General features: G+C 65.0%; 50 protein-coding genes and 3 pseudogenes (1 of these 53 only partly in view). 15 read left to right on the top strand and 38 right to left on the bottom strand.

Annotated elements, in window-relative coordinates; translation table 11 throughout:
- From mobA to ACQ4N9_RS17625, 3 genes are all read right to left on the bottom strand, one after another.
- Nucleotides 1-427: the 5' portion of a molybdenum cofactor guanylyltransferase MobA gene (gene mobA, locus ACQ4N9_RS17635; RefSeq protein WP_390970808.1), read on the bottom strand. The gene continues 149 nt to the left of window position 1, outside the view; the window shows 427 of its 576 coding nt (coding positions 1-427); it begins with the start codon at nt 425-427; the stop codon falls past the left edge of the window.
- A 62-nt stretch (nt 428-489) separates the two neighbouring features.
- Nucleotides 490-3,612, bottom strand: a complete 3,123-nt coding sequence (locus ACQ4N9_RS17630) for a multidrug efflux RND transporter permease subunit (RefSeq protein ID WP_390970806.1) — start codon at nt 3,610-3,612, stop codon at nt 490-492.
- 11 nt (nt 3,613-3,623) lie between these two features.
- A complete protein-coding gene (locus tag ACQ4N9_RS17625) occupies nt 3,624-4,799 on the bottom strand; it encodes an efflux RND transporter periplasmic adaptor subunit (protein ID WP_390970804.1) in 1,176 nt (391 codons plus the stop codon).
- A gap of 158 nt (nt 4,800-4,957) precedes the next feature.
- On the opposite strand from ACQ4N9_RS17625, the gene ACQ4N9_RS17620 reads away from it, so the two are divergent.
- Nucleotides 4,958-5,659 (top strand): response regulator transcription factor, encoded by a 702-nt coding sequence (locus ACQ4N9_RS17620; protein ID WP_110994497.1) that lies wholly within the window; start codon nt 4,958-4,960, stop codon nt 5,657-5,659.
- Between the two features lie 6 nt (nt 5,660-5,665).
- A complete protein-coding gene (locus ACQ4N9_RS17615) occupies nt 5,666-6,964 on the top strand; it encodes an ATP-binding protein (protein WP_390970802.1) in 1,299 nt (432 codons plus the stop codon).
- 102 nt (nt 6,965-7,066) lie between these two features.
- On the opposite strand, the gene ACQ4N9_RS17610 is transcribed toward ACQ4N9_RS17615, so the two are convergent.
- From ACQ4N9_RS17610 to wecB, 5 genes are all read right to left on the bottom strand, one after another.
- Nucleotides 7,067-8,155 carry a GGDEF domain-containing protein gene (locus ACQ4N9_RS17610; RefSeq protein ID WP_390970800.1) on the bottom strand — a complete coding sequence of 363 codons (1,089 nt, stop codon included), beginning with the start codon at nt 8,153-8,155 and terminating at the stop codon, nt 7,067-7,069.
- A gap of 123 nt (nt 8,156-8,278) precedes the next feature.
- Nucleotides 8,279-9,118, bottom strand: coding sequence for a DUF4434 family protein (locus ACQ4N9_RS17605; protein WP_390970798.1), 840 nt, complete (start codon nt 9,116-9,118; stop codon nt 8,279-8,281).
- Complete coding sequence (locus tag ACQ4N9_RS17600) at nt 9,118-12,120, bottom strand: phage receptor (protein ID WP_390970796.1); 3,003 nt, start codon at nt 12,118-12,120, stop codon at nt 9,118-9,120. Before ACQ4N9_RS17600 ends, ACQ4N9_RS17605 begins: the two co-directional genes overlap by 1 nt.
- Complete coding sequence (gene nrfB / locus ACQ4N9_RS17595) at nt 12,117-14,291, bottom strand: cyclic di-3',5'-guanylate-activated glycosyltransferase NrfB (protein ID WP_390970794.1); 2,175 nt, start codon at nt 14,289-14,291, stop codon at nt 12,117-12,119. Before nrfB ends, ACQ4N9_RS17600 begins: the two co-directional genes overlap by 4 nt.
- On the bottom strand, nt 14,288-15,442 hold the full coding sequence (gene wecB / locus ACQ4N9_RS17590; protein ID WP_347150897.1) for a non-hydrolyzing UDP-N-acetylglucosamine 2-epimerase: 1,155 nt from the start codon (nt 15,440-15,442) through the stop codon (nt 14,288-14,290). The genes nrfB and wecB overlap by 4 nt, the downstream gene beginning before the upstream one ends.
- Before the next feature lie 251 nt (nt 15,443-15,693).
- On the opposite strand from wecB, the gene ACQ4N9_RS17585 reads away from it, so the two are divergent.
- Complete coding sequence (locus ACQ4N9_RS17585; RefSeq protein ID WP_110994504.1) at nt 15,694-16,131, top strand: PACE efflux transporter; 438 nt, start codon at nt 15,694-15,696, stop codon at nt 16,129-16,131.
- 186 nt (nt 16,132-16,317) lie between these two features.
- Nucleotides 16,318-17,874, top strand: coding sequence for a threonine ammonia-lyase, biosynthetic (gene ilvA, locus ACQ4N9_RS17580; protein ID WP_390970791.1), 1,557 nt, complete (start codon nt 16,318-16,320; stop codon nt 17,872-17,874).
- An 18-nt stretch (nt 17,875-17,892) separates the two neighbouring features.
- Here ilvA and ACQ4N9_RS17575 read toward each other — a convergent pair whose 3' ends face one another.
- The 9 genes from ACQ4N9_RS17575 to pnuC form a co-directional block, all read right to left on the bottom strand.
- Entirely contained in the window at nt 17,893-20,094 is a 2,202-nt protein-coding gene (locus tag ACQ4N9_RS17575; RefSeq protein WP_390970789.1) for an LTA synthase family protein, read from the bottom strand.
- A 136-nt stretch (nt 20,095-20,230) separates the two neighbouring features.
- Nucleotides 20,231-21,508, bottom strand: coding sequence for a hypothetical protein (locus tag ACQ4N9_RS17570; protein ID WP_390970787.1), 1,278 nt, complete (start codon nt 21,506-21,508; stop codon nt 20,231-20,233).
- A gap of 46 nt (nt 21,509-21,554) precedes the next feature.
- A complete protein-coding gene (locus ACQ4N9_RS17565; RefSeq protein WP_390970785.1) occupies nt 21,555-22,298 on the bottom strand; it encodes a hypothetical protein in 744 nt (247 codons plus the stop codon).
- Between the two features lie 32 nt (nt 22,299-22,330).
- Nucleotides 22,331-23,011 (bottom strand): C39 family peptidase, encoded by a 681-nt coding sequence (locus tag ACQ4N9_RS17560; protein ID WP_390970783.1) that lies wholly within the window; start codon nt 23,009-23,011, stop codon nt 22,331-22,333.
- Nucleotides 23,012-23,077: 66 nt separating this feature from the next.
- Nucleotides 23,078-24,529, bottom strand: a complete 1,452-nt coding sequence (locus ACQ4N9_RS17555) for a heme utilization protein (RefSeq protein WP_390970781.1) — start codon at nt 24,527-24,529, stop codon at nt 23,078-23,080.
- 48 nt (nt 24,530-24,577) lie between these two features.
- A complete protein-coding gene (locus ACQ4N9_RS17550; RefSeq protein WP_390970779.1) occupies nt 24,578-25,150 on the bottom strand; it encodes an adhesin in 573 nt (190 codons plus the stop codon).
- Nucleotide 25,151: 1 nt separating this feature from the next.
- On the bottom strand, nt 25,152-25,589 hold the full coding sequence (locus ACQ4N9_RS17545; protein WP_390970833.1) for a hypothetical protein: 438 nt from the start codon (nt 25,587-25,589) through the stop codon (nt 25,152-25,154).
- 297 nt (nt 25,590-25,886) lie between these two features.
- Nucleotides 25,887-26,438, bottom strand: a complete 552-nt coding sequence (locus tag ACQ4N9_RS17540; RefSeq protein WP_390970777.1) for an AAA family ATPase — start codon at nt 26,436-26,438, stop codon at nt 25,887-25,889.
- Nucleotides 26,435-27,001 (bottom strand): nicotinamide riboside transporter PnuC, encoded by a 567-nt coding sequence (gene pnuC / locus ACQ4N9_RS17535; RefSeq protein ID WP_390970775.1) that lies wholly within the window; start codon nt 26,999-27,001, stop codon nt 26,435-26,437. The genes ACQ4N9_RS17540 and pnuC overlap by 4 nt, the downstream gene beginning before the upstream one ends.
- Nucleotides 27,002-27,185: 184 nt before the next feature.
- Between pnuC and ACQ4N9_RS17530 the strand changes: the two genes are divergently transcribed.
- Nucleotides 27,186-28,442, top strand: coding sequence for a DUF2599 domain-containing protein (locus ACQ4N9_RS17530; protein WP_390970773.1), 1,257 nt, complete (start codon nt 27,186-27,188; stop codon nt 28,440-28,442).
- A 42-nt stretch (nt 28,443-28,484) separates the two neighbouring features.
- On the opposite strand, the gene ACQ4N9_RS17525 is transcribed toward ACQ4N9_RS17530, so the two are convergent.
- A complete protein-coding gene (locus tag ACQ4N9_RS17525; RefSeq protein WP_390970831.1) occupies nt 28,485-29,219 on the bottom strand; it encodes a methyl-accepting chemotaxis protein in 735 nt (244 codons plus the stop codon).
- A gap of 138 nt (nt 29,220-29,357) precedes the next feature.
- Nucleotides 29,358-30,029 (bottom strand): annotated as a pseudogene (locus tag ACQ4N9_RS17520) (cache domain-containing protein); the annotation flags it as partial.
- A 387-nt stretch (nt 30,030-30,416) separates the two neighbouring features.
- Here ACQ4N9_RS17520 and ACQ4N9_RS17515 point away from each other — a divergent pair.
- Together ACQ4N9_RS17515 and ACQ4N9_RS17510 are read left to right on the top strand one after the other, a co-directional pair.
- Entirely contained in the window at nt 30,417-31,247 is an 831-nt protein-coding gene (locus ACQ4N9_RS17515) for an undecaprenyl-diphosphate phosphatase (protein ID WP_390970771.1), read from the top strand.
- A complete protein-coding gene (locus ACQ4N9_RS17510; RefSeq protein WP_390970829.1) occupies nt 31,247-31,669 on the top strand; it encodes a DUF1294 domain-containing protein in 423 nt (140 codons plus the stop codon). Before ACQ4N9_RS17515 ends, ACQ4N9_RS17510 begins: the two co-directional genes overlap by 1 nt.
- 40 nt (nt 31,670-31,709) lie before the next feature.
- On the opposite strand, the gene ACQ4N9_RS17505 is transcribed toward ACQ4N9_RS17510, so the two are convergent.
- Both ACQ4N9_RS17505 and ACQ4N9_RS17500 read right to left on the bottom strand, forming a co-directional pair.
- A complete protein-coding gene (locus ACQ4N9_RS17505; RefSeq protein ID WP_390970769.1) occupies nt 31,710-32,072 on the bottom strand; it encodes an MmcQ/YjbR family DNA-binding protein in 363 nt (120 codons plus the stop codon).
- Entirely contained in the window at nt 32,065-32,967 is a 903-nt protein-coding gene (locus tag ACQ4N9_RS17500; RefSeq protein WP_390970767.1) for a LysR substrate-binding domain-containing protein, read from the bottom strand. The genes ACQ4N9_RS17505 and ACQ4N9_RS17500 overlap by 8 nt, the downstream gene beginning before the upstream one ends.
- Nucleotides 32,968-33,099: 132 nt before the next feature.
- Here ACQ4N9_RS17500 and ACQ4N9_RS17495 point away from each other — a divergent pair, with 132 nt between their 5' ends.
- Nucleotides 33,100-33,711: an FMN-dependent NADH-azoreductase gene (locus ACQ4N9_RS17495; RefSeq protein ID WP_110994519.1), complete on the top strand. Its 612-nt coding sequence runs from the start codon at nt 33,100-33,102 to the stop codon at nt 33,709-33,711.
- Between the two features lie 135 nt (nt 33,712-33,846).
- The gene (locus ACQ4N9_RS17490; RefSeq protein ID WP_390970765.1) at nt 33,847-34,905 is read left to right on the top strand and encodes an alpha/beta hydrolase family protein; all 1,059 of its coding nucleotides are present in this window, start codon (nt 33,847-33,849) and stop codon (nt 34,903-34,905) included.
- Here ACQ4N9_RS17490 and ACQ4N9_RS17485 read toward each other — a convergent pair.
- The 4 genes and pseudogenes from ACQ4N9_RS17485 to ACQ4N9_RS17470 form a co-directional block, all read right to left on the bottom strand.
- Nucleotides 34,855-36,045, bottom strand: coding sequence for an MFS transporter (locus tag ACQ4N9_RS17485; RefSeq protein WP_390970763.1), 1,191 nt, complete (start codon nt 36,043-36,045; stop codon nt 34,855-34,857). The genes ACQ4N9_RS17490 and ACQ4N9_RS17485 overlap by 51 nt on opposite strands.
- 212 nt (nt 36,046-36,257) lie before the next feature.
- The gene (locus tag ACQ4N9_RS17480) at nt 36,258-37,844 is read right to left on the bottom strand and encodes an ABC-F family ATPase (protein ID WP_125464165.1); all 1,587 of its coding nucleotides are present in this window, start codon (nt 37,842-37,844) and stop codon (nt 36,258-36,260) included.
- A 20-nt stretch (nt 37,845-37,864) separates the two neighbouring features.
- Nucleotides 37,865-38,242: pseudogene (locus ACQ4N9_RS17475) on the bottom strand (site-specific integrase); the annotation flags it as partial.
- A gap of 135 nt (nt 38,243-38,377) precedes the next feature.
- Nucleotides 38,378-38,524 carry a hypothetical protein gene (locus ACQ4N9_RS17470; protein WP_390970760.1) on the bottom strand — a complete coding sequence of 49 codons (147 nt, stop codon included), beginning with the start codon at nt 38,522-38,524 and terminating at the stop codon, nt 38,378-38,380.
- Nucleotides 38,525-38,632: 108 nt separating this feature from the next.
- Between ACQ4N9_RS17470 and ACQ4N9_RS17465 the strand changes: the two genes are divergently transcribed.
- Entirely contained in the window at nt 38,633-39,178 is a 546-nt protein-coding gene (locus tag ACQ4N9_RS17465; RefSeq protein WP_390970759.1) for a hypothetical protein, read from the top strand.
- Nucleotides 39,179-39,238: 60 nt separating this feature from the next.
- Here ACQ4N9_RS17465 and ACQ4N9_RS17460 read toward each other — a convergent pair whose 3' ends face one another.
- Both ACQ4N9_RS17460 and ACQ4N9_RS17455 read right to left on the bottom strand, forming a co-directional pair.
- Nucleotides 39,239-39,655, bottom strand: coding sequence for a hypothetical protein (locus ACQ4N9_RS17460; protein WP_390970757.1), 417 nt, complete (start codon nt 39,653-39,655; stop codon nt 39,239-39,241).
- A 74-nt stretch (nt 39,656-39,729) separates the two neighbouring features.
- Nucleotides 39,730-39,936: a hypothetical protein gene (locus ACQ4N9_RS17455; protein WP_125858693.1), complete on the bottom strand. Its 207-nt coding sequence runs from the start codon at nt 39,934-39,936 to the stop codon at nt 39,730-39,732.
- Between the two features lie 265 nt (nt 39,937-40,201).
- Between ACQ4N9_RS17455 and ACQ4N9_RS17450 the strand changes: the two genes are divergently transcribed.
- Nucleotides 40,202-40,558, top strand: coding sequence for a hypothetical protein (locus ACQ4N9_RS17450; RefSeq protein WP_125464157.1), 357 nt, complete (start codon nt 40,202-40,204; stop codon nt 40,556-40,558).
- A 94-nt stretch (nt 40,559-40,652) separates the two neighbouring features.
- Complete coding sequence (locus ACQ4N9_RS17445; RefSeq protein ID WP_390970754.1) at nt 40,653-41,156, top strand: methylated-DNA--[protein]-cysteine S-methyltransferase; 504 nt, start codon at nt 40,653-40,655, stop codon at nt 41,154-41,156.
- A gap of 6 nt (nt 41,157-41,162) precedes the next feature.
- On the opposite strand, the gene ACQ4N9_RS17440 is transcribed toward ACQ4N9_RS17445, so the two are convergent.
- Entirely contained in the window at nt 41,163-41,405 is a 243-nt protein-coding gene (locus tag ACQ4N9_RS17440) for a hypothetical protein (RefSeq protein WP_125464155.1), read from the bottom strand.
- 136 nt (nt 41,406-41,541) lie between these two features.
- On the opposite strand from ACQ4N9_RS17440, the gene ACQ4N9_RS17435 reads away from it, so the two are divergent.
- Nucleotides 41,542-42,051 carry a DUF2867 domain-containing protein gene (locus ACQ4N9_RS17435; protein ID WP_125858690.1) on the top strand — a complete coding sequence of 170 codons (510 nt, stop codon included), beginning with the start codon at nt 41,542-41,544 and terminating at the stop codon, nt 42,049-42,051.
- A 3-nt stretch (nt 42,052-42,054) separates the two neighbouring features.
- Here ACQ4N9_RS17435 and ACQ4N9_RS17430 read toward each other — a convergent pair whose 3' ends face one another.
- On the bottom strand, nt 42,055-42,567 hold the full coding sequence (locus ACQ4N9_RS17430) for a DUF3016 domain-containing protein (protein WP_390970752.1): 513 nt from the start codon (nt 42,565-42,567) through the stop codon (nt 42,055-42,057).
- Nucleotides 42,568-42,641: 74 nt separating this feature from the next.
- On the opposite strand from ACQ4N9_RS17430, the pseudogene ACQ4N9_RS17425 reads away from it, so the two are divergent.
- Nucleotides 42,642-43,208 (top strand): annotated as a pseudogene (locus ACQ4N9_RS17425) (metallophosphoesterase); the annotation flags it as partial.
- Nucleotides 43,209-43,314: 106 nt separating this feature from the next.
- On the opposite strand, the gene ACQ4N9_RS17420 reads toward ACQ4N9_RS17425, so the two are convergent.
- Nucleotides 43,315-43,935, bottom strand: a complete 621-nt coding sequence (locus ACQ4N9_RS17420) for a LysE family translocator (protein ID WP_390970750.1) — start codon at nt 43,933-43,935, stop codon at nt 43,315-43,317.
- 62 nt (nt 43,936-43,997) lie between these two features.
- A complete protein-coding gene (locus tag ACQ4N9_RS17415) occupies nt 43,998-44,813 on the bottom strand; it encodes a helix-turn-helix transcriptional regulator (protein WP_390970748.1) in 816 nt (271 codons plus the stop codon).
- Nucleotides 44,814-45,006: 193 nt separating this feature from the next.
- Here ACQ4N9_RS17415 and ACQ4N9_RS17410 point away from each other — a divergent pair, with 193 nt between their 5' ends.
- Nucleotides 45,007-45,630 (top strand): LysE family translocator, encoded by a 624-nt coding sequence (locus tag ACQ4N9_RS17410; protein WP_110994952.1) that lies wholly within the window; start codon nt 45,007-45,009, stop codon nt 45,628-45,630.
- Here ACQ4N9_RS17410 and ACQ4N9_RS17405 read toward each other — a convergent pair.
- From ACQ4N9_RS17405 to ACQ4N9_RS17375, 7 genes are all read right to left on the bottom strand, one after another.
- On the bottom strand, nt 45,627-48,059 hold the full coding sequence (locus tag ACQ4N9_RS17405) for an autotransporter outer membrane beta-barrel domain-containing protein (protein ID WP_390970746.1): 2,433 nt from the start codon (nt 48,057-48,059) through the stop codon (nt 45,627-45,629). The two genes, ACQ4N9_RS17410 and ACQ4N9_RS17405, sit on opposite strands and share 4 nt — an antisense overlap.
- 131 nt (nt 48,060-48,190) lie before the next feature.
- On the bottom strand, nt 48,191-48,466 hold the full coding sequence (locus ACQ4N9_RS17400; protein WP_110994954.1) for a peptidylprolyl isomerase: 276 nt from the start codon (nt 48,464-48,466) through the stop codon (nt 48,191-48,193).
- 36 nt (nt 48,467-48,502) lie between these two features.
- The gene (locus ACQ4N9_RS17395) at nt 48,503-50,461 is read right to left on the bottom strand and encodes an acetoacetate--CoA ligase (RefSeq protein WP_390970744.1); all 1,959 of its coding nucleotides are present in this window, start codon (nt 50,459-50,461) and stop codon (nt 48,503-48,505) included.
- Nucleotides 50,462-50,537: 76 nt separating this feature from the next.
- Nucleotides 50,538-51,017, bottom strand: coding sequence for a serine protease inhibitor ecotin (eco, locus tag ACQ4N9_RS17390; protein WP_125858684.1), 480 nt, complete (start codon nt 51,015-51,017; stop codon nt 50,538-50,540).
- 55 nt (nt 51,018-51,072) lie between these two features.
- Nucleotides 51,073-51,843: a 3-hydroxybutyrate dehydrogenase gene (gene hbdH, locus ACQ4N9_RS17385; RefSeq protein WP_390970741.1), complete on the bottom strand. Its 771-nt coding sequence runs from the start codon at nt 51,841-51,843 to the stop codon at nt 51,073-51,075.
- 10 nt (nt 51,844-51,853) lie between these two features.
- Nucleotides 51,854-53,245, bottom strand: coding sequence for a GntP family permease (locus ACQ4N9_RS17380; RefSeq protein ID WP_125464145.1), 1,392 nt, complete (start codon nt 53,243-53,245; stop codon nt 51,854-51,856).
- Between the two features lie 253 nt (nt 53,246-53,498).
- Nucleotides 53,499-54,884, bottom strand: a complete 1,386-nt coding sequence (locus tag ACQ4N9_RS17375; protein WP_390970738.1) for a sigma-54 interaction domain-containing protein — start codon at nt 54,882-54,884, stop codon at nt 53,499-53,501.
- Nucleotides 54,885-54,900: the final 16 nt, after the last annotated feature.

Below are 54,900 nucleotides of genomic sequence, written 5' to 3'. Positions count from 1 at the left end.
GCCGCGGCAGCACACTGAACATCGGCTGCCAATAGCCACCCTGACGGACCATCGCCGCACTGTCGTGCTCGACGGCCAGCTTCAGCAGGTCTCCTATCAACACTTGATCAACCAACGGCGCATCGCACGCCAGCAGCACCACCCATTCATGCCTGGCCACCGTCAACCCGGCAATTACCCCGGCCAGCGGCCCAGGGAAGTCGGCCTCGGCATCGCCAACCAGTTGGTCGGCATAGGGCCGATACAGGTCCTGGTTGCGGTTGCAGGAAACCACCACATCGTCAGACAACCCACGCACAACACGCTGCACATGGGCCACCAGCGGCTCGCCGCGCCACGGCACAAGGCCTTTGTCACGGCCGCCCATGCGCTGGCCACGGCCGCCGGCGAGGATGAGGATCGAGCAGGGGGGCAGGGCAGCGGGCATGAAAAAGGGTTCCGGGCAGTCAATGCCGGGAACCCTCTCATTCAACCCAGGGGCTTGTCCAGTCAGCTTTCGCTGGTCACTGGTTTGCCCTCCCTGGCCCGATCACGCCCGGCCAGGCGCATCACCACCACGAAGAACACTGGCACGAACACAATGGCGAACGTCGCGCTGAGCATGCCGCCGATCACCCCGGTGCCGATCGCCTGCTGGCTGGCCGAGCTGGCGCCGCTGGCGATGGCCAAGGGCACCACGCCGAGGATGAACGCCAACGAGGTCATCACGATCGGCCGCAGGCGCAGGCGGGCGGCCTGGATCGCGGCTTGGGTGGCATCGACGCCCTGGTCGACCAGTTCCTTGGCGAACTCGATGATCAGGATGGCGTTCTTCGCCGACAGGCCGATCAGGGTGATCAGGCCGACTTTGAAGAACACGTCGTTGGGCAGGCCGCGCAGGGTCACCGCCAGTACCGCGCCGAGCACGCCCAGCGGCACCACCAGCAGCACCGCGGTGGGGATCGACCAGCTTTCGTACAGCGCCGCAAGGCACAGGAACACCACCAGCAGCGACAGCGCCATCAGCAGCGGTGCCTGGCTGCCGGACAGCCGCTCCTGCAGCGACAGGCCGGTCCACTCAAGGCCTGCGCCGGCAGGCAGTTGCGCCACCAGGCGCTCGATCTCGGCCATGGCGTCACCCGAGCTGTAGCCAGGCGCCGGTTCACCGGAGATCGACACCGCCGGGTAGCCGTTGTAGCGGGTCAGCTGCACCGGGCCGCTCTGCCAGTGGGCGGTGACGAAGGCGCCCAAGGGCACCATCTTGTCGCTGTTGTTGCGCACATGGATCTTCAGCAGGTCCTCGACCTGGCTGCGCTGGTCGCCTTCGGCCTGCACCACCACCCGCTGCATGCGGCCCTGGTTGGGGAAGTCGTTGACGTAGTTGGAGCCCACCGCGGTGTTGAGTACCTCGCCGATGGCGGCGAACGATACGCCCAGCGCGTTGGCCTGGCGGCGGTCCACTTCCAGCGCCACCTGCGGGCTTTCGGCCAGCGAGGCTTCGCGCACGTTGACCAGCAGCTTGCTCTTGCGCGCCTGTTCCAGCAGCTGGTCGCGAGCCTGCATCAGTTCGCTGTAGCCCATGCCGCCGCGGTCCTGCAGGCGGAACTCGAAGCCGCTCGACTCACCCAGGCCGTCGACCGGCGGCGGCAGCACCGAGTAGGCGATGGCGTCCTTGAGCTGGGTGAAGGCCATGGTCGCGCGGTCGGCGATGGACTGCGCGCTGTCGTCGCTGCCGCGCTCGGACCAGTCCTTGAGCGTGGTGAAGGCCAGCGCCGCGTTCTGCCCGCTACCCGAGAAACTGAAGCCCAGGATCAGCGTGGTGTTGGCCACGCCCGGCTCTTCGGCGTTGTGCGCCTCGATCTGCCGCGCCACTTCGATGGTGCGTGCCTGGCTGGCGCCCGGCGGCAGCTGGATATCGGTGATGGTGTAGCCCTGGTCTTCGGTGGGCAGGAACGCGCTGGGCAACTGGCTGAAGCCATACACCAGCACCCCCACCAGCGCGGCATACACCAGCAGGTAGCGGCCGCTGCGCGCCAGGGCGTGGGTGACCCAACGCTGGTAGCCGTTGCTCATGCCGTCGAAACGGCGGTTGAACCAGCCGAAGAAGCCTTTGCGTTGGTGGTGCTCGCCTTTGCCGATGGGCTTGAGCAGGGTGGCGCACAGCGCCGGGGTGAGGCTCAGGGCGAGGAACGCCGAGAACAGGATCGACACCGCCATCGACACCGAGAACTGCTGGTAGATGACCCCCACCGAGCCTTTCATGAAGGCCATTGGCAGGAACACCGCCACCAGCACCAGGGTGATGCCGACGATGGCGCCGCTGATCTGGCCCATGGCCTTGCGCGTGGCCTCCCTGGGCGGCAGGCCTTCCTCGGCCATGATCCGCTCGACGTTCTCCACCACCACGATGGCGTCGTCCACCAGGATGCCGATGGCCAGCACCATGCCGAACAGGGTCAGCACGTTGACCGAGAAACCCAGTGCGTTCATCACCGCGAAGGTGCCCATCAGCGCCACTGGCACCACCAGTGTCGGGATCAGGGTGTAACGGAAGTTCTGCAGGAACAGGAACATCACCGCGAACACCAGCACCATGGCCTCGACCAGGGTGTTGATCACTTGCTTGATCGACACTTTGACGAACGGCGAGGTGTCGTAGGGGATGTCATATTTCACCCCGGACGGGAAGTAGCGCGACAGCTCATCGAGCTTCTGCTTGACCAGGGTAGCGGTTTCCATGGCGTTGGCGCCTGGCGCCAGCTTGACGCTGAAGGCGCTGGTGGCCTTGCCATTGAGGCGGGTGCCGTACTGGTATTCCTGGGCGCCGATCTCGACCCGGGCGACATCGCCGACAGTCACCGCCGAGCCATCGCGGTTGGCCCGCAGCACGATGGCGGCGAACTCTTCGGGGGTGCTCAGCTGGCCCTTGACCAGCACGTTGGCGGTGATTTCCTGGGTCGGCCGGGTGGGCAGGTCGCCGATGCTGCCCGGCGCCACCTGGGCGTTCTGCGCGGCGATGGCCTCGGCCACATCGTTGGGCGTGAGGCTGAAACCGACCAGCTTGGCCGGGTCGATCCAGATCCGCATGGCCCGTTCCGAGCCATACAGCTGCGCCTTGCCCACGCCCTTGACCCGGCGAATCTCGTTCATCACGTTGCGCGCGAGGATATCCGACAGGGCGATCTCGTCGAGGCTGCCGTCCTCGGAGGTGAGGGTGGCCAGCAGCAGGAAACCGGTGGACACCTTTTCCACCTGCAGGCCCTGCTGGGTGACCGGGCGCGGCAGGCGCGACTCGATCACCTTGAGGCGGTTCTGCACGTCCACCTGGGCAAGGTCCGGATTGGTGCCGGGCTGGAAACTGGCGGTGATGGTGGCGCTGCCCAGGCTGCTTTGCGAGGCGAAATACAGCAGGTTGTCGGCGCCATTGAGCTCCTGCTCGATGATGCTGACCACGCTTTCGTCCATGGTCGCCGCCGAGGCGCCCGGGTACACGGCGTAGATTTCCACCTGCGGCGGCGCCACATCGGGGTACTGGGCTACCGGCAACTGCGGTAGGGCCAGGCCGCCGAGCAGCAGGATGAACAGCGCGACCACCCAGGCGAAGACCGGGCGGTCAATGAAGAACTGCGGCATGGATCAGGCCCTCACTGGCCGTTGTGCTGGACGATGGGGAGTGCGTCCGGTTGTTCGTCGACCTGCACCTGGTCACCGGCCTTGACGTGCTGCAGGCCTTCGACCACGACGCGTTCGCCCGGCTTGAGGCCGTCGTTGACGATCCAGCGGTCGCCCTGGGCGCTGCCCAGTTGCACCTGGCGCTCGCTGATACGGTCCTGTTGGTCGACCACCAGCACCTTGGGAACGCCGGCGCTGTCACGCAGGATCGCCCGTTGCGGCACGCTGATGCCCTGGGGTTGCACGGCCTGTTCCAGGCGCACGCGCACGTAGCTGCCGGGCAGCAGGTCGAGGTCGGGGTTGGGGAACTCGCTGCGCAGGGTGATCTGGTTGGTGCTCGGGTCCACGCTGAGGTCGGAGAACAGCAGCTTGCCGGGCAGCGGGTAGGCGCTGCCATCGTCCTGGATCAAGGTGGCCTTGACCTGGCCCTGGCCGACCTGTTGCAGCTCGCCGGCCCGCAGCGCGCGGCGCAGGGTGTTGAGCTCGCGGGTCGATTGGGTGACGTCGGCGTGGATCGGGTTCAGCTGCTGGATGGTCGCCAGTGGCGTGGTCTCGTTCTGGCCGACCAGTGCGCCTTCGGTCACCAGCGCCCGGCCAATGCGCCCGGCGATCGGCGCGGTGACGGTGGCGTAGCCGAGGTTAAGGCGGGCGCGCTCGAGGGCGGCCTTGGCTTCGGCCACCGCAGCGTCGGCCTGCAGGAAGCTGGCGCGGGCATTGTCGTACTCCTGGCGGCTGACCGCCTTGTCGTCGACCAGCTGGCGATAGCGCTGCTCTTGCAGGCGGGCCTGGTAAACCGTGGCCTCGGCCTTGGCCAGGGTGGCGCGGGCGCTGTCGAGGTCGGCCTTGAACGGCGCCGGGTCGATCAGGAATAGCACATCGCCCTGCTTGACGTCGCTGCCTTCGCGGTATACCCGCTTGAGCACCACCCCGGCTACCCGGGCGCGGACCTCGGCGGTGCGCGGGGCGAGGATGCGCCCGCTGAGTTCGCTGCTGATGGCCAGCGCCTGCAACTGCAGGGTTTCGGCCCGCACCTGCGACACGGGCGCCTGGTCTTGCTGCTCGGCAGCGTCATCGCAACCGGCAAGCGAAAGGGTTAACAGCGCCAATAGCGCCAAGGGGCGCAGGCGCGAAGTGCTCAGAATGGACATACGGATCTTCCAGGGTTGATCGGGCCTATGCTAAGGCAAGCGTTCGCGGGTGCGCTGTTAAGCTCTGTAGGCTGTATGTGAAAAAGTGTGAAGCAGCGGCGGCACCCGGCGCAGGATTCGATATCCTGCCTCCCTTCACTCCTTCGTCAAAGCCCTTTATGCCGAACCTTCTCCTGGTCGAGGACGACAGCGCACTGTCCGAGCTGATCGCCAGCTACCTGCAACGCAACGACTTCCATGTCCGGGTGATCGCCCGTGGCGACCATGTGCTGGATGCGTTCCGCCAGCTCAAGCCGGACCTGGTGATCCTCGACCTGATGCTGCCGGGCCTCGACGGCCTGCAGGTGTGCCGCCTGCTGCGCCAGGAGTCGCAGAGCCTGCCGATCCTGATGCTGACGGCCCGCGACGACAGCCATGACCAGGTGCTGGGCCTGGAAATGGGCGCCGACGATTACGTGACAAAACCCTGCGAGCCCCGCGTGCTGCTGGCCCGGGTGCGCACCCTGTTGCGCCGCAGCAGCATCCACGAGCCACGCCTGGACAGCGAGCAGATCCTCATCGGTGGCCTGCACATCGACCTGGCCGAGCGCACGGTCAGCTGGCGTGGCGAAGAGGTGGAACTGTCCAGCGGCGAGTACAACCTGCTGGTGGTGCTGGCGCGCAACGCCGGCGAGGTGCTCAGCCGCGACCGCATCCTGCAGCAGCTGCGCGGCATCGAGTTCAACGGCACCGACCGTTCGGTGGACGTGGCCATTTCCAAGCTGCGCCGCAAGTTCGACGACAGCGCTGGCGAAGCGCGCAAGATCAAGACCGTGTGGGGCAAGGGCTACCTGTTCAGCCGCGTCGAGTGGGAGTACTGATACGCCATGCTGAAGATCCTGGTGCGCCTGTACCTGGTGATCATCGCCGCCTATGCCGGCGCCTTGCTGCTGATCCCCGATGCCATCGTCGGCGCCTTCCACGAGCGCTTCATGGCCTACAACCTGGACCAGGCCAAGGGCGTGCAGTCGTTGATCGTGCGCCAGTTCCAGCAGGCCCCGCGCGAGCAATGGCCTGCAGTCGAGCAGGAGTTGGCCAAGGCCTTTGCGCCGCTGGAGGTGCAGCTGCTGACGATGGACCAGGCCAACCTCGACCAGGAAGAGCGGGCCCGTCTGGAACATGGCCAGCACGCGGTGCGGATCGCCGACTGGGGTTACTACGAAACGGTGCTGGCACCCTTGGACAAACAGTGGCTGGTGCGCCTGCACTCACCGCCCGACCCGCTGGACATCAACGTGCTGTCGTGGGGCGTGACGGTGCTGATCGGCGCCGCCATGCTCGGTTGCCTGCTGCTGTGGGTATGGCCGCACTGGCGCGACCTGGAGCGGCTGAAGGAGACCGCGAGGCGCCTGGGCCAGGGTGACCTGGCCGAGCGCACGCACATTCCGCCGCGTTCGAACATCGGTGAGTTGGCCGGGGTGTTCGACACCATGGCTGGCGATCTGGAGCGCCACCTCAACCAGCAGCGCGAGCTGCTCAATGCCGTGTCCCATGAGTTGCGCACACCGCTGACGCGGCTCGACTTCGGCCTGGTGCTGCTGTACGACGAAGTGCCGCCGGCCAGCCGCAAGCGCCTGCTGGAGCTGGTCGGCCATGTGCGCGAGCTGGATGAACTGGTGCTGGAGCTGCTGTCCTACAGCCGCCTGGAGAATGCCAACCAGGCCCGCGAGCGGGTCGAGGTGTCGCTGCTGGAGCTGGTCGACAGCGTGCTCGGCAGTTTTGCCGAGGAGCTCGATGGCCGGGGGATCCAGTGGGAAGTGCGCAGCGAGGGCGACTTGCCGCGCTTCGTGCTCGACCCCAGGCTGACCGCCCGCGCGGTACAGAACCTGGTGCGCAATGCCATGCGCTATTGCGACGAGAGCCTGCTGCTGCGCCTGCGCCTGGAGGACGACGGCGCCTGCCTGCTGACGGTGGAAGATGACGGCATTGGCATCCCGGCGGAAGAGCGCGAGCGGATCTTCCAGCCGTTCTACCGCCTGGACCGTAGCCGTGATCGCAATACCGGCGGGTTCGGGCTGGGGCTGGCGATCAGCCGGCGAGCCATCGAGGGGCAGGGCGGGACCTTGACCGTGGCGCAGTCGGCGCTGGGTGGGGCGCAGTTCAGGATTCGATTGCCGGCGGGGTGATGGGTTACCCGGTCCGGCCCTATCGCTGGCAAGCCAGCTCCCACAAGGATCATTGTTTCCCTGTGGGAGCTGGCTTGCCAGCGATGGGGCCGGTACAGGTTGTCATTGCCCTGCCAACGTCGCGCTCCACAATACGAACCGATCCTTGCCGCTGTGCTTGGCCGCGTACAACGCCTGGTCCGCGCGGATCAGTGCCATGGTCAGGGTGTCGCCACTGGCCACCGCGGTCAGGCCGATGCTGATGGTCACCGGGTACTCGGCGCTGTCTTCGCGCACCCGGCGGCACAGGGCGACCACCTGCTGCTCGGCGGCGTGCTGGTCCAGCCCCTGGAAGAAGATGGCGAATTCCTCGCCGCCCAGGCGGGCGAACTCGAAGGCGCCCATCGAGGCGCGGATATGGCTGGCCACGCGTTTGAGCACCTCGTCGCCGATGTCATGGCCGAACTGGTCGTTGACCTTCTTGAAGTTGTCGATGTCGATCATCGCCAGGTACTGCCCGGGGCCGGCCAACTGCAGCTGGCGTTCGGCTTTGGCCATGAACGAGCGGCGGTTGGGGATTTCGGTGAGCACATCCACATAGGCCTGGTCGAGCAGCACCTTGGACAGGTAGAAGTTGTGCAGCTTGGCCTGGCGGATGCGCAGGTAGCTGTAGATCACCAGGCCGCTGAGGCACACCGCGTAGCTCAGCAGCATGGCGCCTTCGAGCTCCAGGACCTGGATGTGGGTGTGGTAGAAGGGGTTGAGTATCAGCCAGGTGATGGCCATGGCGGTGAAGAACGACCAGCGCCGTATCGGCAGGACCGACACGGTATAGAGCACGGTGGCGACCACCAGGATCAGCCAGACCGGACGCAGGGCGATGGGGATGCCGTCGATCACCAGGCGCATGCCCAAGGTGAGCACGCCGAGAAACAGCAGGTGCAGCACGTCGAAATGGCGGCTCTTGCGGGTGAAGCCGAGCACCACGGTGAGGCTGCACAGCACGGCGATGAAGGCGCCGGAAATCCAGGTGAAGCCCTGGCCGCCGAGGTAGCTGATGATCAGGTCGAAGACCAGCCAGATGGCGATGCCGACGCAGAAGATCAGCAGGCAGAAGCGGTGCATGGTCTCGTATTCGTGCTGGCGGAACTCGGCGCGCAGAGCGGCCGGGGCGACCTGCTGGCGGATGTGGGCTTCGAGGGTTTTGTACATGATGGCTCTTGGTTGGTTGTTACTTCCCGGGGCCTTATCGCTGGCAAGCCAGCTCCCACAGGGTGTGCGCCTTAACCTGTGGGAGCTGGCTTGCCAGCGATAAGGCCGTAAAGGGCGTGTGGCTCAATTCGGTGACAGCACGCCTTTTGCCCACGGCCTGTAACGCAAGGCAAACACCGCTTCGGCATGGCATCCCCCGGTCAGCATGGGCTGCGCGGGCTCGGCGCGAAACGGCTGCCCCGGCGCACTGACCTGGCGGAAGGCCTCGCGCACGATACCTACCCGACAGGGCAGGGCCTGTTCGTAGCTTTGGCGCACCAGTGACGGCAAGCGCCCGGTGCCGGCGCCATCCTGCCACCACACGCTCAGTCCAAGGCCGGCGAGCTCCTCCAGCCAGGCGCCGTTGACCCCTGGCGACAGCTGCCCGGCACTGAACGTGCTGATGTGCAGCGGCTTGTCCAGTTGCCGGTTGAATGCCTGCAGCTGAGCATGCAGCGCCGCGCGGCGCTCGGCATCGCGAAAGTGCAGGTCGTCCAGCTCCAGCGGCAGGTACCAGCCTTCCACAGGCAGCGCCCAGTCATTGCGCAGCTTCTGGTATTGGCTGAGCGAACGGCCGAGCTGGGCCTTGAAGTAGTTGTTCAGGCCCTCGTTGTCGAGCTCTTCCAGGCGCTGATAGTAGGCCGGGTCCATGTACAGGCCCAGCACCAGTTGCAGGCCCTGGGCCCGGGCTTCACGCAGGCTGTTGGCGAGCCAGCCGTCGGCGCCGCCGAAGTCGCTGTCGCCATAGGCGCTCCATTGCACGATCAGGGTCTTGCCGCCCTGGGCCACGGTGGCGTGCCATAGCTGCTGCCATTGGGCTGGCGTGACCGTGGCATCGCGGTTGAGCGGCTGGTAGAACAGGCGCTGGTCGGCCTGCGCGGGCAGGCACAGGGCAAGCAGGCAGGCCAGTAGCAGCGTACGCATCAGAAGTTCATCTCCACACCCAGCAGCACACCGTTGGCCCGCTCATAGAGGTTGCCCCCCAGCGACTGCTGGTACTCGGCACGGACCTTGAGGGAGCCTCGGTAGGCGTTGTAGCGGTCGTCGTCGAACCACCATTGCCAGCGCACGCCCACGCCCGTGCGGGCATCCTGGCGCCAGTCGTTGCTCGGGTCCTGGCTGGAAAACTCGAGGAAGCCGTAAGGCATGATGGTCTGCGGCGAGTCACCGCGCAGCTTCCAGGCATGCCCTTGCTGGAAGCGCGACAGCCAGGCGTGATCACCGGCACGGGTCCACCAGGCGGCGTCGAGGTAGAGGAAGCGCTCGTCCCAGTCGTCCTCGTCGATACGCCAGTCGTTGCGGTAGCGGCCCTGGTCGAGGAACGACGCAGTAGCACGCAGCAGCAGGTCGTTGCTTGACACGGCGTGGTGGCGCAGGTCGCCCCAGTTGCCGCCGACCTTGGCCGGGCTGAGCAGCTCGCCCAGGCTCAGGCCGTTGTAGTGGTCGCTGTCGATCTGGCGCTGGTGATAGAGCTCGGCGTACAGGTTGAGGTTGGCCTGGCCGATGGGTTTGTAGCGCAGGCCCACGCCGGTACCCATGCTCTGGGCGTAGTCGGTGCGGCTCTGGCCGCCGAACAGCACCCGGCCGTATACCGACAGGGTGCTGCCGTTGCGGCTGGGCTCCTCGCCCAGGGCGTGGTCCCACATGGCCAACTGCACGTTCTGCGACTGGGCGCGACGCGAACTGCCGCTGCGCTGGCCGTTGTCGAGGAACTTGTCGTTGGTGGAGGTGCCGGCGGGCGACCAGGTACTGGCCAGGGTGATGCTGTCGCGCCGGGACAGGGTTTCGTGGGCGCGGCGCTGGCGGTACTTGCGCGCCTCCAGGCTGCCGTACTCGTCGTCGCCGTCGACCAGGTTCTGCTCGACGTCCAGCACCCGGCGCAGTTCGCGGCGGGCCGAGGCGCTGTCCTCGGCTTCGTCGTAGCGCAGGGCCAGGGTTTCGCCCAGGCGGTAGTCCTCGGGGAAGTCGCGGGTGGCGCGTTCCAGGTAGGGGATCGCCTGGCGGCGTTGTTGTTTGTCTGCGGAACCGGCCAGGCGCATACCGTAGTCGGCACGGTAGCGCGGTTGGTCCGGGGCCAGGCGCACGGCTTCGGCCAGCCAGGCGGTGCTCTGGGCGCTGTCGCCGGCCTGCTGGGCAGTGTTGGCGGCGGCGTAGTAGTGGTCGGCGCGGGGCGCGTGGCGCAGGGCTTCGCGTTGCAACGCCAGCGCTTGCGCGGCATCGCCCTGGCGCTGGGCGATGGCAGCACCCAGTGCCCAGTCGTCGGCGCTGTGGTGCGCTGCGGCGTCCCACTGGCGGCGTGCGGCGTTGGCGTCGCCGGCATTCAGGGCGCTGCGGGCGGCGGTGAGGCGGGCGTTGTCGGTCCAGGCACTGGCCGGCAGGCTGTTCCAGATAGCCAGGGCCGCCTGGGAATCCCCCGAGGCCTCCAGGGCGTAGGCCAGGGGCAGCCGGCTGCTGGTGTCGCCCAGGCGCTCGGCAGCCTGGTAGTAGACCACTGCTTCGCCGGGCCGGTCGGGCATGGCGCAGCGGCCCAGGGCGCGGTACTGGCCGGCCTCGCTGGGGTTGGCCGGGATCGCCCGGCGCACGGCATCGCACTGGCCGTTCTCGGCCAAGCGGCCGAGCAGTTGCGCGCGCGTGGCGGCATCCACCCGTGGCACCAGGGCAAGCATGCGTTGGCTGTTCAGCGGGCCGTCGTTGCGGGCGTAGAGGTTGCCCAGGCGTTGCAGCAGTGCAGGTGTGAGGCGGCCCTGGCGGCGGTCGTAGGCCTGCTCGAGCAGTTGCCGGGCGCGCTCTACCTGGCCTTGTTCCAGCCACATGAAACTGGCTTGCTCCAGCGCGGCAAGGTCGCCGGTCTGGCGGTACCGCTGCTCCCATTGCGCAGGGGTGTGTGGTTGCGGTGGGCGGGGCGGGTCGCCATACAAGCGCTGCTTGAGGATGGCGTAAGCGCGTTCATCGTCATTGGCCTGGCATTGGCCCAGCTGCTCGCGGGCCAGTGCCGGGGCCTTGCGCGACAGCCAATCGACGGTTTCCAGGCAGGGGCGCTGCAACTGATTGCTCAGGCTGCGTACCAGTGCGGCGTCGTTGCCTGCGCGGGCCAGCTCCCACAATTGCTGGCGCTGTTCGGGCTGCTGCAATTGTTCGGCGGGCAGGCTCTGCAACCAGCGCTGGGCTTGCTGGTTATGGCCCATGGCGATGGCCCGTTCGGCCATGGCCAGGCGTGCCTGGGTGGCAGCCTGGGGTGATGGGGCGCTGGCCAGCAGCTTGGTCAGGCCCTGTTCGTCGACCTGCTGGATGTAGGCATTGGCCAGCCGCTGCCAGTCTGCCTGTGGCAGTTGGCCCTTGGCGGCCAAGGGTTGCAACTGCTCGATGGTTTCCCCCCAGTTGCGCAACTGTTCGGCGAAGGTGCCCCGGGCCAGGCGCAGCACAGCGCCGTCCTCCCGTGGCGGCAACTGGTTGAGCCAGTCCAGGGCGCGGCGTGCGCCACCGAACTTGGCCAGGCTCAGGCTGTAGGCCTGCCACAGGCGGATGCGCTGGTTGGCGTCGCTGCTGGCCAGCCAGCCCTCCACCTGGCTGGCGGGCGGCGGGTCCTGCTCGATCCAGGTCAGGCGCAGCTCCAGCAGGGCGTTGGCATGTTCGGGGTTGTCGTCGAGGTCATCGGCGATGGCCTCGGCTTCCTTGTAGCGGCGCTGGTGGGCGAGGGCCTCGGCCAGCAGGGCGCGGGCCTCGTTGTTGTTGGGCACGCGTTTGAGCACGTGGCGGGTCAGCCGCTCGACCTCGGCCCAGTTGTCCCGTTGCGCTTCACGGTAGCCACGCTCCATGAACGGGTAGCTGGTGAACCGCTGGAAGTCGCTCATGGGCGCCGTGGGTGCAGCCAGGGCAGAGGTGCACAGCAACAGGCTGGCCACACTCAGGGAAAAACGCGGCGTCATGCCACCTCCCGGGTCAGTTCATAAGCGGCCTGCTGCTCGCTGGCCTGTTCGTCGAGCGCCTGCTGTAGTACGGCCTCGGTGATGATCCCGCGTTCGATCAGGTGCTCGCCAAGGCTCTGCCGTTCGGGGTCGAAGTCGATCAGTGCCTGGTTGAACAGGGTGGTCGGGACCATGCCACGTACTTGCAGCAGGGTGCCGAGCATGACCTGGTGGGTGCAGACCTTCTCGATTAGCTCGGCATCGTCCTGGTGGCGCTCCAGCACCTTGAGCATCTGGCGGGTCTCAGGCTGCTGCCAGGGGCTCGGGTAGTGGTAGCGCAGGCCGAGCGTGACCCGGCCCTGGGGAGCCAGACGGGCACGCACCGGGCGCTTGAGTTGGCGGCTGATCACCCCCAGCGAAACCTGGCTGACCGGGCTTTCGCTGGCCAGCACCAGGGTGTCGCCGTCTTCCTCTACCGGTAACACGCCGTAGTGGGTGGCGAGCTTGCGCGGCAGCTTGTCGATCAGTTGCCGGTCGATCTTGAACGGGTTGAGGGGCGCCCACGGCAGGTCGAGCTGCTCGGCCAGGGTCTGAACCAACTGTTCGCTGGTCAGCCAGCCGCGCAACAACAGTTCGCGGCCCAGGCGCCGGCGCACCGGGCTGGTGATCGCCTGCTCCAGCTGCTGTTCGGTGATCAGGCCCTTTTCCATCAGGCGATGCCCCAGCGGCGTGCGTGCCGGGGTGGCGAGGGCAGGGAACTCATGGGTGGTCTTGTCCCAGGCCACGCGCCGTGAGTCGCCCATCTCCATGACCTGGCGCAGGGCGCGCAGGTTGGCGAAGAAATTGACGAAGTTGCTCCACATCATCCGTGGCGCCGACAGCAGCCCTTCGAAGATGCCGTAGTAGCGGGTAACGAACCAGAATCGCTGGAACAGCCGGTTGACCAGCAGCAGGCCGTTGAGCCAGAGCAGCAGGCTGAGCAGCTTGCTGTCGCTGAGGATCGACATGAAACGCCACGACTCCGGCGCGATCACCGTGACCAGCCACATGGCCAGCAGCACCAGCAGCAACAGGTTGACCAAAAAACTCAGCAGGTAGGCGAACAGGCCGCGGCGATCGCGCCAGAGGAAGTAGTTGAGCGCGCCGGTGCGGCTCCAGCCGAGGTTGCTGGTGCCCTGGAACACGATGCCGACGATCCACCGCGACTTCTGCCGAATGGCGTGCTGCCAGTCGCGGGGGAAGTGCTCGCGCACGCAGATCACCTGGGCGAACGCACGGCTCATGCCGGGGCGCCATTCCTGCTTGAGGGCCAGGGCCGGGTCGGTGATGGAGTAGCGGGCGAAGATGCATTTCATGCCCTTTTGCTTGAGCCGGAAACCGATGTCGTAGTCCTCGGTCAGCGATTGCACGTCGAAGGCGATGCCGTCGCCGTCTTCGAGCAGGGCGCTGATCGCCCGCCGGCTGAAGCAGGTGCCCACGCCGGCGCTGGGTACCTGGCCGGTGAGCGCCTCGCGCACGATCACGTCCTTGCCGTGGTTCTCGGCGAACTCGTCGACATAGTGCCCGGCGGTGAAGCCTTTCCATTCCGGGGCATAGGGGTACACCGGGATCTGGATCATGTCCTTGTTCGGCAGCAGGTAGTTGAACAGGCGCAGTTCCATGGGCGAGATGACGTCTTCGGCGTCATGCAGGATGAAGCCGGCGAACTCGATGCGCGCCTCCTGCTGGAAGCGCAGGATGGCGTCGATGATGTTGTTCAGGCAGTCGGCCTTGCTGGTGGGGCCGGGGCGGGCGCAAACCACCTTGTGCACGTTGGGGTAGTGCAGGCACACGGCATCGACGTCGGCCTGGGTTTGCGGATCGTTGGGGTAGGTGCCGACGAAGATCTGGTAGTTCTCGTAGTCGATGGTCGAAGCGGCCAGGCGGGCCATCTCGCCGACCACGCCGACTTCGTTCCAGGCCGGGACCATGATCGCCAGGGGTTTTTCCGGCACCTCGAACAGGCGTTTTTCGTCGGCCTTGTCGTGCTTGTCGTAGATGCGAAAGCGTCGGATCAGCGTGCGGCCCCAGTAGCACAGGTCGATGAACAGGTCGTCCAGGCCCAGGAGGAACATCAGCGTGGCCAGGATGATGGCAACGATCTTCAGGCCGAACAGTACGTAGGTGAGGAAGTCGACGAAGGCCAGGCTCATGCGTTGGCCCGTGCGGCTTGTTGTTCGGCGAACCAGCGGCTTAGGCGCTCGGCAATACGTTCGCTCGCATGGCCGTCACCGAACGGGGTGTAGACCCGGGCCATGCGCGCGTAGGCGTCGGGGTCGTCGAGCAGTTGGCTGGTTTCGTGGACGATGCGTTCGGTCAGGGTGCCGACCAGCTTGACCGTGCCGCCCTTGAGCACGGCGGGGCGCTCGGTGACCTTGCGCAGTACCAGCACCGGCTTGCCCAGGGCGGGGGCTTCTTCCTGCACACCGCCGGAGTCGGTGAGAATCAGGTGGGCTCGGTTCATCAGCCAGACGAAGTGCGGATAGTCCTGGGGGGCGACCAGGTGGATGTTCTCGCGGCCGGACAGCACGCTGTACACGGCATGCTGCACCTGCGGGTTGAGGTGCACCGGGTAGAGGAACTGGACGTCCGGGTAGCGCAGGGCGAGTTCGGCCAGGGCCAGGCAGATACGCTCGAAGCCGCTGCCGAAGTTTTCCCGACGATGGCCGGTGATCAGCACCATGCGCTGGTCATCGCGCAGTACGTTCAGCGGCGATTCGGCGGCCGGGCGCCAGTTTTCGCGCTGCAGTTTGTCGCGCATCCACAGCAAGGCGTCGATTACCGTGTTGCCGGTGACCTCGATGTGCTCCGGCGGCACGCCCTCACGAATCAGGTTGGCGTCGGAGTCGCGGGTGGGGGTGAAGTGCAGGTCGGCGAGCACCCCGGTCAGGCGCCGGTTGGCTTCCTCGGGCCAGGGTTGCTGCAGGTTGCCGGTGCGCAGGCCGGCCTCGACGTGGCCGATGGGGATGTGCCGGTGGAAGGCGGCCAGGGAGGCGATGAAACTGGTGGTGGTGTCGCCATGCACCAGCACGATGTCGGGCCTGGTTTGCTCATAGGCCCTGTCGAGTTTGTCCAGCAGGTCGCGGGCCAGGCCGTTGAGGGTCTGGTTCTGGGTCATCACCTTGAGGTCCTGGTCGACCCGCAGGCCGAAGGCGGTGAGCACTTGCTCGAGCATCTCGCGGTGCTGGCCGGTGGAGCAGATATGCAGGTCGACTTCGGGCCAGTTGCGCAGCACCCGGGCCAGTGGGGCCATCTTGATTGCTTCAGGGCGGGTACCGAATACCATCATGACGGTGTAGGCCATGGTCTAACTCCTCGTTCGATTCCCTGGACGAAGTTGTAGGACAAAGCGCTCCTTGCGAATGATTGATAGAAGCAGCCGGAGGCGCGGTTGTCCAATGGATGAGCGGGCGCAAGCGGCCCAGATCAATGCCATGGGTTTGCACGGCAACTTGTGGAGGTGTGCGGGCCGCCGAGGGTTCAAAATTTATTGCAGGCTTTTTCCAGGGGGCCATATTTTGTTATGTTGTAGCTCTTTGTTTTCGGGAGCGGCACATGCAAGGCAAGGCCCGCAAGATCGTCCAGGCCATCCTCTACGAGGCCATCGCCGTGGCCTGCGTGGCACCGGCGCTGGAGCTGGCGTTCGGCGCCGGCATGGCCGAATCGGCGGTGTTGTCGATGCTCATGTCGGCGATCGCCATGAGCTGGAACATGGCCTTCAACTGGGCCTTCGAGCGCTGGGAAGCGCGCCAGCCCCAGCGCAGCCGCACCTTCCTGCGCCGGCTGTTGCATGCCCTGGGTTTCGAGGGCGGGCTGGTACTGATCCTGCTGCCGCTGGTGGCGTACTGGCTGGGCATCAGCCTGTGGGCGGCGCTGGTCACCAACCTGGCGTTGTTCGCCTTCTTCTTTGTGTATGCCTTCGTCTTCCAGTGGGGGTTCGACAAGGTGTTCGATGTACCGCTATCGGCGCAGGACGCCGCGAAAGGGTGTTGACTTGCGAGAACTGCGCAGGATAAGTTCCCGACCCATGAACACATTCCCGCACCTGCGCACCGCGAGCATTATTATTACCGCCATTATCGGATTGGCGGGCTAGCGCGTACGTGCACCGAACCCGCCCTGGAGGCGGGTTTTTTCTTTCTGACTCCTGGGCAACATCAAGAAAACCAGGAGTCATCGATGACCAATCTGAGCGTCAGCCCCCGTACCACGCCCCAGCAACTGCTGTCCGAGCAGGTGCGCCGCATTCTTGGCGCGCCGGTATACGACCTGGCCATCGAGACCCCGCTGCAACCGGCTCCGGCGCTGTCGGCCGCGCTCGGCAACCCGGTACTGCTCAAGCGTGAAGACCTGCAGCCGACGTTCTCGTTCAAGATCCGCGGCGCCTACACCCGCCTGTCACGCCTGACCGACGCCCAGCGCGCGCGCGGGGTGATCACCGCGTCAGCGGGCAACCACGCCCAGGGCGTGGCCATGGCGGCCTCGCACCTGGGCATCAAGGCCACCATCGTCATGCCCACCACCACGCCTTCGCTGAAGGTCGAAGGCGTGCGCTCGCGTGGCGGCCATGTAGTGCTGCACGGCGAAAGCTTCCCCCATGCACTGGCCCATGCGCTGGCCCTGGCCGACCAGGACGGCGCCACCTTCGTGCCGCCGTTCGACGACCCGGACGTGATCGCCGGCCAAGGCACCGTGGCCATGGAGATCCTGCGCCAGCACCCTGGCCCGTTGCACGCGATCTTCGTGCCGGTGGGCGGCGGCGGGCTGATCGCCGGCATTGCCGCCTATGTGAAGTACCTGCGCCCGGAGGTGAAGGTGATCGGTGTGGAACCGGCCGACTCCAACTGCCTGCAGGCCGCCCTGGCGGCCGGTGAGCGGGTGATCCTGCCGCAGGTGGGGACCTTTGCCGACGGCGTCGCGGTGGCGCAGATCGGGGCCCACTGTTTCGAGCTGTGCCGGCACTTCGTCGACGAGGTAGTGACGGTGGGCAACGATGAGCTGTGCGCGGCGATCAAGGACATCTACGACGATACCCGCTCGATCACCGAGCCCTCCGGTGCCCTGGCGGTCGCCGGGATCAAGAAATACGTGGCCCGCGAAGGGCTGCAGGGGCAAGTGCTGGTGGCCATCGACTCGGGTGCCAACGTCAATTTCGACCGTCTGCGCCATGTGGCCGAGCGTGCCGAGCTGGGGGAGCAGCGCGAGGCGGTGATCGCCGTGACCATCCCCGAGCAGCCAGGCAGTTTCCGGGCGTTCTGCCAGGCCCTGGGCAAGCGCCAGATCACCGAGTTCAACTACCGCTATTACCCAGGCAAGGAGGCGCGGCTGTTCGTTGGCGTACAGACCCACCCGCAGCACGATCCGCGCGAGCAACTGCTGGCGAGCCTGGCCGGGCAGGGCTACCAGGTGCTCGACCTGACCGACAACGAACTGGCCAAGTTGCATGTGCGCCACACCGTTGGCGGGCATGCCGCGCCAGGGGTGAACGAGCGGGTGCTGCGCTTCGAGTTCCCCGAGCGTCCGGGGGCGTTGCTGGGCTTCCTCGAGCGCCTGGGCAAGTGCTGGAACATCAGCCTGTTCCATTACCGCAACCACGGCGCGGCCGAAGCGCGGGTGTTTGCCGCGCTGGAGGTACCGGATGACGAGTTGCTGGGGCTGCCGGCGGCGCTCGACGCGATGGGCTACCGCTACTGGGACGAGACCGACAACCCGGCATACCGCCTGTTCCTGGGGTAAGGCACAGGCGGTAGCCGCTCAGCTGGAATGGGCGATATGCCCTTCGACCCGTTCGTCCGCGGGTTCCTCTTCCCCTGGCAGGGCGGTGATGACACTGAAGTCGCTGACTTCGACTTCACCGCCGCCGTACCCCAGCAAGTGGAAGGAAAACGCCTTGCGCTGGATCGGGTTGTCGAAGTCGAACTCCAGCTCCAGCGGCTGGCCAGCGGTCACCAGCACCTCTTCGGGCAGGCCCAGTTGCACGTCCTGCTCGCTTTCCTTGGCCTTGAGGCGGATGTAGGCGTCGTGCTGCGGGTCGAGCGCGCGGACCTTGATGCGCACCTTGGTGCGCGAACCCTCGGGCATCTCCAGGTATTGCGCGCCGATCAGGTTGTCGGCCCAGTCGTCGCGGATGCGCTCATGCAGGGCGATGGGCGCCGGGCCGCCAAACTGGTAGCGCAGGTTGAGCGGGGTTTGCAGCAGTGACTGGTCGAGGGTGGTTGCCAGCAGATTGATCTGCGGCCCAAGGCTGTCCTCGCCACGGCCAAGGAACTTGGCCTGCTCGGTGATGAAACCTGCGCTGGCGTAACGCCGGCAGCGTTGCTGGAAGTCGCACTCGCTGAGGGTGCCCTGGCCATCGTGGTAACGCAGCACGCCGTTGGTGTAGGCGATCATCTCGCGGCCGCTGTCGTAGTCGCGGTACAGCGAGCGCCCGGCAAGGGCTGCGGGGATCGGCAGGGCATAGTAGTCGAGCAGCGAGGTGGCCAGGTCGATATGGCCGTAGGTGCCGCGCTTGAGCCGTGGCAGCTGTGCCTGCTCGGGGGCGAGGGTCAGGTTGAAGCCCCAGGATGACGCCAGGCGCACGCCATCGATGCCGTGGGACTCGTCCGAGGTGATCACCACCAGGGTGTCCTTGAGCACACCTTGGCGTTCCAGGTTGTCGAGGAAGCTGCCCAGGGCATCGTCGAGGTAGGCAACTGCGGCCTGCTTGGCGGTGTCGTAGCGTTGCAGGTAGTCCTCCGGCGCCGAATAAGGCTGGTGCGTGCCGACGGTGAGCAGGGTGAGCATCCAGGGTTGGCGTTGCTTGCGCAGTTCGCCGACATAACCCAGGGCCCCTTCGAAGAAGGCGCGGTCGTCCTTGCCCCAGGGGAATTCCAGGTAGTTGTCGTTCTTGAACCATTCCAGGCCGTGCACCGCGTCGAAGCCGATGTGCGGCATGATCCGGTCCTTGGCCATGAACCGCAGCCCGGCGCCCTGCAGGTAGTGGGTGGAGAAGCCGGCCTGACGCAGTTGGGCCGGCAGGCAGGCCTGGTTGCGCAGGTCCTGGGTCAGCAGCTCGACGCCCTTGGGCGTGCCGTTGGCCAGTTTGTCGTAGTCGCCGCAGAGCATGGCGTACAGGCCGCGAATGGTCTGATGGGTGTGCAGCACGTAGTCCGGCGTGTTCATGCCGCGCTCGGCCCAGCGGCTGAGGTTGGGCATCAGGTCTTGGTCGAAGTGGCTGCCGATGGCCTCACGGTTGGCGCGGATGTAGGCGCCGGGGATGCCTTCCAGGGTGATGACCAGCAGGTTGCGGGCGCTACCAGGGCCGGCCAGCAGCCTCTGGCCGTTGAGGTCGGCCTGGGTCAGCCCGGCGCTGGGCAGTGGGGTCACCGGGGTTTCGCCCATGGCCAGTACCCGTGCGCGATGCTGCAGGTTGCCAGTGGCGGCCGACAGCAACTGGTGCGGCAGGTTGTACTGGCGCCACTGATCGGCGTCAGAGGGGAACAGCTGCTCGCTGCCCCAATGGCTTGCCAGCAGCACCACCGGTAGCGCCCAGGCTGTACGTGGCAGTGACGTGCTGCGCTGGCCACGGCTGTACCAGCTGCTGGCCAACAGCACCAGCAAGGCACTGGCCAGCAGCCAGGGTAGCCAGGGGTGGGCGAGGGCGCCGCCGGTGGAGTTCTCCATGAACTGCGGGTCGAACAGGTAGTGCAGGTCGGTCTGGTTGGGCAAGCGGCCGACGGCGCTGACCAGCTCGGCCGAAGCGATCAGCAGGGCGCCCCAGGCCAGCAGTACGGGCAGGGCCAGCCAGGTCGGCCAGCGTCGCAGCAGCATCACCAGCAGGCTGCCGATGGCCAGGTCCGAGAGGTAGCCCAAAGGGTCGGACCAGCCCAGCAGGGCACGGACCGCCAGGGGGATGACCAGCACCAGTGTCACCAGGGCAAACAGCCGGGCGCGGGGGTGGCCGAGCAGGTTTCTCACGTAAGCGTTCCTCTTGCCATGAAACCGTCACACAAATGTGCGTGATGATATCAGGCCGGAGGTAGGAAGGTGCCGTAGGACAAGGCTGGTTACCAAAACGCGGGCTCGCCCTGCGAGCCCTGTTGAATGGGTGGCCTCAGAAGTAGTAGGGGAATTTAAGGCTGAAGGAAAAGTCAGGTGCGTCGTCGGTCAGGCCAATGGCCAGGTTCGGTACGATGGTCAGGTTGTCGGTGGCGGCGAAGGTCAGGCCGACGTTGAAGTTGGCTGCGTTGTAGTCACTGTTGGTGATCGACTGCCAGTCGCCACCGTCCGGCCTGATCTTGCTCTTGCGGGCAAACTGGTCGGTCACGGAGAAGGACATACTCATTCGTTCATTCAATGCGAAGGCGATACCGCCGCCGATCTGCCAGGAGTCGCCAAGTTTCACGTCCCCCTTGACCTTGCTGTTGACCGCCGGGCTGATGTCGCTGAACGAGTCCTGCATGTTGTAGGTATAGGACAGGCTGCCGAAAAGTACGGCGGGGTCGAAGGTCTTGACCAGCGAGATGCCTGGTGTGATCGCCCACACGCCATTGCCGGTCGGGAGGTCCTCAGGGATTGCCAGGTTGTCGTTGCCCGGGTCCTGGATGAGCTTGATGCCATAGGGGTCTTTGCCGGTCGGTGCTTTGATGCGCAGCGTGGCCACCGCATCGGGCCAGTTTTCCGACTCGTCGATGAATTTGTAGGCCACGCCCACGTTGACGTCGCCAATGGCCGGATCGCGGGTGACCGTGCCTTCCGACGTTGCGTTGGCATTGTTGTTCACGCCCCCGGAGGAGTATGTCGATTCGCGGTACACGATGGGTACGTTAACATCGAACTGCCAGCGCTGGGCCAGGTTGTAGCGGGCCGTCAGGTCAAGGGTCCAGTTGTCGGCCTTGATGCGGTCGATGTTGATGTTGCCAAGGAAAATCGAGTCCAGCGCCAGGAAACCGTTGAGGGTCAGCGCGCGGGTATCGTAGTGGGTGTAGGTCAGGCCGGTTTCGACGCTGAACTTGCCGCCGCCAAAGAAGCCACTGGCCTCGTCGTACAGGTTGGAGACGCTTTGCGCGGGCTGGGAGTCGTCCTGCAGCGACTGGCCGTAGGAGCTCCCGGTCGTACCTGGAGCGCCAGTGGCCACGGTTTTAGCGCCCTTGACCCCCTCGGCGGGCGACTTGACCAGGCGTTTGGGGGCAGGTGCCGGCGGGGCTTCCTCGACTTGCCGCAGGCGTTGTTCCAGCACCATCAGGGCATTTTGTTGCGCTTCATAGCGTTGCTTCAGTTGGACCAGCTCCTGTTTCAGTGCTTCGACTTGTGGATCCGATGCTGCCAGCAAGGTGGCAGGGGCCAAGGTACTCAAACAGACGATAGTTCTGAACGTCAACAAACGATGCATGGATTAGCCGTCCCTTCTGACTGCAAACGATGAGACTCAGCGTAGATCAGTATCCAAGATTGCGAAGGCCTTTGAGTTGGTCCAGGTTGGCGTTCATCGGCCCGGCCGTGGCGTTGTCGCGCAGCACCACATTGAGCGAGGTGATATTGCGCACCTGGTTGCTGGAGCCGAGCAGGGTGGTGCTCTGCATCAGCCCCCCCTGGCCCAGGCGCTGCAGGGTATTGCCCTGGTTGTTGCCGGCGATGATGTTCATCTGCACGCCGTTGCCGGCCGCAGCAACACTCAGCGAGCCTGCACCGTTGGCCCCGGTCAGCGGTGAGCCCGCAGTCAGCGCCTGGCCTTGCGGTTGGTTGGCCTGTGGCTGGTTGCCCCTGGCAACGGTGATCTGGACATCGTTGTAGGCGCTGTTGTAGTCACCTGCCGCGCGTACCACCTGGGTGACCCCCTGGGTGGAATTGAGGCCAGCACCCCCGCTGACGGTACCGGTACCGGTGTTTTGGGCGTGCGACGAGCCAGTGCCCTTTTCATTGATGATCGACACATAGAACTGTGGCTTGATGGTCGATTGTTGAATCTGCATCGAGGAGGTGGCGCCGATCACTTCACCGTTGGCGTTCTGCCAGGTGCTGGACATGACGATGCCGAAACTGACGATCCGCCCAGGCATCACGTAACGCCCGCGTAGATTCGCCAGCTCCTGGTCCTTGAGCTCGATGGGTTTGAACGTTTCTGCCTGGGTTGGCAAGCTGGCGGCCAGGCAGGCCGCAATCAGCCAGATCGGAGTCTTCATGGGAGGTTCCCCTGGGCGTCATGCCCGATTGGTTAGAAGAAGTCGCTTCTGATGAAACCAAAATCCAGCAACTCCGCGTCCTTTACCGGGGTGAATTGGTTGAGGCGGTTCTTGGCACTGAGCGGAAGGGGTGGCGCGAGCAGCGCATTGCCCTTGTCGTAGCCTTGGCCGATGACGGCGAAGATGATGCCGTTCCAGCCCTTGACGAAATCGTCGATCTTGAAGCGTTTGTGGCCCAGTACCGGGTCACCGATGTAGACCCAGCCCTTGTCGACCCGCTGCATGACCACGAAATGCTTGTAGCCACGGATATCCATCAGCACCACTACCGGGATGCGGATGTCATGCAGGGACTCGGGTGCTACCCGGTAGCCACGGGCACGCATGCCCAGGCTTTCCACGTAGCGCTTCATGTCGAGCATCGAGAAACCCTGGGTGCGGACCAAGTCCTGGTCGGCATTGGCCAGCATGCCCTCGATCACATGTTGTTCATCCACGTCCAGCCAGTAGGCTTGGCGCAGGATGGTTGCCAGCGATGCGGCGCCGCAACTGAAGTCGGTTTTCTGCTGCACAAGGTCGGCGAACTTGCGTTCGCGGATGCTCTGGATCGGTTTGTAGATGACCGCGCCACCCGGCAGGACGGACAACGGCATCTGGGCGGCTTCGATCACACTGGCCAGGCACAGCAGTAACGCCAAGGCAAAAATTCGCATGTTCGATGCCCCCATCGGTCCAGTTCGAAGGAAGGCCCCCCGAAGGGGGCCTCCTGGCTACAGCGATCAGAACGAGGTGTTGGAGATGGCCAGCGAGTTGCTTTGCTGGTTGCCCACACCGGCGGCCACGTTGACGCCCAGGTTGCCGCTGCCACCGTTCAACGAACCACTCATGATGGCGTTGTTGGTTACAGGGTTGGCCCAGCCGGTCGGGGTCAGCACTTGGAAGGACACAGTGTTGCTCAGCGAGTACTCGCTAGCTTCGCTCCAGCTCTTCGAGATGCTGTCCGACGATTGCGAAGCTTTTTCGCCGGATTTCTCGTAGGCCGAAGCGTTGGCTTTTTCCCATGCCGATTCGTGTGCCTTCTCGTACGAGTTGTTGCGAGACTTGTCATACGACGAGTCATGGTTACGGTCATACGAAGAGTCATACGCCTTCTCGAACGACGAGTTGCGAGTCTTGTCGAACGCCGAGTCGCTGGACGAGTTGTGCGACTTGTCGATCGATGCGTCGAGCGAGGCGGTCAGCGAAGCATCGAACTCACCACTGCTGGAGCGGGTGTGGTTGCCGAAGGTTTGCGACTGCGAGGCACTGCCCGCAGCGCTGGCATCCAGCGAAGCAGTCACCGAAGCGCTCGAGGTCGAGTTGTGGTTGCTGCTGGCGGTGCCGTTGACATTCGAGCTGTGGGAGCCGCTGGCATTCATGCTGTTGGAGCCGCTGGAGCTGCTGCTGTTGGAGCCACTGGCAGTCATGCTGCTCGAACCGCTGGAGCTGCTGCTGTTGGAGCCGCTGGCGCTGCTGCTTTGCGAGCCAGACGCGCTATAGCTGGAGCTGGAGCTCTTGTCGATGCTGGCATCGAACGAACCGCTGCTAGAGGACGAACCACTCTTGGTGGTGGTGAGCGTTATCGTATCGAGGCGGTAGGTGCGATCGGCTCTGTTTTCGACGGTCAGGCCAGGTCCACTCTGGTTGGCCGAAGCAGTGGCGGTGGAATTGCCGACGGGCGCACTGTTGTTGGCAATGGCCATGGTGTTTTTCTGCTGGTTCAGGTCGCCGCCTGCGACGTTGATACCCACGTTGCCGCTGGTGTTGTCGGCCGAGCCGCTCATGACTGCGGAGTTTTGGGTAGACCAGTTGTACACGCGGTTGCCGTTGCTGTACTGGTCGACCTTGGCGGTGGCGGTTGCGGTGCCGAACACGAAGTCGTTGTCGGACGCGGTGTTGGCGATGGCCGCTGCGTTGTCCTGCTGGTTGCCATTACCGGCCGCCACGTTGATGCCGACGTTACCGCTGGCGCCACTGGCAGAGCTGCTCATCTCGGCATTGTTGATGGTGCCTTCGTTGATGACCTTGTTATCGGTGCTTCTTTGCACATCGGTCGCTTTGGCCGTGGCGCTGGTGTAGACCGTTTTGTTGTGGCTGTGGCCACGCCGGTCGTTCTGATCCGCTTGTGCAGCAACAGCCATGACCGCAGCAATTGCGAAAACCAGAGGCTTGATTGCCATCGAGGGTTTCATGGTGTTTCTCCGTCTTTTTAGGTTAAGTGTTGTGCTTACCTTTTTGGGTCATTCCGCGACCCGGACGCTTAGGGTGTTGGCCATGCGGTTTCCCACCCCGGCGCTCTGATTCAACTGAATCACCCCACGGCTACCGGTGAATGCCTGGTCGCTGGTGTTGACCTGGCGATAGCCGGGTGCGGAGTCAGTTGCATCGGAGGTGTTGCGCAGCGCCACGTTCTGTTGCAACAGGACGCTGTCATCGAGACTTTGCGGTTGGGCACTGATGCTGATGCGCAGTGCGTTGGCTTGCTGGGTACTGGCGCCGGCGCTCTGGTTCACGCCCAGTACGCCGCTGCCACGGCTGAAAGCATCGCCCTGGATACTGGCGCGGCTGTCCCTGGCAGGGTCGACCGTGGTCTGCAGGCGCTGGCGGATCTGCGTCGTTGCATTGGCCGAGTGGCCGTTGGCCAGGGCGCGGGCGTTGGTTTGTTGCTGGAAGTCGCCGGCCGCCTGGTTGACCGCCATGTTGCCCAGGTACTGGCTGGCGGAACTGTCGATGATGGCGGTGTCGACTACTGGGGATTGGGCGAATGCCGGTGCACTGCAAAGGGTGGCCAGGATCAGCAGCGAATGCCTCATGTCATTGGCCTCGGGTTAGGGCTTGCAGGGGCGCAAGGCCGCGCTGCACGCTGGAGTTGACCATGTTGCCGATGCCGCTGCCGGAGCCGCTGCCACGTCCGGCGGCGAGGTTGGGCAACTGGCTCTGGGTACTGATGTTGCCGCCAATGTTGTTGGTCTGCTGGTTGACCAGGGATGAGATGCCCGCGCCACTGCTGATACTGGCGAAGTCACCATCACTGAGCTCATGGGTCTGCCGGATGATCTGTGCTGACGGGTTGGCATTGGCCGTGGTCGGGGACGGGTCTGGCATCACCGGGAGGCGCGTTGCGTTGCGCACCTGCACATCACGGGTGATGACGATGATGCCGTTATCGGCTTGGGCCACGAGGCTCAGGCTTGCCCCCAGGGTGAAACCGACCAGCAGCAGGCAAGACACGCCTCTGTCGAATTTCCTCACGATGGCTACTCCCTCAATCGGGCGCTGGTCGTTCAGCGTTGCGAGTACAGAGAGCAGAAGCTGTGCCGCTTTTTGTTTTTTGTTGAGAATCAAAGGCTTGTTCGAGCTAACTCGAAACGCACCGCGAATACTGTGTCAGCGCTGAAACAGCGCCCAGTGCACAGGGGCCGCAGGCCGCCTAGTACGGGGGATGTGAAGAGATTGTCGGGCAGTGTCTCAGTGCTGACACACTTCCCTCAATTCTGGGCTGCGGCCCCCATTTGCGGGGGCTGCGGGGTGGTGGGGTGTATCAGTGCATTAACATTCGGTGGCGCAGGCTGGCACCTGGCCATCGAGCAGTCGCGCCACTGCAGCGAGGGCGGCGGCACTGCGCTGGGGCCAATCGCCCTCGATCACTTGATGGGGCCGTTGCTGTGCCTGCAGCCACTCCAGGCTGTCGGCAAAGAACTGCTGGCGCTGGGCAAGCTCAGGCTGGCAGCGCATGCCATCGCCCACCCAGGCCACACCCTCGGGCCTTAACAGCAGGTGCAGGTCATAGTGGCGTGCGTTCAGCGCCTGCTCTATCCAGGGCGGGCAATCGGCGAACAGCGCGCGGCTCCAGAGGATGTTGCTGAGCAGGTGGGTGTCGAGAATCAGCAGGGCCGGCGCCAGCTGGCGCGCCTGATCCTCCCACAGCAACTGGCCGCGGGCGATGGCGGGGATGTCGGCATAGCAGGTGTCGCGCTGCTCCTGCTCGATGAAATGACGCACGTACTCACCCACCAGCACGCCACCGAAGTGCGCCTGGATCTCACCGCCGAGCCAGCTCTTGCCGCTGGATTCCGGGCCACACAGCACCAGCGTCTTCATGCGGCCGCCAGTGCCGGGTCGCGGCGCCACTCAAGCCAGCCACGCACGGCGATCAGGGTGAACAGGGCGTACAGTGCGGCGGTGAGGTACAGGCCCTGGTGCAGGAACAGGCCGACGAAGATCACGTCCAGCACTACCCACAGCGCCCAGCACTGCAGGCGCTTTTGCGCCATCCACAGCTGCGCCACCAGGCTGAAGCCGGTCAGCGCTGCATCGAGCCAGGGTTGCTCGCCATCGGTGTAGTGGGTCATGGCCGCGCCCAGCACCAGGCTGGCTGCCAGGCCAGTGGCAAGCCCCTTGAGCATCGGCGCCATGGCCAGGCGGGTGACCTGGCGGGCGTCCTCGACCCGGTCCGGGCGGATCCACTGCCACCAGCCGTATAACTGCAACACCGCGTACACCAGCTGTAGAAGCATGTTCGAATACAGCTTCATCCCGTAGAAGATCCAGCTGTACAGCACTACCATCACCAGCCCGATCGGCCAGCACCAGGGGTTCTGCTTGACGGTGAGCCAGACGGCGATGACGCCGAGCGCGGCGGCGAAGAGTTCGAGGCCGGACATCGGCGATCCTTGACGGGAATTGAAGTCGGCGATTGTAACCTGCAATAGGGGGGCAATTGGGAACGACGCACCGACCTGTCATTTTTGCCAGTTTTCTGCACAGGTGTCGCACGCCAAGATGAAGTCACGCACCGGGCCAAGGTTGTGCCAGGCCCGCCGGCTGACTTTCCTTGGAGCGATGATCATGCGTAGGCGTCCCATACTCGTTTTGACAACCCTTGTGCTCGCAGCCTGTGATTCGGCACATCAAGCGGCATTGGCTGCCACATGCGAACAGACGGCAGAAAATCTGCGACAACGATATGCCCAGACTCCAGCCAATTGCGGCAGTGACTCGGCGCCAGGCTTTCTCTGTTCGGGCGTGGTGCTCAGAGGTACGGAGCCCGCCTCCAGGGATGGTCTCTTCAACACTTGGGACGCCGACGCACCCGCTCGCTTGAACGATGCGGTGTCATACGCATTCCTGCGCAGTGACGCCAACTTCAAGCGTTTGACCAAGGACCATCAGAGCGGCTACACCCTGTACCCCATCATGGAGCTCCAGGCACCTAAACATCGGTACGAAGTGCTGTGCGCATTCCCGGTCGACGGCGGCACGGCTGAGCGCAGCGAAGCGGGCTGCGGAACCTTCGCCCAGGCGGCGGACCCCTCGATTGGCCGTTCGTGCCATACACAAGGCATCCTGGATGGGCTTGCCTGGGTTACCCACTATGAACAAAGCACCCAGGGCGATAATCGCAACGCCTGTGGCTTTGCCGTGAATGACGCCCTCAACCAGCAGGCGGTCAGCAACTTCAACGCCACGCTCCAGGCCATGAGAAACAAGCGCAGCCTGTTTTTCCGTGAGAACGAGCTGCGTATCAAGGATTGGAGTGCCTCGACACCTGTGGCGCAGCTGCCCATCGAGTCCTTCTTCCACATTGCGGGCAATGAGCGAGGCCTGGCCAACGCCAGGCTCGAGCAACATCGCTACTTCAGGCAGAGCAATATCTGGGTGCCGATCATCGCCGTGACGCTGCCGCAGTCTCGCAGTGCCAAGGCCCAATTCGTTTGCCAGAGCAGCGACCAGGCCATCGCCGAGGGTACGTCGGCCCCGATCAACGAGTACGTTCAGTTCGGTGAGTGGATCAGGCGTGAGGATGTCGGCAGTGAAGGCGTGGAGTGGTCCCTGTCGCTCGAACCGACGCCGTTGGGGCGGCAGCAGAGCACGCCGCAAGGGTACGCCAGGATGTATGCCGAAATTCGCCGCAAATATGGCAATGATTACCAGTGGCTGCAGAATGATGGCGGCGGCATGTACCGCCAACTGGTCTGTCACTTGAACATCGCCAGAGACAAGGACCGCTACAACCTCGAACCGTTCAGGCACGATCTGAGCCAAGACGACTCCGATAATGCTGGCTGCAATCCGGTACGGATCCTGGGGCAGGGCAAAGGCTAGGGTGGGCGGGAGGGCCTCCGGGAAGAGGAGGCCCTGGCAGGTTCAGACCCTGAACTGGCGCAGCAGTTGTTCCAGGTCGCTGCTCAGGCGTGCCAGTGCGACGCCGGAATCGCTGGACTGACGTGCCGCCTCGGCGGTCTGCTGGGACAGCCCGGCGGTTTCGGTGACGTTGCGGTTGATCTCTTCCACCACATGGGACTGCTGCAGGGTGGCGCTGGCGATCGAGGCATTGAGTGCGCCCAGGTTGTTCAGGGCATGGCTGATGGCATCCAGGCTGGTGCCGGCTTCGCGGGCCTGCTCGACGGTCTGGCGCGAGGCCTCGCTGCTGGTGTCGATGGCCTTGACCGCGGCCTCGGACTGCCCCTGCAGGTGCTCGATCATGGTCTGTATCTCGGCGGTCGACTGGGCGGTGCGCTGGGCCAGCAGGCGCACCTCGTCGGCGACCACGGCGAAACCACGGCCCTGCTCGCCGGCACGGGCGGCCTCGATGGCGGCGTTGAGGGCGAGCAGGTTGGTCTGTTCGGCGATGGCGCGGATCACTTCCAGCACGCCGCCGATCTTCGTGCTATGGCTGGCCAGCTCGCGGATCACCTGGACCGCCTGCTCGATGGTCGCCGAGAGCCGGTCGATCTGCTGCAGGCTGCCATGGATCGCCTGCTGGCCATGGCCAACCTGCTGCTGCGCGTCGCGCATCTCGCTGGCGGCCTGTTCGGCGTGCTTGGCCACGTCGTGCACGGCGTAGCTGACTTCGTTGATCGCCGTGGCCACCTGGTCCATCTGCAGCGACTGCTGGGTGCTGCGCGCCTGGGCGGCACCGGCGTTGTCGCCGACATGCCCCGCCGACTCAGCGAGGGCGTGGGCGGCGCCCTGCAGCTGGCCGACCACGCCCTGCAGCTTGCCGTTGAAACGGTTGAAGTGCTCGCCCAGATGGGTGATTTCGTCGCGGCCGTGGGTGTCCAGGCGGCGGGTAAGGTCGCTCTCGCCGCTGGCGATGTTGCCCATGGCCTGCACCGCCTCCTGCAGCGGGCGGGCGATGCTGCGGGCAATGAGCATGACCACCAGGGCCATCAACAGGGCGATGCCCAGGCCGACCAGGGACGCGTCGCGCAGTTGGCGGGCGAACTCGGCCTGCACATCGTCGATGTAGACGCCCGAGCCGATGACCCAGCCCCATGGCTCGAACAGTTGTATATAGGAGGTCTTGGCCACCGGCTCGCTGGCGCCGGGCTTGGGCCAGCGGTAGTCGACCGGGCCGGCGCCCTGGGCACGGGCCAGCTTGACCATTTCGTTGAACACGGCAAACCCGTCGGGATCGCGGATGGCCGAGAGGTCCTGGCCGTCGAGCTTGGGGTTGGCCGGGTGCATGATCATCTTCGGTTGCAGGTCGTTGATCCAGAAGTAGTCGCTCTGGTCGTAACGCAGCCCGCGCACCACTTGCAGGGCCTGCTGCTGGGCGGCTTCGCGGCTGAGTGTGCCGGCGGCCTCCAGGCCCTGGTAGTGCGCCAGCACGCCTGCGGCGGTCTGCACCACATGGCGGGTTTTCTCGGCCTTGGCCTGGTAAAGGTCGCCATGGATCTGGCGCAGCATCAGCAACCCCAGCACCAACAGCATGGCCACGGCCACCAACAGGATCAGCCACAGGCGGCGGCTGATCGACATCGACCTCAGGGTTTTCATGATGCGTTACTCCGGTCTTGTTCTTTTTATCGAAAGCATCCAAGCATGCTTTGCCGCCAGGCCCCACACGACCAACGGCTAAGTGCGCAGTGCGCGCAATCCGTGTTGCAGGTAACGCAAGCCTTGAACCAAAGGCTCTGCTAGGATTTCGGCCGTGCCAGATGAAACCTTTAGGCCGCTGGGCATTTGTGCTGGCGTTGCCACTGCTGTCGCTGTAAAACAGCCGCGCCGCGTGCGGCAACTACGTGCAAATCACTACAAGCGGCCCGCCAGGAGCGGTGCTGCATCGGGGGAATGATGGATTTTTGGAGTGCCTTGCAGGCAATCATCTTGGGCGTTGTCGAGGGCCTGACGGAGTTCTTGCCGATTTCAAGCACCGGGCACCAGATCATCGTCGCCGACCTGATCGGTTTCGGTGGTGAGCGCGCCATGGCGTTCAACATCATCATCCAGTTGGGCGCAATCCTCGCGGTGGTCTGGGAATTCCGGCGCAAGATCTTCGACGTGGTGCTGGGCCTGCCCACTCAAGCACCGGCGCGGCGCTTCACCGCCAACCTGCTGATCGCCTTCATGCCGGCGGTGGTGCTGGGGGTGTTGTTCGCCGACTTGATCCACAAGTACCTGTTCAACCCCATTACCGTGGCTGCGGCCCTGGTGGTCGGTGGGGTGATCATGCTCTGGGCCGAGCGCCGCCAGCACCGCATCGAGGTGGATCATGTCGACGAGATGAGCTGGCACCACGCGCTGAAGATCGGCTTCGTCCAGTGCCTGGCGATGATCCCGGGCACCTCGCGTTCCGGCTCGACCATCATCGGCGGCTTGCTGTTCGGCCTGTCGCGCAAGGCGGCCACCGAGTTCTCGTTCTTCCTGGCCATGCCGACCATGGTCGGTGCGGCGGTGTACTCGGGTTACAAGTACCGTGAGCTGTTCCAGCCTGGCGACCTGCCGGTGTTCGCCCTGGGCTTCGTGGTGTCGTTCATCTTCGCCATGATCGCCGTGCGCGCGCTGCTCAAGTTCATCGCCAACCACAGTTACGCCGCATTCGCCTGGTACCGCATCGCCTTTGGTCTGCTGATCCTGGCCACCTGGGAGTTCGGTTGGGTCGACTGGTCGACGGCGCACGCCTGATGGCGCGCCCGCAAACCGCTGCCCGTGGCGAGGCCCAGGGCGTACGCAATCCACGCCTTAAGCTGCTGGCGCTGGCCGGGCTTTGTTTGCTGCCTGTATTGGGCGGCTTGCAGATGGGCTTGAGCGGGCAGTCGTGGCTGCCATTGGCGCTGTACCCGCTGGTGAGCCTGGTGAGCCTGCTGCTGTACTGGCAGGACAAGCAGCAGGCGCGCAACCAGGCCTGGCGCACCCCGGAGAAAGTGCTGCATGCCAGCGAACTGCTCGGTGGCTGGCCGGGGGCGCTGCTGGCCCAGCAGCTGTTTCGGCACAAGACCCGCAAGTTGTCCTTTCAGCTGGTGTTCTGGGGCATCGTCGCGCTGCACCAGGTGTTCTGGTTCGATCACCTGCTGCTTAATGGTCGCGGGCTGGGGCAGTTGCTGTAGGTAGCCATCGCGTCGCTGCGACTTGCCCCGCGCTGCAGCGTCAATCCAGCAACAACCCCACCTGCGTGCGCTTGGGCAAGCGCCGTACCACCAGTTGGTGCGAGCGGCGCAGCAGGTCACACAGCTCGTCACGGCCCATGGGGTAGGGCGCAACCATGCTGACCCACTTCGCCCGTGCCAGATAAGGCGCCGGGCGAATCCCCGGGCGGTCGCAATAGCCCAGGAACAGGTCGTCGGCCACCTTGAACGACAAGCCGGCGCCGCCCAGATCAGCAACGGCGAACATCTTGTTGCCGGCCACCGAAAACACCCGGATCCCGCCCCACTTGTAATCCTCGCGCGCGCCGGGCAAGGCCAGGCAGAACTGCGCGATCTGTTCCTCGGTCATCCTTTTCTCAGACATAACGCTCTCCACAGGCTTCGAACGAAATCGCCAGGTGATCGATCCACGCCCGCACCGCCGGCAGCAGGCCGCGTCGGTGCGGATACACCGCCTGCAGGTAGCCGCCGGGCAGCGACCAGTCCGGCAGCAGGCGCACCAGTTCGCCGCGTGCCAGCTCCTCCTCGCAGAACATGCTCGGCAGCGCGGTGAAGCCCAGGCCGGCACGCACGGCGGCGTTGCGCACGACGAAGTCATCGATGGCCAGGCGTGGCTCCAGGGCCACCTCCGCCTGGCGGCCGTCCGGCCCGTGCAGGCGCAGGTGCACCAACCGGTCGGCCTCGGCGGCGCCCAGCACCGGCAGGGTGGCAAGCTCGGCGGGCTCGCGGATATGGTCGGCAAAACCCGGAGCGGCCACCAGTTGCATCTGCGCCTGGCGCAGGCGCCGGGTGACCAGGGCCGGGTCTTCGTCACCCAGGTCACGCACGCGCAGGGCCACGTCGATGCCTTCGGAAATCAAGTCGACCCGGCGGTTGAGCAGCACCATGTCCAGCTGCACCAGCGGGTACTGGGCCAGGAAGCGGCTGATCACCTCGGGCAGGAAGGCATGGGCCAGGGCCACCGGGCAGGACACCCGCAGCCGCCCACGGGGTTCGCTGGACATGCTGGCCACCACTTCATCGGCCATCTCCGCCTCCAGCAGCATTGCCTGACAATGGTGCAGGTAGCGTTCGCCCACGGCGGTCAGCTTCAATTGCCGCGTGGTGCGTTGCAGCAGGCGGGTGCCCAGGCGTTCTTCCAGTTCGGCGATACGCCGTGACAGGCGCGACTTGGGGATGCCGAGCTGGCGACCGGCGGCGGCGAAACCGCCGGCTTCGACCACCTGGGCGAAATAGAAGAGGTCGTTGAGGTCTTGCATGGACATTCTCACTGTTCTACCAGTGGGACAAACTAACGCATTTTTGCTGCCTTATCAGCCATTCGCTGGTTCGATAGGATTCTCCCCATCGTGATCGCCCACCACCGCGGTCTTCATTCACAGGAGAGTCCCATGAAACTGTTGCACATCGATTCGAGCATTCTGGGCGACAATTCCGCCTCCCGTCAGCTGAGCCGCGAAGTGGTCGACGCCTGGAAAGCCGCCGACCCGAGCATCGAAGTGGTCTACCGTGACCTGGCTGCCGACGCCATCAGCCACTTCTCCGCCGCCACCCTGGTGGCTGCCGGTACCCCGCAGGATCTGCGTGACGCCGCCCAGGCCCACGAAGCCCAACTGAGCGCCGAAACCCTGGAAGAATTCCTTGCCGCCGACGCGGTGGTGATCGGTGCGCCGATGTACAACTTCAGCGTGCCGACCCAGCTCAAGGCCTGGATCGACCGCATCGCCGTGGCCGGCAAGACCTTCCGCTACACCGAAGCTGGCCCTGAAGGCCTGTGCGGCGACAAGAAGGTGATCCTGGTGTCCACCGCCGGCGGCCTGCACCAGGGCCAGCCAACCGGTGTTGGCCATGAAGACTTCCTTAACGTCTTCCTTGGCTTCATCGGCATCACCGATGTCGAAACCGTCCGTGCCCACGGCCTGGCCTATGGCCCTGAGCACCGCGCCAAGGCCATCGATGCGGCCCAGGCGCAGATCGCCGGCGAGCTGTTCGCTGCCGCCTGATCAGCCGAGTCACGACAAAGCCGATCGTCGCCTTGAGCGCCGATCGGCTTTTTTTCATTCAGTTTTCATGTAGCTGTGCTTGGCCGGGTTCTATGCTGGCGAAATACGTCCGCCCGGCCACGGGAGCGCCCCTGCATGACTCCGTTTCGTACCCTGTTGGCTATCGTCCTTTTCGGTGGCCTGCTGGCCCAGGCCAACGCGGCAACCTGGGTCGCCGGCCTGCACCGGCTCACCTTGGCCGACCCGGTGGACCACAGGCCCATGCAGGCGCTGGTGTTCTACCCCTCCAGCGGCGAGGCACGGCCCGTGCGTATCGAGGGCTATCAGACCCGGGTTGCCCAGGACGCACCCGTGGCCATGGGCCGCTTCCCGTTGTTGGTGATCTCCCACGGCAATACCGGCAGCCCCATGGCCCTGCACGACCTGGCCAACGGCCTGGCACGCCAAGGCTTCGTGGTGGTGGCGGTGATCCACCCCGGCGACAACAGCCGCGACCGTAGCCGCCTCGGGACGCTCAGTAACCTCTATGGCCGGCCGTTGCAGGTCAGCGCGGCGATCACGGCCGCACGCGCCGATAAACTGGTCGGCCCCTATCTGAATGACGGCAAAGTTGGGGTGATCGGCTATTCGGCCGGCGGCGAGACGGCGCTGATCCTGTCTGGCGCGCAACCCGACCTTGATCGCCTGCGCCGCTATTGCCAGCAACGCCCCAACGACGCCGACGCCTGCAAGACCCATGGTGTGCTGATCGCCGACCACAGTGAACTGGAGCCACGGGCCGATGCGCGGGTAGGCGCGGTAATGCTGATGGCGCCGCTGAGCCTGATGTTCGGCCGCCACGCCCTGGCCGGGGTGCATGTGCCGGCGCTGATCTACAGCGGCGACTCGGACCAGTTGCTGGCCCTGGAGCACAATGCCGATGCCCTGGCGCGCAAGCTGCCGCTGACGCCGGACTACCGGTTGCTCGCCGGGGCGGGACATTTCGTGTTCATGGCGCCGTGCGACGATGAGCAACACCTGCGCATGCCGGTGTTGTGCAAGGATGCCGACGGTGTCGACCGCCGGTATATCCACCGCTCGCTGCGCAGCGAAACCACGGCCTTTTTCAGCCAGGCACTGGGTGCGCCCGAGCCTGCCGAGCGATCAGCCGCGCTGGGCGCGTCGGGCCAGCAGCAGCGTCAGGCCAACCCCTGACAAGGCGAGCAGGGCGGCGACGGCGAAGATCGAGGCGTAGCCCAGCTGTATCGCCACCGCGCCCATCAGCGGGCCGGCAATGGCCAGCGCCAGGTCGAAGAACACCGCATAGGCACCCAGCCCGGCACCTCGGCTACTGCTGGGCACCTGCCTGATCGCCTCGACGCCCAGCGCCGGGTACACCAGCGACAGGCCGAAGCCGGTCAGCCCGGCGCCGACCATCGCCCACAGCGGTGAAGGCGCCTGCCACAGCAGGGCCAGCCCCAGCACCTCGGTGGCCATGCAGGCAATCGCCACGTTGTAGCCACCGAAGCGGTTGACCGCGTTGACGAACAGCAGCCGCGAAACAATGAAGCACAGGCCGAACGCGCTCAGGCACAACGCAGCGCCCGTCCAGCCGCGCTCCAGGTAATAAAGGGTGACGAAGGTGGTCAGGGTGCCGTAGCCGATCGACGCCAGGGTCAAACCCAGGCCGCAAGGCGCCACACGACCGAACGCCGACCAGAAGGGCAGGCGCTCGCCGCGCACCACCACCACGTCCGGGCGCTTGCGCAGCGCCAGCAACGCGCCCAGTGCCAGCACCAGCAGCGCCGGCCCCAATATCCAGAATCCTTGGGTATCCACCAGCAACACACCGACCGGCGCACCGATGGCGATGGCGCCATAGGAGGCGATGCCGTTCCACGAGATCACCCGCGCGGTATGCTCCGGCCCCACCTGGCCAATCCCCCAGCTCAACGTCGCCACCCCGATCAAGCCTTGGGCGATGCCCAGCAGCAGGCGCCCGCCGAGTAACAGCAGCAGGCTCAGCCAGGGCAGGGTGAGGGTCCAGGCCGAGAGCAGGGTGAGCACGCCGCAGCCGGCGATGCCATACAACCCAAAGCGAATCGCCCGCTTGCCGCCCAGGGTGTCGGCGACCCGCCCGGCAAAGGGCCGGCTGAGCAGGGTGGCAAGGTATTGCAGGCCGATGGTCAGGCCGGCGACCACGGCGCCGTAGCCAAGTTGGTCGTGGACATGGCTGGGCAGCACTGCGATCGGCAGGCCGATGCAGAGGAAGGCGATGAAGGTATAGAAGACGATGGCGAGGATTTGCAGGGTGATGCTTGAGGTGTCGCCGGGGGCGGGCTGTTGCGCGGTCATGGGCACGTTCGCGGGTAGGCGGTTGGGCGTACCGGCATCATGGCCGTTGTGCGGGGGAAAAGAAAGCAGGCTAACGAATTATTCGTTGGGTGGTGTTATCCAGTGGAATTGCTGGTGGCTGCTTCGCGGGTAAATCGCAGCGGCGGTTCGCCGATGCGATATACCCGCGAAAACGACCTCCTGGGCGGTACAGACCGACCGGGAGGGCTCGATTACACCACTACACCCTGGCTACGCAGGTAGTCGTCGTAGGTGCCGCTGAAGTCCACGGTACCTTCGGGCGTCAGCTCGATGATGCGGGTGGCCAGCGACGACACGAACTCACGGTCGTGGCTGACGAACAGCAGGGTGCCCGGGTAGTTTTCCAGCGCCAGGTTCAGCGCCTCGATCGATTCCATGTCCAGGTGGTTGGTCGGCTCGTCCATCACCAGCACGTTGGGCTTTTGCAGGATCAGCTTGCCGAACAGCATGCGGCCCTGTTCACCACCGGAAATCACCTTCACCGACTTGAGGATCTCGTCGTTGGAGAACAGCATGCGGCCGAGGGTGCCGCGGATCACCTGTTCACCGCTGGTCCACTGGCCCATCCAGTCAAACAGGCTCACATCCTCTTCGAAGTCGTGGGCGTGGTCCTGGGCGTAGTAGCCCACTTCGGCGCTGTCGGTCCACTTCACTTCGCCCTTGTCCGGGGTCAGTTCACCGACCAGGGTGCGCAGCAGGGTGGTCTTGCCGATACCGTTGGGGCCGATGATCGCCACGCGCTCGCCGGCTTCGATGGTGAAGCTGAAGTCCTTGAACAGCACCTTGTCGTCGAAGGCCTTGGCCATTTTTTCGACGATCACCGCCTGGCGGTGCAGTTTCTTCGTTTGATCGAAGCGGATGAACGGGCTCACGCGGCTCGACGGCTTGACCTCGGCCAGCTGGATCTTGTCGATCTGCTTGGCCCGCGAGGTGGCCTGCTTGGCTTTCGAGGCGTTGGCCGAGAAGCGGCTGACGAAGCTCTGCAGTTCGGCGATCTGGGCTTTCTTCTTGGCGTTGTCCGACAGCAGCTGCTCGCGCGACTGGGTGGCGGCAGTCATGTACTCGTCGTAGTTGCCCGGGAACAGGCGCAGCTCACCGTAGTCCAGGTCGGCCATGTGGGTGCAGACGCTGTTGAGGAAGTGACGGTCGTGGGAAATGATGATCATGGTGCTGTTACGCGCCGTGAGGATCGTTTCCAGCCAGCGGATGGTGTTGATGTCCAGGTGGTTGGTCGGTTCGTCCAGCAGCAACACGTCCGGGTCCGAGAACAGCGCCTGGGCCAGCAGTACGCGCAGCTTCCAGCCCGGCGCCACTTCGCTCATCGGGCCGAAGTGCTGTTCCAGCGGGATACCCAGGCCCAGCAGCAGCTCGCCGGCGCGGGATTCGGCGGTGTAGCCGTCCATCTCGGCGAATTCGGTTTCCAGCTCGGCGACGGCCATGCCGTCCTCTTCGGTCATTTCTGCCAGCGAGTAGATGCGATCGCGCTCGGCCTTGACCTTCCACAGCTGCTCGTGGCCCATGATCACGGTGTCGATCACGGTGAATTCTTCGTAGGCGAACTGGTCCTGGCGCAGTTTACCCAGGCGCGTGTTCGGCTCGAGCATCACCTGGCCGCCGGACGGATCCAGGTCACCGCCGAGGATCTTCATGAAGGTCGACTTGCCGCAGCCGTTGGCGCCGATCAGGCCGTAGCGGTTGCCGTTGTTGAATTTGACCGAGACGTTTTCGAACAGCGGCTTGGCGCCGAATTGCATGGTGATATTGGCGGTGGAGATCAAAGCGCTTACCTATCAATAACTTACGCGGCTGGATTCTCGACTGATACCGATTTGATACCAATCTTGAGTTTTTCCAGCTCGCTCCAGTCGGAGCTTGAGTTGAGCCAACGGGCGTATGTCGACAGCAGCATTTGCACGCTGTGACCCAGCTGTTGGGCGAAAAATGCGGGGGTTAAGGCCGGACATTGGGCGCATTGTCGCATAGGTGTGACGGCAGTTGTATGGGGGCGGCGCCTGATCGCGAGTTCTTTGAGCGCCGGCAGCCATGGCTTGTGCAGATCGGACGCCTGCTTCACGTGCTCTGCGCTCTTCGAGGGGGGCACTGCTACCTTTCCATTCTTACGCCGGTGCGCATATCGCCTGGCAAACTGGATCGCACGCAATCCCCGGACCTCCAGCCGTTAGCGCTGCAGGCCGGACTGACTCTGCCGCCACTCATGCTGAAGGAGTTGGCCGTGCAAGGTGCGCATCAACGATGGAATGATCGTCATCGAATACATGCACGACACAATTTCTGGCGCTGACTGAAAGCGTCAGAAGGTCAGGCGGGGGCGGGCCTTGACGCTCAGCGTGGCCATGGCGTCGTCGTTGAGGTGCTCGGCCAGCTCTTGATATGCCCGATACTTGGCCTGCGGCTGCCCAGACGTGCGATACACAAGTACGAAAGGCTTAAATTTCATCGACTTGATGAGTTTCTGGGCTATACAGAGTTAATGAAGCTTGCTTTACCTGCTTAAGCTTTCATGTGATGCGTAGTCTGTTGTCAAATTCAGCCATAAGGACAAGCCATGAAGGTACAAGGAGCTGTATGTCTTGCGTTGACCGTTTTACTTCCGGGGTGCACGAATTTTACTTCGCCCGCACGTAGCTCACAGCTAGAAAGCTCAACGGCCTATTGGTTCGACTACGATGCGTCACGGCGTGGCGCTATCCTTGCGCCCGATGACGTCAGAATCAAGGTCTGCTCTGAGCCGCCACCAGATGTTGCCTTGAGCTTGGTGTCAAAACTTGAGACCACGCTTAAAAAGGAGGGCGTCGGTGACGCAGTGGCTAAATCTGAGTTTAACTCCACCGTTGTAAAGTTGGCTGAGCGCACCCAAATGACGATGCTTTTGCGCGAGTCGCTTTATAGACTTTGTGAGCAGTCTTTGAGGCATGACTTTACATCGGCTGAGTTTCTTGCTGCTTATAAAGAGACTGTTCAGGCGGCAGCTGATCTTGCGAAGACTGATGTGGCGAAAGCACAAGCTGAAAGGGACCGATCCGCGACCGTACGCATGCTTGTTGAACAAGGGATGTCAGCTGCGCAGGTGCAGCAGTATTTCACTCCGTAAAGGTGGCGCTCATGAAGCGGGACCTTTAGCGAGCAATACAGGCCAACGGCCTGCCGCCATTCATGGCGCCCGTTGGCGGCCCCCCCGAGCACGTCGATCAATGGCCACTGCGGTACCCGCCAGCAGGATAGCCAGCGTGTAAGCCAGCAGGCCCAGATTGACCCCCATGATCATTTTCTCGGAGCCGTCGCTGAGCACCATCGAGCCGCCGTAGCCGTCCCGCAACCAATAGGCCAGCAGGAAACCGCCCGTGACGAACAGGGTCAGCAGGCTCGCCAGCCGCAGATCGTTCCTGCCCCAGACCAGCCACACGCTGAAGGCACCCAGCGCGGTATTGGTGAACAGCTGCCAGGTCTCGTGCAGTCGGGCGTGTGGCGCCCAGGCCTGGTTGAACACGTGGGTATCGTTGATTTCAAGAATCGGCACCACGACCGCGTAGAAGACGATACCCACCGTCACCAAAAGCTTCGACAACATCGGCAACCTCCTTGTCAGTGATCTGGCCGCTGCCAGCGTCCCGCACTGTAGCGGCCAGGTACCGGGGCATCCAGCTACGATCTGGCCAAAGTCGCGGTACGCAAGGTCATGACGCCGGTGTGCGGCGGCGTCCTCGGCTGAATTTCGGTGTCCAGGCTTGGCAACCATCGCGCGCATACGCTGACCGCAGGTGTAAAAGGGGTGGCTTCCAGTCCACTCGGCGGCAGGTGCACGTGCAGTTGATGACGGCGCTGCTGGATGAGCTTGTTGATGCGCTTCATGGCGGCACACCTCGATTGGCGTGTTCAACGTCGGGTGACAAGGCCCGAGCACCAGTAGGCGCCTGTTTGCGCACAGTGTGGTCCATGCCCGACCAGCGGGTTTAACTGTGTCGGCGACATGCACGCAGCGTCTGGCGCCCATAGCAAACCGGCATAACAGCCCGGTGGGGCGGGGCTAACCTTTCCAATCGTAAGCTGACTATTAAAAAGGGTGGTTGCTGTCCGTCACTGTCCAGGGTTTCCTGATGGGGTGATCGGAGGTTGTATGAAGCGCTCGATGAAACCGCTGGTGGCGCTGGCCGCCGGGCTGCTGCTGGCAGGTTGTGCCCATGACCCTGACCTGCGCGCCAGTCACGACAATACTTTTGGCTCGACCGCGAAAAGCCCGCCGGACTACCTGCGCTGCGTGAAATCCGAACTGCCCGACACGGCGAAAACCTATACGGTGCAGAACCAGGACGCCCTCGAGCTGTTCGTCGAGAGCACCGACCCGAGCAAGGCCGATGGCCTGGTCAAGGTCACAGGCTCCGGCGGGCAGCATCAATACTCCGCCTACCAGCGTGATGCCTGGTACGACCATGGGCGTTTGCTCGATGCCGCCCAGATGTGTGCGCGGACCTAGGGCCGGGCTGGCCCAGGGGCATGGCAAGAAAGCGGATGCGCACAAGCGGTGCGGTGGGTAGAGTGCGCAGACTGTGACCTGACCGGAGCTTGCCATGCCCTGCGCCTTTACCTTGATGCACTCGCCCGTCGGCACGCTGACCCTGGTGGCCCGCGGTGCGTGCCTGGCCGCAGTACTGTGGGAGCAGGAGCGGGCCAACCGAGTGCGCCTGGGCGAACTGCAGCGCGATGACCAGCACCCGGTCCTGCGCGAAACGGCCCGCCAGCTCGGTGAATACTTCGCAGGCAACCGCCGCACCTTCGACCTGGCGCTGGATTTTGCCGGCACCGCGTTCCAGCGCCAGGTGTGGGCGGCGTTGCTGAGCATCCCCTTCGGCGAGACCCGCAGTTACAGCGATATCGCCCGGCAGATCGGCAACCCCGAGGCAGTGCGGGCGGTGGGGGCGGCCAACGGGCGTAACCCGATCTCGATCATCGCCCCGTGCCACCGGGTAATCGGCGCTTCGGGCAGCCTGACTGGCTTCGCCGGCGGCTTGCCGGCCAAGCAATACCTGCTGGCCTTGGAAGGGCGCCAGAGCCTGGCGCTGGACTTCCAGTAACCGCCGTCAACTCAGCCAGGCACACAGCAACGCCAGCAACAGGGCCAACAGGCTGCCGCTGAACAGGGCGTAGTGGCGGTGGGCGCGCCGTGCATGCTGCTCGACCTCGCGCAGGTACTGGCCTGGCGGCGGTGCATCCGGGCGATGACGCAGGTCTTCGGCGATGTTTGCCAGCCCCCCCTGGATCAGCAGCCCCACCAGGTAGTAGCTGGTGGCATAGCTGGCCAGCGTCAGTAACAGGTACTTCATGCCGCGGGTACTTCGGGCGTGGTACAGGTGTTCACGAATGCATCCATCCTTGGCGTCGGTTCGGGCGCGCAGGATACTATCGGGCAGATCGCCTTCGCCAGCACGAAGGTGCTGATTCCAAGGACGGAAAGCCCTGATGACTTACACCGCGACCATTCCAAGCGACTCGTTGATCAGCGCCCACGCCGCCCAGGCCGGGTTCCGCCATTGCCGGGCGATCAGCCTGGCGCAACCGGCACAACCAGCCATGGCGCTGTTCCTGCGGCTGATGGCCGGCATGCCCGGCTGGATCGATGCGCTGATGGTGCTGCGCAACCGCCTGGTGGCGCTGGTCGGCCTCAAGGACCTGGGCCGGCTCACGGCCATCGACCCCGCACGCCCAGCCGCCAGCTACCAGCCCGGCGAGCGCGTGGGCATCTTCACCTTGCTGGCCAATACCGAGGACGAAGTGCTGCTGGTTGACCGCGACCGCCACCTGGATGTGTACATTGCGCTGAGCCGCCGCCCGGCCGCCGACGGCCAGTGCCAGGTGCTGGTGAGTACCGTGGTGCGCACCCACAACCTGCTGGGCCGGCTGTACATGTTGCCGGTGGCGCCGTTTCACCGGCTGATTGCACCGATCGCCCTGCGCCGCCTGCGCGGCTGAGGCTCAGGCGTGCGGCGGCGGGGCAAAGCGCTGGCGGAACCAGTCGCTGAGCATGGCCTTCTCGGCAAACAGGCGGTCGCTGCTGCCTTGGCGCCCCGGGCGGCTCAGGTACATCTTGTCGCTGAGGTGCTCCGCCGCCTGGCGCGCAGGCTGGCCGGGCTGGCTCAGGGTGTAGCTGAGGTCGATGCTCGGCCAGGTGATTTCCCGCATGAAGCGCACATCGTAGGCCTGGCTGTGCCATGGCTCGTAACGCCCGGCCAGGTCGATGTCGCGGATGTCGATCACTAGTTGCTGGCCAGGTTGCAGGTAACGCTGGCCGAGCTTGCGCAAATGTTCGGTCAGCGCCTTGATCACCTGCGGGTCGGCGCCACGCTCATAGCCTTGGCTGTCGAGGCTGGCATCGCGGAAGTTTTCCGGGTGCTCGAAACGCACCTCGACCTGGGCGGTCGGGGAGCCCTGTGCCATGCTGTCAAATGCCAGCACCATCAGTACGGCACAGGCCAGGGTGGTACGCATGATGCACCTCCGGGTGCGGTGGCTTGCCCAACCATTTTACGCCGGTGCCGAGGCCGTAGCAGAGGAACGATGCAATGAGCCGCTTCAGGCGGATAGCCGTCAACACCCGCGGGCGCGACCTGGCCGTGGGTGATATCCACGGGCACTTCCAGCGCTTGCAACAGTGCCTGGATGGCGCCGGCTTCAACCCGGCGGTCGACCGCCTGTTCAGCGTCGGCGACCTGGTCGACCGCGGGCCGCACAGTGCGCAGGCACTCGACTGGCTGAGCCAGCCCTGGTTCCACGCGGTGCAGGGCAACCACGAAAGCCTGGCGATCAATCACCTGCGCGGCGGCCGGCTTGACCTGGACATGTACCGCGCGGCGGGCGGTGGCTGGTTCCTCGACTTGCCAGAGGATCAGCAGCGGCCTTTTGTCGATGCGTTCCTTGAATTGCCTATCGCCCTGGAAGTGCAGACCCATGACGGACCTATCGGCCTGCTGCACGCCGACAGCCCCTTCGCGCGCTGGGAGGATTTGCGCGCGAGCCTGTTGGACGACGACGATCCGCGCATACGTGAAGTGTGCCAATGGTCACGGCGGCGCCTGAAGGAAGGCGACGACGCCAGGGTCGAAGGGCTGCGCGCGCTGTTGGTCGGGCATACGCCGGTGCTCAAGGTCAAGGTGCTGGGCAATGTCTGGCACCTGGATACCGGCGGTTGGAGCAGTGGCTGCTTCAGCTTGCTGGACCTCGCCACGCTTGAGGTGGTCAGCCCCATGCCAGATGAACCAGCACACCGGCAGCAAGGGCCATCAGCATCACCCCCGAGGCCCGCTCCAGCCAGGGCAGGGCTTGGGCAAAGCGGCGCAGTACCCGACGATTGCCAATAGCCAGCGCCACCAGCAGGTCCCAGGCCAGCACCGCAGTGAACATCCAGCCGGCGTACAGCCCTTTGAGCAGGACGCTGCTGCTGCCGATCATGCTCGCCAGGCTGGCGTAGAACAGCGCGTTCTTCGGGTTGAGGATGCCTGAGGCGAAGCCCATGCCCAAACTGCCCAGCCAACCCCTGGCCGCCTGCCCGGTGGTCGTTGCGGCAGGTGTCAAACTGCTGTGCCCGGCATGGCGCAAGAACAAAACACCGATGTACAGCAGGTAGGCGCAACCGGCCAGTTGCAGGGCCACGAACATCGCGCTGCCCGCGTGCAGCACCGCCACCCCGGCGAACGCTGCGCCGATGAACACGCCGTTGGCCAGGGCGATGCCCAGGCAGGCGCCACTGGCTACCCGCCAACCTGCGCTGGCCGAGGTGCGGGCCACCAGGAAAAAGTCCGGGCCAGGCGAGAGCAGGGCAAGAAAATGGGCGGTGGCGACGAGCAGGAACTGTTCCATCAAGCGGGTTTCCGTGTGGGAAAACCACAGTCTGTGCAGGTGCCGGCCGGGCGTATTGAAGATTATTGCAAGCCGCCGCGGTAGGCCCCGGGCGTCACCCCGGCATGGGCCTTGAACACCCGCTGGAAGTGGCTCTGGTCGGCGAACCCCAGCCGATAGGCGACCTCCGCCAGCGCACAGCCCTGGCGCAACAGCAACCGCGCCTGGTTGACCCGGGCATTGAGCAGGTAACTGTGCGGGGTCATCCCGGTGGCCGCGGCGAACGCGCGGATCAGTTGATAGCGACCCAGCCCGGCCTGCCGGGCCAGGCGGTCGAGGCTGAGTTCGGCCAAACCCTGCTCGTCGAGGCAGGCGACCAGCTCACCCAGCATCGAAGGGGCCAGCGCCGGGGCCGGTGGCAAGGTGGGCAGGCTGCTGAAGTCATGGTCGCCGATGAATGCCACCAGCGCCGCTTCCTTCTCCAGTGGCGAAACCTTCGAGAACAGCAGGTCGTTCAACGCGCAGAACTGCCGGTACAGCGCTGGCGAGCGGGTGATGCGCGCCGGCGCCAGCGGCTCACCTGCCGCCACACCGGACTCCAGGCGCAGGCAGCGCAGCCAGTCGGCGTCCAGGTGCAGCATCTGGTAGCTCCAGGCCTTGCCGGGTTCGGGGTTGCAGGCATGCACCCGTTGCGCCGGCACCAGCACCAGAGTGCCGGGCGTCAGCCGCACCACACCTTGGCCGGCGCCAGTGAAGTGGCTGTAGCCGACATCCACCGCGCCGATGGAGAAGCTTGGGTGGCTGTGCGCCTTGTAACAGGCGCGGCTATGGCAGGCGCGACGGCTTTCGACGAAGGGCAGCGCCGGGTCATGCCAGATTTCACTGCGGGGGAAGGGCATGGCAGGCCACCTGGTTGTCACATGGAAGCAACTGTCTTGCGCAGCTTTTCTGTAGGAGCGGGCGTGCAAGTTCATTGTGTGGGAGCAGGCAGTCTACTCACTGCTGACTGTTCCGGCCATTCGCCGTATCACTGTGCTTGACGTGCGGGCAGGCCGGGCGCGACCCTGCTGCGGTCCTTGAAGGAGAACAAGAATGGACCTGTCGAGCCTGCTGCTGTTTATCCCCGCCTGTTTCGCCCTGAACATGGCGCCGGGGCCCAACAACCTGTTGTCGCTGCACAATGCCAGCCGCTATGGCCTGCGCATCGCTTGCGTGGCCGGGGCCGGCCGGCTGCTGGCGTTCAGCGGCATGATCGCGCTGGCGGCCATGGGCCTGGCGGTGGTGCTGCATACCAGCGAATACCTGTTCCTGGCGATCAAGGTGCTGGGCGCCGGTTACCTGTTCTATATCGCCTGGCAGCTGTGGCGCGCGCCGGTGGGCGAGGCGCGGGTAGCGGGCGAGCAGCCGCGTGGCACCTGGAAGCTGGCGCGCCAGGAGTTTTGGGTGGCCGCCGGCAATCCTAAGGCGATTCTTATCTTCACCGCCTTCCTGCCGCAGTTCGTGACGGTGGGCGGCAACATGCCGGTGAGCGAGCAGTTCCTGCAGTTGGGGGTGCTGTTCCTGCTGCTGGAGTGGGCGGCCATCGCCATCTATGCAGGGCTCGGCGCTTACCTGCAGCGCTGGTTCGAACGCCCAGGGCCACGGCGCGTGTTCAACCGGGTCAGTGCTTCGCTGCTGGGTTGCGCGGGGCTCGGGTTGCTGGCGGCGCGGCGTTAGAACTGCCAGCGCAGGCCCAGGTTCACACCGCTGGCCTGCTGCTGGCGGCTGTCCAGGTTGGTGCTGTATTGCAGGCCCGCATGCAGGCTCAGCGCCGAACCCAGGCGTGCCGCCAGCCCGCCTTCGAGTTGCAGCGCGGTATAGCGGTAGTCGGTGTCTATGCGGTCCACGCCGTTGAAGGTCAAGGTGTCGGCGCCGCCGTCGGCATGCCACAGGTTGACCTGGGCAAAGGGCTGCAGCAGCACCCTGTCTGTGGCAGGGAACATCCCCTCCAGGCGCAGGCCAAGGCGCCCGAGCCATTCCACCTGGGCGTCATGGCTGACCCGCGACGCCCGGTCGCTGGCGCTGTCCAGGCTCACCCGCTGGGCGATCAGCTGAGCTTGGGGCTCCAGGGTCCACTGCGCGGCCAGCGCCAAGGGGTAGCCGCCTTGCAGTGAGGCGGCCCAGGCGTGGCCATCGAGGTCGAGCCTGTCGCCACGGTCGGAGCGGGCACGGCCATCGAGATGGGTGTACTGCAGCACCACGTCCACATAGCCTTGGGCCGGCCCCACCCAGGTCCAGTAGGCACCCAGGCTGTTGCCCTCCAGCTCAAGGTTGCCCACCGGGCGGTCTTCCCGGCCCAGGGCGAACCCGCGGACATCGCCGTCCAGGCGGCCATGGCCCAGGTACAGGCCGGCGTGCTGACGGTGGCCGTCGTCCGTGGCTCGGGCATACAGGTCCTGGCCCACCGTGAAGCCGTAAAGGTCACCGTCCAGGGTCGGGGTCACAGTGCCGCTCCATTGCTGGCGAAGGGCGCTACCGTAGGCCTGGCCCCAGCTTGCAGGCGGCGCGGCCGCGTCGTCGAGCCACTGTTGATCATCCTGGCGCTGATCAACGGTGCCCAAGGCCTGGCGCACGATGATCGCGGCGCCGCGCGGTGCGGCTGCGTAAACCGCCACTTCCGGGCGGTACAGGGGGATGACCCGCCCGGCCACCGGGGCGGGCAAGTCGGCCTGGCCAGGGGCGGGCGCGGCTACCGGCGGCGTGCTTAGCGGCTCCATGCCAGGCGCCGGGGCGGGGGGCGCGACCAGGGTCGAGCGCAGGTACCAGTTGTTCTCGCTGCCAGCGGTGACGCCGCCCTTGAACAGGCGGTAGTCATAGGCGCCGGCCGACAGGGTCTGGGTCTGGATGAAGGCGTTGGCATTGCCGCTGGCGCCGTCGCGTGCCTCGACCACCTGGATACCATTGCCCTGGGTGGCCGCACCCGTGCCGCCAAGGTTGCTGACCAAAAGCCCGGTCGAGCCACTGATGCCTCCCTGGCTGATCACCAGCCGGTCCGAGGCGGCGCCGTCCTGGCCGAGCACGCTGTTCAGGCGCAGCACACCGTTGTCGCCGTTGTAGTCGCCGATCACCAGTAGCCGGCCTGCGCCGTCGTTGCCTGCGCTCAAGTCAATTGTGCCGGCGTTGTTCAGCCCCACGCGCTGGCCGCTGGCGAAGGCCGAGACCGTGCCTTGGCGCGAGGCCAGGGTGCTGCCGGCAGCAATCTGCAGGGTACCGGTGGCACTGACGGCATCCCCGAGCAGCAGCGTGTCGTCGAGCTCGAAACGGCTGCCGCCGGTAAGCTCGATCCGCTCCCAGTTGAGGTAGCGGGCGCCGCCTTTGGCCTGGCTGGCGAACAAGGTCAAGGCATCGCTGCCACTGCCGCCGTCGAGCGGGATGACCAGGGCGTCACTGGCCAGGCCCTGGAGCTGCGCCGTGTCGTTGCCAGGGCCCATGTCCACCCGCGTGCCGATTCGCCCGCCGGTCCAGCTGAACCGGTCGTTGCCGGTGCTCATCAGCACGCTGCCCGCAACCTGGCCGCCGTGGATCAGCACTTGGTCATCGCCCCCGCTGACGCTGATATTGCCGCCCACGCTGCCGCCGAAAACCTCCACATAGTCCTTGTCGAAGCCGGTGACGATATTCCGGTCGATGCTGCCAGCGCGCAGGATGAAGGTGTTCTCGTCCAGGCGCATATTGACGTTGCCGATACGCCCGCCGTCCATCTGGGCGAAGTCACCGCTGTCGAAATTGCCCTTGATCCAGCCGCCGGTCATCTGGAAGCGGTCCAGGCCATCGCCCTGATTGAGGTCGCCCTCGATGATGCCGCCGCTCATGGTGAAGGTATCGATGTCGGCACCTTGATTGACGTCGCCGCCGATTAGGCCCGAGGCCATGTCGATGGCGTCCTGGCCGGCACCGAAGGTCACGTTGCCGCTGATCGTGCCACTGCCGCCGGCGGGTAGCAGCAGGCTGTTGTTGCCACCGGTGTCGAGCAGCGAAGCGGCGCTGCCGCTGTCGCAGACATAGCTGTCATTGCCTGGCCCAGGGCTGAAGCTGCAGGCTGCCTGGGCCTGGGCGAGCAGCAACAGGGGCAAGGGCGCCAGTGCCAGCAACAGACGCATGTGCATCGCCTGGGCCTCCGTTGTGCACAGAGCCCGCACGGCGCAAGCGCGATGTGCGGGATTACCCGCGATGTACTGCGTTCAGGAGGAGGGATGCAACTGGCAAAACTGTCAGGAGGCCAAGGGCCAGCATCGGCTCAGTCGCGGTAGAACGTCTGCACCAGGTGGTAGCCGAACTTGCTCTTGATCGGCCCGTGCACCACCCGCAATGGCTTCTTGAAGATCACCTGGTCGATGGCGCCGACCAGTTGCCCGGGGCGTATTTCGCCCAGATCGCCGCCACGCTTGCCGGACGGGCAGGTGGAGAATTTTTTCGCCAGCACGTCGAAGGCTTCGCCATTGGCGATGCGCTGCTTGAGCTTCTCGGCTTCGTCAGCGGTCTTGACCAGGATATGGCGGGCTTGGGCTTTCATGGGGATACCTGTGCTTCGGGGCGAAAAAGGCCGCCATTATGCCTGATCGCGCAGTTCCGCGTGGTCACGGAACTGCGCCAGTGCCTCGGGGTTGGCCAGGGCATCGGTGTTGTTGACCGCCAGCCCATGCACCACATTGCGGATCGCCAGTTCCACCAGCTTGCCGCTGAGGGTACGCGGGATGTCGCTCACCTGGGCGATCACCGCCGGGACGTGGCGCGGGCTGGTGTACCGGCGGATGACCTCGCGGATGTGCTGGCGCAAGGCGTCGTCCAGCTGCAGGCCATCGCGCAGGCGCACGAACAGCACCACGCGCACATCGTTGTGCCAGTCCTGGCCGATGGCCACGCTTTCCAGCACCTGCTCGACCTTTTCCACTTGCCGGTAGATCTCGGCTGTGCCAATGCGCACGCCACCGGGGTTGAGCACCGCATCCGAGCGGCCGTGGATCACCAGGCCGCCGCCGGCGCGCTGCTCGGCGTAGTCGCCCTGGCACCAGGCGCCGTCGAATTGGCTGAAGTAGGCGTCGTGGTAGCGGCTGCCATCGTCGTCACCCCAGAACCCCAGGGGCATCGACGGGAACGCCTGGGTACACACCAGCTCGCCTTTCTCGTCGATCACCGGCTGCCCCTGTGCATTCCACACCTGCACCGCCATGCCCAGGCCGGGCCCGGCGATCAGGCCACGGCGTACCGGCAGCAGCGGGTTGCCGAGTACGAAGCAGGAGACGATGTCGGTGCCGCCGGACATCGAGGCCAGGCACACATCGGCCTTGAACTTGGCATAGACGAAGTCGTAGCTGTGCGGCGACAGCGCCGAGCCTGTGCACAACAGGAGCCTCAGGCTATCGAGGCGGTGGCTTTTCATCGGTTCAACACCGGCTTGCTCCAGGGCAGCGAGGTACTTGGGGCTGGTGCCGAAGGCGTGGATGCCTTCACTGTCGATCAGGTCGAGTAGCCGCTCCGGGCCGGGGTGCAAGGGCGATCCGTCATACAGCACCAAGGTGGCGCCCACCGCGAGGCCCGAGACCAGCCAGTTCCACATCATCCAGCCACAGGTGGAGTAGTAGAACAGCACGTCGTCGGCCTTCAGGTCGTTGTGCAGGCCGTGCTCCTTGAGGTGTTGCAGCAGTACGCCGCCGGCCCGGTGGACGATGCACTTGGGCACACCGGTGGTGCCGCTGGAGTAGAGGATGTACAGCGGGTGATCGAAGGGCAGGGCGACGAAGGTGGGGCTGCCGCCGGGCTGGAAGAAATCATCCCACAGGGTGACCTGGGGCCCGCTGAACTCTTCGCTGCGGGTCTGTGCCCGGGTGTAGGGCACCACCAGCAGGTGTTGAAGTTGCGGCAGTTGGGCGACGATCTGGTTGATCTTGTCGACCTGGTCCACGGTTTTGCCGGCGTAGGCATAGCCCGCGCAGGCAATCAGCAGTTTCGGCGCAATCTGCCCGAAGCGGTCGATGATGCCGTGGGTACCGAACTCCGGAGAGCAACTGGACCACACCGCCCCAAGGCTGCTGGCGGCGAGCATGGCTACAAGGGTTTCCCAGGTATTGGGCATCACCGCGCCAATGCGGTCGCCCGGCACGATGCCTGCCTGGCGCAAGGCTCGTTGCATCCCGGCCACCTGGGCGGCCAACTGGTTGTGGGTCAGGCTGTGGCGACCGCCGTCCTCACGCACGGCGACCACGGCGGGGCGGTCATCGCGGCGTTGCAACAGGTGTTCGGCGAAGTTCAGGGTAGCGCCGACGAACCAGCGGGCATCGCGCAGGTGCGGGCCCTCGATCAGCACCTGGCTAGCGGGTGTATGCCAGCGCACGTGGAAGTATTCACTGAGCGCCTGCCAGAACGCTGCGCGGTGCTCGATGCTCCAGCGGTGCAGGGCGGCGTAGTCGTCGAGCTGAAGGTTGAAGCGCAGGTTGACCCGGCGGCGCAAGGCCTCCATGCGGCTGGCTTCGATCTGCGAGGTGGAGGGGCGCCAGAGTATGTCGTTCATGCCGCAACCCTCGCTGCAGTGATGGCTTTGTCGTGGTGCAAGCCCGCCGCGAAAGCGGGCTTGCCGACGCTGGCGGTTACTCCACTTTAGCCGTTTGTACGTCCGGCGAGGCCGACCATACCCGGTAGCGCACTTCGACACCCTTGGGCACGTAGACCACCACCGGTAGCTTGCTGTTGTAGCGCAGCATGAAACCTTCACCGACAACGGGTACGAAGGCGTCGGTTTTCTTGTTGTCCGGGCAGGCCATCAAGGTGCTGGCCGGGCCGCTGACCTTGTCCAGGCGGTAGTAGTTGTAGCCCCAGCCTTGCAGCGTGTGCTCTTCGAGCTTGCCGCCAAGGCGCTGGCGGTTGCAGTCCACCTTCAGCGTTTTGCCGGCGAGGATTTCCAGCTGGTAGGCCGATTCATCGGCCTGGGCCGGCAGGTGGATCACCTGCCGGGTAAAACCTTTTTCCGCCTCGGGGTAGGGCGCGACGTCCTTCAGGCTGGCGGCCATCGCCGGGGCGGCGGCAGCCAGGGTCAGGGACAGTAACGCGGTGAGTCGAGCTTGGCGCATAAGGCCTCCTTGCAGATAAACGAATGCAAGACCGCGCCAGGCTCAACGCCCGCCCTCACTGGGCGAGCCAGCCACCATCGACGTTCCAGGCGGCGCCGCGAACCTGGCTGCCGGCCTCGCTGCACAGGAACAATACCAGCTCACCAAGGTGACGGGGTGTGACGAAGGCCAGTGAAGGCTGTTTCTCGGCCAACAGATCGTGCTGCGCTTGCTGTGGATCGCCGCCGTTGGCGGCACGCTCGTCGATCTGCTTCTGTACCAGCGGGGTCAGTACCCAGCCTGGGCAGATGGCATTGCAGGTGACGTTGCTGGTGGCGGTTTCCAGGCCGATCACCTTGGTCAGCCCGACCACGCCGTGCTTGGCGGCCACATAGGCGGCCTTGCCGGTGGAACCCACCAGGCCGTGCACCGAGGCAATGTTGATGATCCGCCCCCAACCCCGCGCGCGCATGCCCGGCAGCACCAGGCGGCTGCCATGGAACACCGCCGACAGGTTCAGCGCGATGATCTTGTCCCAGGCCTCGACCGGGAACTGCTCCACCGGCGCCACGTGCTGGATGCCGGCGTTGTTGACCAGGATGTCGAGCGCAGCGAACTCGCGCTCGGCAAAGGCGAACATCTGCTCGATCTGTGCCACATCGGACAGGTCGGCCGGGTGGTGTGCAACCTTCACCCCGTGCTGCCTGATCTGGGCGATGGCCGCTGCCGGGTCGCCAAAGCCGTTGAGCAGGATATTCGCGCCGGCCTCTGCCAGTACCTGGGCGATGCCCAGCCCGATACCGCTGGTGGAGCCGGTGACCAGTGCGGTCTTGCCTTTGAGCGTCATGCAGTTCTCCTTAGACGATGCCGGTGGCGTAGAACGTGGCGATGACCACGAACACGGCCAGGGTCTTGATCAGGGTAATACCGAAAATGTCCTTGTACGCTTCACGGTGAGTCAGCCCGGTGACTGCCAGCAGGGTGATCACCGCGCCGTTGTGCGGCAGGGTGTCCATGCCGCCGCTGGCCATGGCGGCCACCCGGTGCAGCACTTCCAGCGGGATATTGGCGGCGTTGGCGGCGGCGATGAAGCTGTCGCTCATGGCCGCCAGGGCGATGCTCATGCCACCCGACGCAGAGCCGGTGATGCCGGCCAGCAGGGTCACGGTGATGGCTTCGTTGACCAGCGGGTTGGGGATGCCGCGCAGGGCGTCGGCCAGCACCAAAAAGCCCGGCAGCGATGCGATCACTGCGCCAAAACCGTATTCCGAGGCGGTGTTCATGGCCGCCAGCAGGGCACCGCCGACCGCGCTTTTGGTGCCTTCGGCCAGGCGCTGGCGAATGGTGCCGAAGGCGCACACCAGCACCATCAGGATGCCCACCAGCAAGGCCGCCTGCACGGCCCAGATCGCCGTGAGCTTGGCCACATCGCTCTGCACCGGCGCGGCCATGCCCGGCAGTTGCAGGGTATGGCTGGCGCCGTACCACTGCGGGATCCAGTGGGTGAACAGCAGGTTCATCACCCCCACCAGCAGCAACGGCGACAACGCCAGCCACGGGTTGGGCAGGCTGATGTCGTCGGCGGTCTCCGGTTCGTTGCGCAGGTTGCTGCCGTAGCCTTCACCCTTGCGCTGGGCCTTGTTGCGCTGGCGTTGCAGGTAGAGCATGCCGGCGCTGAACACGAACAGCGTGCCGATCAGGCCCAGCCATGGCGCGGCCCAGGCGGTGGTGTTGAAGAAGGTGCTGGGGATGATGTTCTGGATCTGCGGGGTGCCGGGCAGGGCGTCCATGGTGAACGAGAACGCACCCAGGGCAATGGTTGCCGGGATCAGTCGCTTGGGGATGTCGCTTTGCCGGAACATCTCGGCGGCGAACGGGTACACCGCGAACACCACCACGAACAGCGACACGCCGCCGTAGGTGAGCAGGGCGCAGACCAGCACGATCACCAGCATCGCCTGGCGCGTGCCGAGCAGGCGGATGGCAGCGGCGACGATCGAGCGCGAGAAGCCCGACAGCTCGATCAGCTTGCCGAACACCGCGCCCAGCAGGAACACCGGGAAATACAGCTTGATGAAGCCGACCATCTTTTCCATGAACACCCCGGTGAAGGCGGGCGCCACGGCGGCGGGGTCGGTGAGCAGCACGGCGCCAAGGGCGGCGATAGGCGCGAACAGGATCACGCTGTAACCGCGATAGGCGGCCACCATCAGCAGGGCCAGGGCAGCGAGGGCGATGAGCACGGTCATCGTGGGGGGATCTCCAACTGTTGTTTTTATGGTTGGAAATACGGATAGCGGGAATCGTGCCAGTTTGTTAAGTCATTGATTTATATGAATAAAATTAAAGCAATTAAATCACCAGTCTCTATCTTGAGACACGGCCGCGTGGGAGCGGGCTTGCCCCGCGATTTCCCTCACAGGAAATAGCTGATTTTATGCGGCTGACGCCATCGCGGGGCAAGCCCGCTCCCACGATCTCAATTTTGAGATATTGGTCTCTTTATTGAGACTCAATCCCCAGCGCCACCATCTTCTTGTACAGCGTCGACCGCCCCAACCCCAAAGCCCGCGCTGCCTCCGGCACATTCCAGGCGCTGCGCGCCAAGGCATCGACAATCAACCCGCGCTCGAACTGCGTGCACGCCTGGCGATAGTCCAGCACCGGCGCGGCCGTGGCCACCGGGCTCAACGGCCCCAACGCAGCGATCAAGTCCTGCACACTCAAGCGCGGCTGGTCCGCCAGCAAGGTTGCGCGCTCCAGCACGTTACGCAATTCACGAATGTTCCCCGGCCAGCCATGGCGCCCCAGCAGCGCCTGGGCCTCGGGCTCCAGCTCGTACTGGCTGCCGAGCTCGGCCAGGATCGCCTCGCACAGCGCCGGCAGGTCCTCCAGCCGCTCGCGCAACGGCCGCACCTCGATCGGCAGCACGTTCAGCCGGTAGTACAGGTCGGCACGGAATGCCCCACGGGCCATGGCCGCCTGCAGGTCGATGGAGGTGGCGGCGATGATGCGCACGTCGCTGCGCAGCATCTGGTTGGAGCCCACCGGCTCGTATTCCTTCTCTTGCAGTACCCGCAGCAGCTTGCTTTGCAGCGCCAGTGGCATGTCGCCGATCTCGTCGAGGAACAGCGTCCCGCCTTCGGCCAGTTGCAGCTTGCCGCTGCGGCCCTTGCGCTCGGCGCCGGTGAAGGCGCCGGGGGCGGTGCCGAAGAACTCGGCCTCCAGCAGGGTCTCGGGGATGGCCGCGCTGTTGATGCTGACGAACGCCTTGTGCGCCCGCGCCGAGGCGGCGTGGATGGCGTGGGCCAGCAGCTCCTTGCCGGTGCCGGTTTCGCCCAGCAGCAGCACCGGCGAGTCACTGGCCGCGCCGCGCCGCCCGCGGCGCTTGGCCTCAAGGCAGGCGGCGCTGCTGCCGACGAACTGGGCGAAGCTGTAGCGCGCCTGGCGCGCGCGCAGTTGCGAGCGGGTGCTGGCCAGCTCCTGCTGCATGCTCGAATAACGCTTGAGCAAGGGTGACAGGCTGCGCAGCTCGTCGAACAGGGCAAAGCCGATGGCGCCGATCAGCGCGCCCTGGTCGTCGTGGATCGGCAGGCGCATCACCACCAGCGGCTCGTTGGGGGTGTCGAGCATGTCCAGCAGGATCGGCTTGCCGTTGCTCACCACCTCGCGCATCAGGCTGCCGGGGATCACCGCCTCGCAAGGCTGGCCGATGGCGCTGGCGGCGTCGGCCAGGCCGAAGCGCCGGGCATAGCGTTCGTTCATCCAGACGATGCGCGCCTGGCGGTCGACGATCACCGTGCCTTCGCTGGACTGCTCGATGATCTCGAACAGCGAACGGATGGCCAGTTGGCGGACCTGGGGGTAGTCCTTGAGATTGTCGTGCATGCATTGGCCTAGCGGT

It is taken from the genome of Pseudomonas sp. ES1, from assembly GCF_050586605.1.
Lineage (GTDB): Bacteria > Pseudomonadota > Gammaproteobacteria > Pseudomonadales > Pseudomonadaceae > Aquipseudomonas > Aquipseudomonas sichuanensis.
Note: the sequence above shows the minus strand (reverse complement) of the source record. Positions and strands in the feature narration are given on the sequence as shown.

What these genes read in the sequence shown, in the direction of transcription:
- ACQ4N9_RS17500 (WP_390970767.1), bottom strand. Translation starts at nt 32,967, where the DNA reads ATGCAAGACCTCAACGACCTCTTCTATTTCGCCCAGGTGGTCGAAGCC.
- ACQ4N9_RS17600 (WP_390970796.1), bottom strand. Translation starts at nt 12,120, where the DNA reads ATGACGCCGCGTTTTTCCCTGAGTGTGGCCAGCCTGTTGCTGTGCACC.
- ACQ4N9_RS17420 (WP_390970750.1), bottom strand. Translation starts at nt 43,935, where the DNA reads ATGGAACAGTTCCTGCTCGTCGCCACCGCCCATTTTCTTGCCCTGCTC.
- ACQ4N9_RS17460 (WP_390970757.1), bottom strand. Translation starts at nt 39,655, where the DNA reads ATGTTGTCGAAGCTTTTGGTGACGGTGGGTATCGTCTTCTACGCGGTC.
- ACQ4N9_RS17525 (WP_390970831.1), bottom strand. Translation starts at nt 29,219, where the DNA reads ATGGACCAGGTGGCCACGGCGATCAACGAAGTCAGCTACGCCGTGCAC.
- ACQ4N9_RS17495 (WP_110994519.1), top strand. Translation starts at nt 33,100, where the DNA reads ATGAAACTGTTGCACATCGATTCGAGCATTCTGGGCGACAATTCCGCC.
- ACQ4N9_RS17415 (WP_390970748.1), bottom strand. Translation starts at nt 44,813, where the DNA reads ATGCCCTTCCCCCGCAGTGAAATCTGGCATGACCCGGCGCTGCCCTTC.
- ACQ4N9_RS17610 (WP_390970800.1), bottom strand. Translation starts at nt 8,155, where the DNA reads ATGTACAAAACCCTCGAAGCCCACATCCGCCAGCAGGTCGCCCCGGCC.
- ACQ4N9_RS17585 (WP_110994504.1), top strand. Translation starts at nt 15,694, where the DNA reads ATGCAAGGCAAGGCCCGCAAGATCGTCCAGGCCATCCTCTACGAGGCC.
- ACQ4N9_RS17410 (WP_110994952.1), top strand. Translation starts at nt 45,007, where the DNA reads ATGGACCTGTCGAGCCTGCTGCTGTTTATCCCCGCCTGTTTCGCCCTG.
- ACQ4N9_RS17400 (WP_110994954.1), bottom strand. Translation starts at nt 48,466, where the DNA reads ATGAAAGCCCAAGCCCGCCATATCCTGGTCAAGACCGCTGACGAAGCC.
- ACQ4N9_RS17620 (WP_110994497.1), top strand. Translation starts at nt 4,958, where the DNA reads ATGCCGAACCTTCTCCTGGTCGAGGACGACAGCGCACTGTCCGAGCTG.
- ACQ4N9_RS17450 (WP_125464157.1), top strand. Translation starts at nt 40,202, where the DNA reads ATGAAGCGCTCGATGAAACCGCTGGTGGCGCTGGCCGCCGGGCTGCTG.
- ACQ4N9_RS17380 (WP_125464145.1), bottom strand. Translation starts at nt 53,245, where the DNA reads ATGACCGTGCTCATCGCCCTCGCTGCCCTGGCCCTGCTGATGGTGGCC.
- ACQ4N9_RS17375 (WP_390970738.1), bottom strand. Translation starts at nt 54,884, where the DNA reads ATGCACGACAATCTCAAGGACTACCCCCAGGTCCGCCAACTGGCCATC.
- ACQ4N9_RS17445 (WP_390970754.1), top strand. Translation starts at nt 40,653, where the DNA reads ATGCCCTGCGCCTTTACCTTGATGCACTCGCCCGTCGGCACGCTGACC.
- eco (WP_125858684.1), bottom strand. Translation starts at nt 51,017, where the DNA reads ATGCGCCAAGCTCGACTCACCGCGTTACTGTCCCTGACCCTGGCTGCC.
- ACQ4N9_RS17605 (WP_390970798.1), bottom strand. Translation starts at nt 9,118, where the DNA reads ATGCGTACGCTGCTACTGGCCTGCCTGCTTGCCCTGTGCCTGCCCGCG.
- ACQ4N9_RS17395 (WP_390970744.1), bottom strand. Translation starts at nt 50,461, where the DNA reads ATGAACGACATACTCTGGCGCCCCTCCACCTCGCAGATCGAAGCCAGC.
- ACQ4N9_RS17465 (WP_390970759.1), top strand. Translation starts at nt 38,633, where the DNA reads ATGAAGGTACAAGGAGCTGTATGTCTTGCGTTGACCGTTTTACTTCCG.
- ACQ4N9_RS17430 (WP_390970752.1), bottom strand. Translation starts at nt 42,567, where the DNA reads ATGCGTACCACCCTGGCCTGTGCCGTACTGATGGTGCTGGCATTTGAC.
- ACQ4N9_RS17515 (WP_390970771.1), top strand. Translation starts at nt 30,417, where the DNA reads ATGGATTTTTGGAGTGCCTTGCAGGCAATCATCTTGGGCGTTGTCGAG.
- ACQ4N9_RS17530 (WP_390970773.1), top strand. Translation starts at nt 27,186, where the DNA reads ATGCGTAGGCGTCCCATACTCGTTTTGACAACCCTTGTGCTCGCAGCC.
- ACQ4N9_RS17625 (WP_390970804.1), bottom strand. Translation starts at nt 4,799, where the DNA reads ATGTCCATTCTGAGCACTTCGCGCCTGCGCCCCTTGGCGCTATTGGCG.
- ACQ4N9_RS17510 (WP_390970829.1), top strand. Translation starts at nt 31,247, where the DNA reads ATGGCGCGCCCGCAAACCGCTGCCCGTGGCGAGGCCCAGGGCGTACGC.
- ACQ4N9_RS17615 (WP_390970802.1), top strand. Translation starts at nt 5,666, where the DNA reads ATGCTGAAGATCCTGGTGCGCCTGTACCTGGTGATCATCGCCGCCTAT.
- ACQ4N9_RS17405 (WP_390970746.1), bottom strand. Translation starts at nt 48,059, where the DNA reads ATGCACATGCGTCTGTTGCTGGCACTGGCGCCCTTGCCCCTGTTGCTG.
- ACQ4N9_RS17470 (WP_390970760.1), bottom strand. Translation starts at nt 38,524, where the DNA reads ATGAAATTTAAGCCTTTCGTACTTGTGTATCGCACGTCTGGGCAGCCG.
- nrfB (WP_390970794.1), bottom strand. Translation starts at nt 14,291, where the DNA reads ATGAGCCTGGCCTTCGTCGACTTCCTCACCTACGTACTGTTCGGCCTG.
- ACQ4N9_RS17440 (WP_125464155.1), bottom strand. Translation starts at nt 41,405, where the DNA reads ATGAAGTACCTGTTACTGACGCTGGCCAGCTATGCCACCAGCTACTAC.
- pnuC (WP_390970775.1), bottom strand. Translation starts at nt 27,001, where the DNA reads ATGTCCGGCCTCGAACTCTTCGCCGCCGCGCTCGGCGTCATCGCCGTC.
- ACQ4N9_RS17540 (WP_390970777.1), bottom strand. Translation starts at nt 26,438, where the DNA reads ATGAAGACGCTGGTGCTGTGTGGCCCGGAATCCAGCGGCAAGAGCTGG.
- ACQ4N9_RS17570 (WP_390970787.1), bottom strand. Translation starts at nt 21,508, where the DNA reads ATGCATCGTTTGTTGACGTTCAGAACTATCGTCTGTTTGAGTACCTTG.
- ACQ4N9_RS17485 (WP_390970763.1), bottom strand. Translation starts at nt 36,045, where the DNA reads ATGACCGCGCAACAGCCCGCCCCCGGCGACACCTCAAGCATCACCCTG.
- ACQ4N9_RS17550 (WP_390970779.1), bottom strand. Translation starts at nt 25,150, where the DNA reads ATGAGGCATTCGCTGCTGATCCTGGCCACCCTTTGCAGTGCACCGGCA.
- ACQ4N9_RS17560 (WP_390970783.1), bottom strand. Translation starts at nt 23,011, where the DNA reads ATGCGAATTTTTGCCTTGGCGTTACTGCTGTGCCTGGCCAGTGTGATC.
- wecB (WP_347150897.1), bottom strand. Translation starts at nt 15,442, where the DNA reads ATGGCCTACACCGTCATGATGGTATTCGGTACCCGCCCTGAAGCAATC.
- ACQ4N9_RS17435 (WP_125858690.1), top strand. Translation starts at nt 41,542, where the DNA reads ATGACTTACACCGCGACCATTCCAAGCGACTCGTTGATCAGCGCCCAC.
- ACQ4N9_RS17490 (WP_390970765.1), top strand. Translation starts at nt 33,847, where the DNA reads ATGACTCCGTTTCGTACCCTGTTGGCTATCGTCCTTTTCGGTGGCCTG.
- ACQ4N9_RS17565 (WP_390970785.1), bottom strand. Translation starts at nt 22,298, where the DNA reads ATGAAGACTCCGATCTGGCTGATTGCGGCCTGCCTGGCCGCCAGCTTG.
- hbdH (WP_390970741.1), bottom strand. Translation starts at nt 51,843, where the DNA reads ATGACGCTCAAAGGCAAGACCGCACTGGTCACCGGCTCCACCAGCGGT.
- ACQ4N9_RS17630 (WP_390970806.1), bottom strand. Translation starts at nt 3,612, where the DNA reads ATGCCGCAGTTCTTCATTGACCGCCCGGTCTTCGCCTGGGTGGTCGCG.
- ACQ4N9_RS17505 (WP_390970769.1), bottom strand. Translation starts at nt 32,072, where the DNA reads ATGTCTGAGAAAAGGATGACCGAGGAACAGATCGCGCAGTTCTGCCTG.
- ACQ4N9_RS17555 (WP_390970781.1), bottom strand. Translation starts at nt 24,529, where the DNA reads ATGAAACCCTCGATGGCAATCAAGCCTCTGGTTTTCGCAATTGCTGCG.
- ilvA (WP_390970791.1), top strand. Translation starts at nt 16,318, where the DNA reads ATGACCAATCTGAGCGTCAGCCCCCGTACCACGCCCCAGCAACTGCTG.
- ACQ4N9_RS17455 (WP_125858693.1), bottom strand. Translation starts at nt 39,936, where the DNA reads ATGAAGCGCATCAACAAGCTCATCCAGCAGCGCCGTCATCAACTGCAC.